29 protein-coding genes and 1 pseudogene are annotated in these 41,578 nt (G+C 65.6%); 13 read left to right on the top strand and 17 right to left on the bottom strand.

Annotated elements, in window-relative coordinates; translation table 11 throughout:
- Window positions 1–69 precede the first annotated feature (69 nt).
- A protein-coding gene (locus OO014_RS06185; RefSeq protein WP_272461413.1) for an IS3 family transposase occupies window positions 70–1,334 on the top strand; the annotation gives its coding sequence in 2 pieces (ribosomal slippage) (window positions 70–424 and window positions 424–1,334; 1,266 coding nt in all).
- Window positions 1,335–1,559: 225 nt separating this feature from the next.
- Here the strand turns inward: OO014_RS06185 and OO014_RS06180 are convergent.
- Both OO014_RS06180 and OO014_RS06175 read right to left on the bottom strand, forming a co-directional pair.
- Window positions 1,560–1,994 carry a hypothetical protein gene (locus OO014_RS06180; protein ID WP_272461412.1) on the bottom strand — a complete coding sequence of 145 codons (435 nt, stop codon included), beginning with the start codon at window positions 1,992–1,994 and terminating at the stop codon, window positions 1,560–1,562.
- Window positions 1,991–2,404 (bottom strand): hypothetical protein, encoded by a 414-nt coding sequence (locus tag OO014_RS06175; RefSeq protein WP_272461411.1) that lies wholly within the window; start codon window positions 2,402–2,404, stop codon window positions 1,991–1,993. Before OO014_RS06175 ends, OO014_RS06180 begins: the two co-directional genes overlap by 4 nt.
- A 411-nt stretch (window positions 2,405–2,815) precedes the next feature.
- Here OO014_RS06175 and OO014_RS06170 point away from each other — a divergent pair, with 411 nt between their 5' ends.
- Window positions 2,816–4,369 (top strand): hypothetical protein, encoded by a 1,554-nt coding sequence (locus OO014_RS06170; RefSeq protein WP_272461410.1) that lies wholly within the window; start codon window positions 2,816–2,818, stop codon window positions 4,367–4,369.
- The gene (locus OO014_RS06165) at window positions 4,366–4,707 is read left to right on the top strand and encodes a signal peptidase I (protein ID WP_272461409.1); all 342 of its coding nucleotides are present in this window, start codon (window positions 4,366–4,368) and stop codon (window positions 4,705–4,707) included. The genes OO014_RS06170 and OO014_RS06165 overlap by 4 nt, the downstream gene beginning before the upstream one ends.
- A 467-nt stretch (window positions 4,708–5,174) precedes the next feature.
- Here the strand turns inward: OO014_RS06165 and OO014_RS06160 are convergent, their stop codons facing one another.
- On the bottom strand, window positions 5,175–5,945 hold the full coding sequence (locus OO014_RS06160; RefSeq protein WP_272461408.1) for a DUF6994 family protein: 771 nt from the start codon (window positions 5,943–5,945) through the stop codon (window positions 5,175–5,177).
- Window positions 5,946–6,034: 89 nt separating this feature from the next.
- On the bottom strand, window positions 6,035–6,343 hold the full coding sequence (locus OO014_RS06155) for a hypothetical protein (RefSeq protein ID WP_272461407.1): 309 nt from the start codon (window positions 6,341–6,343) through the stop codon (window positions 6,035–6,037).
- Between the two features lie 109 nt (window positions 6,344–6,452).
- Between OO014_RS06155 and OO014_RS06150 the strand changes: the two genes are divergently transcribed.
- The 4 genes and pseudogenes from OO014_RS06150 (at window position 6,453) to OO014_RS06140 (ending at window position 11,264) form a co-directional block, all read left to right on the top strand.
- On the top strand, window positions 6,453–6,743 hold the full coding sequence (locus OO014_RS06150) for a hypothetical protein (protein ID WP_272461406.1): 291 nt from the start codon (window positions 6,453–6,455) through the stop codon (window positions 6,741–6,743).
- A 134-nt stretch (window positions 6,744–6,877) separates the two neighbouring features.
- Window positions 6,878–9,856 carry a MobF family relaxase gene (gene mobF / locus OO014_RS06145; protein WP_272461414.1) on the top strand — a complete coding sequence of 993 codons (2,979 nt, stop codon included), beginning with the start codon at window positions 6,878–6,880 and terminating at the stop codon, window positions 9,854–9,856.
- Between the two features lie 28 nt (window positions 9,857–9,884).
- A pseudogene (locus tag OO014_RS19355) lies at window positions 9,885–10,097 on the top strand (DUF7662 domain-containing protein); the annotation flags it as partial.
- A 102-nt stretch (window positions 10,098–10,199) separates the two neighbouring features.
- Complete coding sequence (locus OO014_RS06140) at window positions 10,200–11,264, top strand: DUF6884 domain-containing protein (RefSeq protein WP_272461405.1); 1,065 nt, start codon at window positions 10,200–10,202, stop codon at window positions 11,262–11,264.
- A gap of 89 nt (window positions 11,265–11,353) precedes the next feature.
- Here OO014_RS06140 and OO014_RS06135 read toward each other — a convergent pair whose 3' ends face one another.
- From OO014_RS06135 to OO014_RS06085, 11 genes are all read right to left on the bottom strand, one after another.
- Window positions 11,354–12,367: a DUF932 domain-containing protein gene (locus OO014_RS06135; protein WP_272461404.1), complete on the bottom strand. Its 1,014-nt coding sequence runs from the start codon at window positions 12,365–12,367 to the stop codon at window positions 11,354–11,356.
- Between the two features lie 735 nt (window positions 12,368–13,102).
- Window positions 13,103–14,206 carry an endonuclease NucS domain-containing protein gene (locus OO014_RS06130; RefSeq protein WP_272461403.1) on the bottom strand — a complete coding sequence of 368 codons (1,104 nt, stop codon included), beginning with the start codon at window positions 14,204–14,206 and terminating at the stop codon, window positions 13,103–13,105.
- Between the two features lie 150 nt (window positions 14,207–14,356).
- Window positions 14,357–16,084 (bottom strand): GTPase domain-containing protein, encoded by a 1,728-nt coding sequence (locus OO014_RS06125; RefSeq protein ID WP_272461402.1) that lies wholly within the window; start codon window positions 16,082–16,084, stop codon window positions 14,357–14,359.
- Complete coding sequence (locus tag OO014_RS06120; protein ID WP_272461401.1) at window positions 16,081–18,060, bottom strand: GTPase; 1,980 nt, start codon at window positions 18,058–18,060, stop codon at window positions 16,081–16,083. The genes OO014_RS06125 and OO014_RS06120 overlap by 4 nt, the downstream gene beginning before the upstream one ends.
- A 138-nt stretch (window positions 18,061–18,198) precedes the next feature.
- Window positions 18,199–20,370: a BREX system Lon protease-like protein BrxL gene (gene brxL, locus OO014_RS06115; RefSeq protein WP_272461400.1), complete on the bottom strand. Its 2,172-nt coding sequence runs from the start codon at window positions 20,368–20,370 to the stop codon at window positions 18,199–18,201.
- A 10-nt stretch (window positions 20,371–20,380) separates the two neighbouring features.
- A complete protein-coding gene (gene pglZ, locus OO014_RS06110) occupies window positions 20,381–22,879 on the bottom strand; it encodes a BREX-1 system phosphatase PglZ type A (RefSeq protein ID WP_272461399.1) in 2,499 nt (832 codons plus the stop codon).
- Window positions 22,876–26,289, bottom strand: a complete 3,414-nt coding sequence (pglX, locus tag OO014_RS06105) for a BREX-1 system adenine-specific DNA-methyltransferase PglX (RefSeq protein ID WP_272461398.1) — start codon at window positions 26,287–26,289, stop codon at window positions 22,876–22,878. The genes pglZ and pglX overlap by 4 nt, the downstream gene beginning before the upstream one ends.
- The gene (brxC, locus tag OO014_RS06100) at window positions 26,289–29,753 is read right to left on the bottom strand and encodes a BREX system P-loop protein BrxC (protein ID WP_272461397.1); all 3,465 of its coding nucleotides are present in this window, start codon (window positions 29,751–29,753) and stop codon (window positions 26,289–26,291) included. The genes pglX and brxC overlap by 1 nt, the downstream gene beginning before the upstream one ends.
- 4 nt (window positions 29,754–29,757) lie before the next feature.
- Window positions 29,758–30,360, bottom strand: a complete 603-nt coding sequence (locus OO014_RS06095) for a DUF1788 domain-containing protein (RefSeq protein ID WP_272461396.1) — start codon at window positions 30,358–30,360, stop codon at window positions 29,758–29,760.
- Window positions 30,357–30,962, bottom strand: a complete 606-nt coding sequence (locus OO014_RS06090) for a DUF1819 family protein (protein ID WP_272461395.1) — start codon at window positions 30,960–30,962, stop codon at window positions 30,357–30,359. Before OO014_RS06090 ends, OO014_RS06095 begins: the two co-directional genes overlap by 4 nt.
- A gap of 78 nt (window positions 30,963–31,040) precedes the next feature.
- Entirely contained in the window at window positions 31,041–31,238 is a 198-nt protein-coding gene (locus tag OO014_RS06085) for a helix-turn-helix domain-containing protein (RefSeq protein ID WP_272461394.1), read from the bottom strand.
- Between the two features lie 1,040 nt (window positions 31,239–32,278).
- Between OO014_RS06085 and OO014_RS06080 the strand changes: the two genes are divergently transcribed.
- Both OO014_RS06080 and OO014_RS06075 read left to right on the top strand, forming a co-directional pair.
- Window positions 32,279–33,184, top strand: coding sequence for a LysR family transcriptional regulator (locus tag OO014_RS06080; protein WP_272461393.1), 906 nt, complete (start codon window positions 32,279–32,281; stop codon window positions 33,182–33,184).
- Between the two features lie 99 nt (window positions 33,185–33,283).
- Window positions 33,284–34,378: a tartrate dehydrogenase gene (locus OO014_RS06075; protein ID WP_272461392.1), complete on the top strand. Its 1,095-nt coding sequence runs from the start codon at window positions 33,284–33,286 to the stop codon at window positions 34,376–34,378.
- Between the two features lie 619 nt (window positions 34,379–34,997).
- On the opposite strand, the gene pdxA is transcribed toward OO014_RS06075, so the two are convergent.
- Together pdxA and OO014_RS06065 are read right to left on the bottom strand one after the other, a co-directional pair.
- Window positions 34,998–35,990: a 4-hydroxythreonine-4-phosphate dehydrogenase PdxA gene (pdxA, locus tag OO014_RS06070; protein WP_272461391.1), complete on the bottom strand. Its 993-nt coding sequence runs from the start codon at window positions 35,988–35,990 to the stop codon at window positions 34,998–35,000.
- Window positions 35,987–37,201 (bottom strand): four-carbon acid sugar kinase family protein, encoded by a 1,215-nt coding sequence (locus OO014_RS06065; protein WP_272461390.1) that lies wholly within the window; start codon window positions 37,199–37,201, stop codon window positions 35,987–35,989. Before OO014_RS06065 ends, pdxA begins: the two co-directional genes overlap by 4 nt.
- Before the next feature lie 179 nt (window positions 37,202–37,380).
- Here OO014_RS06065 and OO014_RS06060 point away from each other — a divergent pair, with 179 nt between their 5' ends.
- The 4 genes from OO014_RS06060 to OO014_RS06045 all read left to right on the top strand — a co-directional run bounded on the left by OO014_RS06060 (window position 37,381) and on the right by OO014_RS06045 (window position 41,468).
- Entirely contained in the window at window positions 37,381–38,058 is a 678-nt protein-coding gene (locus tag OO014_RS06060; protein WP_272461389.1) for an aspartate/glutamate racemase family protein, read from the top strand.
- A 130-nt stretch (window positions 38,059–38,188) separates the two neighbouring features.
- A complete protein-coding gene (locus tag OO014_RS06055; RefSeq protein WP_272461388.1) occupies window positions 38,189–39,520 on the top strand; it encodes a four-carbon acid sugar kinase family protein in 1,332 nt (443 codons plus the stop codon).
- Window positions 39,513–40,376, top strand: coding sequence for a class II fructose-bisphosphate aldolase (locus OO014_RS06050; protein WP_272461387.1), 864 nt, complete (start codon window positions 39,513–39,515; stop codon window positions 40,374–40,376). The genes OO014_RS06055 and OO014_RS06050 overlap by 8 nt, the downstream gene beginning before the upstream one ends.
- Before the next feature lie 108 nt (window positions 40,377–40,484).
- A complete protein-coding gene (locus OO014_RS06045) occupies window positions 40,485–41,468 on the top strand; it encodes a sugar-binding protein (protein WP_272461386.1) in 984 nt (327 codons plus the stop codon).
- The last annotated feature ends 110 nt before the right edge of the window (window positions 41,469–41,578 follow it).

The following is a 41,578-nucleotide window of genomic DNA, read 5'->3' as shown; positions in this document are numbered from 1 at the left end:
GGGCCCTGACCCTGGTTCTTGGACACGCTGAATCCAGCATGTGCTGGGGAAGCGAGATGATCCTGAACCATGGCCCGCAAGAATTACTCCGAGGAGTTTCGTCGGCAGGCCGTCGACTTGTATGAGTCCACTGCGGGTGCGACGGTGCGTGGCATGGCCGAGGACCTGGGTATCGAGCGGGGCACGCTGCGGCACTGGCTCGACCTGTATGGGACGGGCAGGAAGACGGCTGCTGACGGGACGTTGACCCGAAGCCCCCTCAAGCCGCAGCACCTTCCCGAGGCCTCAGGTCCCGGTGGGCAGGACGAGACGCCCGAGGCGCGGATCGCCCGGTTGGAGGCCGAGAACGCCGCGTTGCGCTCGGAGCAGGCCAAGCTGGTGGTCGAGCGTGACATTCTGCGGTCGGCGGCCAAGTATTTCGCTGGGGAGACGAACTGGTGAGCCGCTTCCAGTTCGTCGCCGACCACCAGCACGCCTTCGAGGTGAAGCGGTTGTGTGAGCTCGTGCAGATTGAGCGCTCGTCGTTCTACGCGTGGCAGGCCGCGGCCCCGACGCGTGGGGCACGGGCGGCGTCCGATGCCGAGCTTGCTCAGAGGATCCGCGAGGTCCACCGGGAGGACAACACGATGGGCGCGCCGCGGATCACCGCCGAGCTCAACGACGGCGTCCCCGAGGCGCAGCGGGTCAACCACAAGCGGGTCGCGCGGGTGATGCGCCAGGAGCAGATCCGCGGCTACCAGCGCCGACGGAAGGTGCGCACCACGATCCCCGAGCCGGCCGACGCGAAGGTGCCCGACCTGATCGGGCGGGACTTCACCGCGGCCGCGCCGAACCAGCGCTACGTCGGGGACATCACCTACCTGCCGATCGCGGACGGGTCCAACTTGTACCTGGCCACCGTGATCGACTGCCACTCGCGCCGTCTGGTCGGCTGGGCCCTCGCGGATCACATGCGCACCGAGCTCGTCGTAAATGCCCTCAAGGAGGCTGCCGCGACCCGCGGCAGTCTGGCCGGGTCGATCTTCCACACGGACCACGGGTCGGTCTACACCTCAAAGGAATTCGCCAACCTCTGCGCCGCGCTCGGGGTGACCCAGTCCATGGGGGCCGTCGGCACGAGCGCGGACAACAGTCTGGCCGAGGCGTTCAACGCGACCTTCAAGAGAGAGGTCCTGCAGGACGCGAGCTGCTGGCCCGACGAGACCACCTGCCGCCGGCAGGCATTCCGGTGGCTCACCCGGTACAACACCCGCCGACGCCACTCCTGGTGCCGGCACATGAGCCCCGTCGCCTACGAGGCCCTCACCGCCGCTACGCTCCCGTCAGCGGCGTAATCCCACCCCGTGTCCAAGGACCGGGGTCAAGGCCCTGGTGACCGATCGCAGGCTCCTTGTCGGTATGCCGCTGGGCTCGGTCACGTCCCTGTGGTGGCGTTCGTTGGTGGGCTTCCACCCCGACCTCTCCCAGTCGTCGGTCGTCCTGGACTATGGCGATGGATACCCCCGAGCCCTCTCGGGTCCGGACGTGCCATCGCTCGTGGTCGTAGGGGTCGTGGCGCTCTACGGAGTGACCGCACTGGCGGAGCACGCGGCACTCGAGCCGTTGCGCGACCCGGTGGCCTGAGAGCGGACGATCTGCACCTGGCGACGGGCGTAGTGCCGTTGCGTGCGGGTCAGCTCTGCCTGCTCGGCGAAGAGACGCAGGAGTCCTGGCCAGCCCGACGGCGACCCGGCCAGGAGCCGATGGAGGGCCCGTCGTGCGGCGGGCGCGAAGCCGAGCTGCTGGAGCATGCGCTTGGTGCAGGCACGCGAGTTTCCTCCGGCCACCTTGGCCGTGATGGTCTTGAGCGGGTCGTCGGCACCGCGAGCTCGCGCATCTTCCATTCGCGAGATGAACACGTCGAGCACTGGCTCAAGCTGCATCACGTCGATGTCGTCGTCGGTGAGGCCGAGCTGCTCCGCGGCCCATCCCTCGAAGGTGTCGGAGGCGATCATGACGCGTCCTCCAGCGAGTCGGAGTCGACGAAGATGACCGGGTCGCCGGGGGAGACGTTGGTCAGCCCGTGCAGCGCGTCGGCCTGCGCTGCCCTGGCTGAGCCGGAGGCCCCTCGCGTGGCGACGCCCCGGAGCTTGATGTACAGCTCGATCGGCGTCAAGGCGCGGGCCTCGCCAGCGTGGGCAACGAGCCACTCCATGGCCGCGAGCAGCTCGACCATGGCGTGGTCTTCCGTGACGGCGATGCTTGAGGAGGACCCCAAGGGCGTCACCAAGCAGAGGCCGCGAGTGCAGATCCCCAGTTCGACCGCCCGCCAAAGTCTGTCGTATTCCGGTGTCCCTTTGCTGAGAGTGGGGCATGCCGCCAAGGCTTCGGCGACGAGGTGACCCCTGATCTCGTTCTGCTTCATGCCAAGCTCCTTGCTTGTCTCGCTCGGGGCGCCGGCAGGCACCGGGCATTTATCAGTTCTCCTCCACCCGAAGGGCGGTTTGCCGAGGCGGCGATCAATCTGTGGACAACTACTTCAGCTATGAACTCGGTTATCCACAGAAGGCGCTCGCGGCCCGGCGGCGGTCACCGGTAGCGGGCAAAATGCCCAGCAACCGGTCGAGGCAAGGGAGGACGGCGTGAGTCCTGTCAGACGCATCACGAAGGAATCGCTCTGCGAGCCAAGCGTGTCCGCTGCGCCGCGCCATCGACGCACCCACCGATCCATGACCCCAAGTCAGCCAGCCATCACTCCCGGTCACCATGAACCGGGAGTGCACTGGCAATGCACCCGGCCACGCGTCGCGCTCATGACCGATCAAGGGGGAGCACCATGAGAGTGGTTGTCGCGGAGTGGCGCCCGCCCGAGGCCTGCCAGCTGCAGCAGGCGATGCGCCTGACCAACGAGGCCTTCGCCGAGAAGCTCGGGGCTGCGCCTCGGACCATCGCCAAGTGGCATGCCAACTCTGCGATGCGCTTGACGCTGGAGATGCAGCAGGCTCTGGACACCATGCTCGACCGCGCCGGCGACGACGTGAAGCATCGCTTCGCCCAACTGCGCGGCGACGTGCCCGATGGCCAAGGGCGAGAACGCTCCGAGCCCTTGCGTCGACGCCTGGACGCGGACCGGCACATCGCGTCCGCGCTCGACTGGCTGGACGGCATACGACACGAACCGTCCGGGATATCACGCCGCGACGTCGAGGCGCTCCTCGGCGGAGTCGGTGCCGCACGAGTCCGCGAGGGTGCCAGGGCGCGCGGGACAGTCGACCGCTCGTGCGCTGCGCAGGTGGTGCGCGACTTCTACGGCGACCCGCCCCCGGGGTACGGGAACGTGAGCGTCCACGGTGGCCCCCGCCGACACGCGACCACGATCCTGTCCCGGAAGGAATGGCTCGCGGGGCGACTCGACCTGCGGGAAGAGACCGGCGCGTTCGAGCTCGTCCATGGGATGCCCGCCGACGACGTGCCCGTCAGTCCGGCGATCGCCGATGCCGCGTTGCAGCGCGTGGCGGAGATCCTCGTCGGGCGCACGAGGTTCGTCGATGCACCGGTCTACCGATTGCTGCGGGCACCCGAGGGCGAGCTCGCCACGGGGACGGAGTTCGCGGTCGACACCTTCGCGCACTACGCCCTGACCTGGGATGTCCTCGAGGCCGAGGTGGCCGACTCCGCGCTCGGCCGTAGCGAGGGGCTGCCGCTGCGGGAGGCATTGCTCCCGTCGATCGGAGCGGTGCTCGAGCCGACGGGGAGGCTCTGCGCCGGGGGAGCGCAGGCCCTGTGCGCCTTCGCTCGACCAGGGGCCGGCGGACGCCCGGGCGACTACCTGCTGCTGATCCAGGAGCGCAGCCCGCGGGTCGTAAACGCGACGGGCCGCCTCGCAGTGATCCCGAAGTGCTTCCATCAGCCGATCAACGACGTGGCAGGCGACGTCGGCGTGGGACGCACGCTGCTGCGCGAGCTCGAGGAAGAGCTCCTGGGCCGGGACGAACTCGATGTCGGGTCGAATGACGCAGCCGCTGACCCCATGCACCCAAGCCGGCTGAGCGAGCCGATGAGGTGGCTGTGCAAGTCGCCCGACTGGGACCTGCAGATGACCGGGTTCGGGTACAACCTGATGAGCGGGAACTACGAGTTCGCCTCCGTCATGGCCGTGCACGACGAGACGTTCTGGATCCGGCATGGCGGAGCAGTCGAGGCCAACTGGGAGGCAGCGCGCCTTCGGGCCTTCTCCTCGCTAGACCGCGACGGACTTGCGGCACTGCTCAATGAGCCGGATTGGTCCGACGAGGGGCTGGTCGCGTTCGCACTAGGGTTGCGACGACTGGCCGAGCTGAGCCCCGACAGGGTGAGGCTGCCTCCCCTCGAGATCGGAGTCCAGACGTGAGCATCGCCGCAGGAAACGCCTACGAAGATGGCAGCCCCTACCGTGGGTGGATCGTCGGCAACTTCATCGAGCCGGCCGACAGCATCCGCAACTCCAACGACGTCGAGATCAAGTGGGGAGCGCACGCAGCCGGCGAGGAGCGCCCGGAGTGGACGACAGGCGAGACCAGGACCTCGATCATGTTCCTCATCTCGGGACGGTTCGTGCAGAAGCTGCCCGACCGCGAGGTCGAGCTCTCGAAGCCAGGGGACTACGTGATGTGGGGCCCGGGAGTAGTCCACGCGTGGAAAGCGCTGGAGGACTCGGTCATGCTCACCATCCGCTGGCCCTCAGACTGAGCGACCTCTGGAGGAATGGATCGCGCACCATTACAGACTCACGCCGAGGCTCACGCGACTGCGGGTCTCGGAAATCGGCGGCGACGCCGTGCCGGTCGGTCAGCGGACGTAATCGCCCCGAAGACAATCCCGACATTGCGTCCGGCCGCCGACCGTGTGACGCTCGACCACGATCAACCTGCCTGGCTGGTCATCCGCCACGTTGACGACCGTGGAGCACCAGCCGGTGTGGAACGTGGAGCCAGCGCGAGTCACGAAGACCTGGCCAGGCTGGATCACCGGCCAACCATGTGGATCGTGTAGCACCTGCTCCACTGGCTCGATCCCGCCCAGTTTCGCTGCCTCCGCGAACGCTTCGCGGCGGCGCCGAGTTGTCGCGCTCTGCGAGCGACGGCGGCGGGCTGGCATGCGTTGACCGTAGCCGCGGGGGCGGACGGTCGCACGGCAGCAGTCCCTGCAACGCTGCTTCACGGGCGACGGGGTTCCTCCTCGATTCGGGAGGGGGCGAGATGCTCCGCGCACCAGGCCGCGATGCGCTTGTTGCGCTCGAGAACGAACTGGATCGAGGCATCGCGAAACCGCGTGTAGGCGTCGAGGTCGGCCGGCATGGCGGGGGACACGAAGTCGTCGAAGGGCAAGAAGAAGTCGACTGCGCCGTAGTCGTCGGTGACCAGATCCTGGAGCAGGAAGAAGTCCACGTAGCCGCGGAAGTCGCCAAAGAGCGCCAAGAACTCGGAATAGCGCGCCAACGTTTCGCCAAGCGGCGTCCGGGGGTCACCCGCGTAGTAGCGGCGAATGCACTCGAGGGTGAGGTCCATGCGGTCCCCGATCCGGCGATTCATCCCGCGGGCCATGTTGATGGTCCATTTCCCGTCCACCATGTTGCTCGGGAAGATCATCATCCCGCCGATGGTGTAACCGATCCTCTCGAATCGCTCGACGTCAGCCTGCGGGATCTGTCCAATCAGCCCGGCCATGGACGGCCGGAAGCTGTAGGTGGCGATCACCGAGTCGCTGCTGAGGAAGAACTCGCCGAGATCCGACGCATGGTGCAGATAGGTCCAGGGCGTCGTCGTATCGAGGCCGAACTCGTGACCGTTCGGTAGCGGTTTGCTCCAGAGGAGTTGGTGGTAGCGCCGCAGCGTGGGACTGCTCTGGTCCGGGTCGGATGTTGTCGCGTCGGTCCGGAAGTCGAAGGCTATGTCGATGAACATGGGACGGTTGGTCTCCGAATGCATGTCTTCGCCCAGGGCGCGAGCTTGGGCGCGTGTCGCCGATCTTCGTCCACTTTGGTCAGGGGGAGCGCGCCGGTCAACGCCCGAAGGGCTCAGATCGACGGCTGAGACCCTGTTGGACGAGACGCGCGATTCCCCGCGACATCCCGTGACGCGAGCCGGCGGATCCGGCGAAGATCACTCTCCTCCTCGGCGAGCAAGAGCGCCGCTCTGCTGATGCCCGAGCCCTCGATCAGGGTCGACTTGGCAGCGTCGAGCTCGGCGTTGGCCGTGTCGAGCTTGCGCTGGACGCGGTCACGCGCTCGCGTGGCGAGCTCGACGGACTTGAGGGCTTCGGCTTCGGCGCGCTGGGCGTCCTGGAGTCGCTTGCGTGCGTCGGGGTCGACGGGGAGTGGGCACATGAGGTTCGCCTCCGATGTGGGATGTGCATGGTCGCAGGTCCTACGTGCGGCACGGGCCACTATTTGCACCGGCTCGAACAACCGTTCGAAGAAGCGTCACAATGGGTGGATGGCAGGAGGCATGGGACGTGGGCGCGGGGTGCCGCTGCGCGACCGCCCCGTGGTCACGCCCGGGCTGGCTCCACCCCCACGAGCGAGCCGCCGTCACTGCTGGGTGGAGGGGCCGGCGGACCACCCGGGCCCGTGGCCAGGCGTGATCGTCGAGTGGCGTCGGGATCAGCCTGCCGGCGACTGGACCGCGCTCGTCGTCTACGTCGTCTCCGAAGGCTCGACCTCGACCACCGTTCACACCTGGCTCTCCGCACGCTTCCTCCGCCCCGCCGACACGGTCAGCCCCTGAACCGCCCGCCCACCGCCGTACCCCCTTGCCACTGCCCCCGGGCCACCCAGCCAAGCCCTCGAGCCACACGTCTGGCACCCGCTGCGCGGGTGGCCCGGTGGTGCCCCGCCCGGCCCGTGAACCGAACCGTGACGATGTCCATCAGGCGGATGACGCTGGGAGCGGGGTACCGCTACCTGATGTCCTCCGTGGCCCGGATGGACCAGGCCGGCCCGGCGGCCGGGCTGCAGGCGTACTACGCCGCCGAAGGCACCCCGCCCGGCAGGTTCCTCGGCGCCGGCCTCGCTGGCCTCAACAATGGTCAAGGCGTCCAGGCTGGCTCGGTCGTCACGGAGGAGCACCTGTGGCGGATGCTGGGCGTGCTCCAGGACCCCGTCACCGGCGAGCAGCTCGGCCAGGCCCCACCCGCCCACCGCACCCAAGCCGTCGACCACCTCGGAAGGCCCAAGAGGCCGCCGCAGACCGTCGCCGGTTTCGACCTGACGTTCTCCGCGCCGAAGTCCGTCTCTGTAGCGTGGGCGCTCGCCGACGACCCCACCCGCGCCCGCATTTACGCCGCCCACCGGCGCGCCCTCGAGGCCGTCATTGCCTACGGCGAGAGCCAGGTCTTCGCCACCCGGATGGGCAAGGGTGGCGTGGTCCAGGAGGACATCCGAGGCATCATTGCGACCGCGTTCGACCACTGGGACTCCCGCGCCGGCGACCCGCAGCTGCACACCCACGTCGTGGTCCTCAACCGCGTCCAGGCCGTCACGGACGGGGCGTGGCGCACCCTCGACTCTAAGGCTCTCTACCGCGCCGCGGTCGGCATGTCCGAGCTGTACAACGGGGTCCTCGCCGACGGGTTGACCGCCGAGCTCGGCTGGGGCTGGACGCCGGAGCAGCGCCGCCGGTCGGCCGAACCGAAATGGGAGGTCGACGGCGTCTCACAGGAGCTGCGGGAGCACTTCTCCCAACGCTCGAGCGCGATCGAGGCCGCCAAGGACGACCTCGTCGCCGCGTTCGCCGCGGCGCACGGCCGGCAGCCCACCGCCCGCGAAGTCATCCAGATGCGGCAGCAGGCTACCCTCGCCACCCGCGGGGACAAGCACGTCCGACCCCTGCGGGAACTGATCACCGAGTGGAAGGACCGCGCGCGCCCTTTCGTCGGCGCCGACCCTGAGAGCTGGGTCGGAAACCTCGCGAAGCGCACCCCGCCGCGGCTGGTGGCCGCGGCCGATCTCGACGACGGATTGCTGCGCGACCTCGCGACCGTCGTGCTGACCAAGGTCGCCGACAAGCGCGCCACTTTCACCCGCGCCAACCTGCTCGCCGAAACCCTGCGCGAGCTGCACGGGGTCCGCTTCGCCACCACAGCTGACCGGGTTGCGGTCGCCGAGAAGACCGCGACGTATGCCGCTGGGCGGGCCGTCATGCTCACTCCACCAGAGGTTGGGCTGGTCCCCGACGCGCTGCAGCGCCCGGACGGGTCGAGCAAGTTCCGGGCCCGCAACAGCGAGCTCTACGCCACCCAGGAACTCCTCGACGCCGAAGCTCGCCTCCTCGACGCAGCGGCTGTCACCGGCGCGCCGACCGCACCCACGCCCGCCGAGCCGGACCCCGCCGAGGTGGTCGCGGCTGGCCGGAAGGTGCTCTCGGCGGAGCAGGCCGCGGCGGTGTCCGCAGTCGTTACATCCGGCCGCCGGCTCGACCTGATCGTCGGCGCCGCCGGCACCGGCAAGTCGACCACGATGGCCGGCGTACGCGCCGCCTGGGAAGTAGCCCACGGAGCAGGCTCGGTCATCGGACTGGCCCCCTCTGCCGCGGCAGCGGAGGTCCTCGCCGACGCCGTCGGCGTCCCCACCGAGAACACCGCCAAGTGGATCACCGAACACCGTCGCCTCCCCGAACGGCGTCAGGAGATCGAGTCGTATGCCGCTCGGCTGGCTCGGGCCTACCCCTCCCAAGCCACCCGCGAACTGCAGAAGCAAGCGGCAGCCAGCTCAGCGGCATACGACAGGTTCAGTCTGCGGCCGGGGCAGCTGGTGATCGTTGACGAGGCATCCATGGCTGCCACGATGGACCTGGACTACATCACGTCCGCGGCCGCGCGGGCGCGCGCGAAGGTACTGCTGGTGGGGGACTGGGCCCAGCTTTCGCCGGTGCAGGCTGGGGGCGCCTTCAAGCTGCTTGTTGACACGCGGCTGGACGCGCCCGCGCTGCACGACGTGCGCCGATTCAGGAACGAGTGGGAACGCGCCGCGTCGCTGAAGCTCCGCGCCGGCAGACCGTCCGTCGCCGCTGCCTACGTGCAGCATGGGCGGGTCGAGTCCGGCGGGCGCGAGGACATGATCGACCTCATCTTCGACGGCTGGCTGACCGATGTCCGCGCTGGGCGGGCGTCACTGATGCTCGCCGCCGACGCCGAGACCGTCGCGGACCTGAACGCCCGCGCGCGGGCGCACCGCGTAGAGGTCGGCGAGGTTGCTCCGGAAGGGGTGCGGCTCGTCGACGGTGTCACGGTCGGCGTGGGTGACGTGGTCGTGACCCGTCACAACCATCGGGCCCTGGTGGCCGGACGCGGGTGGGTCAAGAACGGCGACGACTGGATCGTTCAGGCCCTCGGCGCGGACGGTTCGATGCGGGTGCGGCGCGCCGGCGGGGGAGCGGTCGCGCAGTTGCCAGCGGCGTACGTTCAGGCGCACGTCGAGCTCGGATACGCCAGCACGGCGCACCGTGCGCAGGGCCGGACGGTCGACACGGCGCACGCCTACGTCAGCGCTGCGACGGTGCGCGAGCCGCTCTACGTGATGGCGACCCGCGGTCGGGAATCCAACCGGCTCTACGTCGACACGACCTACAACCCGGACGTGGCAACCAGCCACGAGGACATTAACGAGGCGGACCCGGTCGAGATCCTGGAGGGAGTCATCCGGACCAGCGGCGCAGAGCTGTCGGCCACGGCGACGCGTCGGGCTGAGGAGGAGGCCATACAGGCCGAATGGCGTCGGCTTGCCCAAGGCGGGGCTGTTCTTCAGGTGGATCGCCGGCGGCGCATCAACGCTGACAGTCGGGCTGAGGAGGCACGGCTTCAGCACGACCGCAGCCGAAGTCCCGGCGGCCCAAGCCTGTGATGAAGGGGCTAGCTGGGACACTGTCTGTGTGTCAGCGAACTGGCGTGAGCTCGGGGACTTGCTGCGGGACCAAGACAGCCAAGTGACTCTGTCCTGGGAGCGCTTAGGCGAGATCGTCGGTGGCTTACCGGCGTCGGCTACGAAGCATCGCGCTTGGTGGTCCGGAGACCGGCCGCACGTCAATGCGTGGCGCTCGGCCGGCTTCCGAGTCGCACACCTCGAGCAGGGCCGGAGCGTCACCTTCGTACGCGAGGCTGAGGGGGAGGCGAGGCCCGACACTCACGACCGTTACTCCACCCGCCCGGCCCGAGCAGCTGGCACGGTGTCTGGGAGCTCACCGTCGGTGTTGCTCGTGACGTGCGTGAAGGGCAAGCGGTCGGCGCCCACTGAAGCGCAAGACCTCTACACGTCACCACTGTTCCTCAAGCAGCGCTCCTACGCGAAGGCATCCGGCCTCCCGTGGTTCATCCTTTCCGCGGAGCACGGGCTCGTAGCCCCCGATGAATGGCTGGCGCCCTACGAGCGATTCCTCCCAGACACCCCGCCGGCCTACCGCGATGTTTGGGGTCGGTGGGTCGTTGCCCGCCTCGAACTCCTGCACGGAACCCTCGCCGGAACAACGGTCGACGTGCACGCCAGCGATGCGTACATCAAGGCCATCGAGGCACCGTTACGTGCAGCCGGCGCGGTCATCCACGCCCCACTGGCCGGGCTCTCGCTGGGGGAGCGGCTGCAGTGGTATGCCGCTGAGCTGGTTCCCGATGGGCGTTCCATCTCGGCCTTACGGGGTTCAGACCTCCAGCGCAGTGATGTCGAGTCACTCGTAGACCAGCTCGCCGCGTTCCTCGGTGACGAAAGCAACGCATGGACCGTGCCGCAGCTCCTCGCCTCAGACCGGAAGCCGCTTCAACGCCCCGGTCTCTACAGCTGGTGGGTCGATGACCACGGCGCTGGTGACCTCACCCTCACACTCGGACAGCCGGTCGCTCCGGGGCTCATCTACGCGGGGCAAGCGGGAGCGACGCGGTGGCCGAGCGGTCGGCGCTCGAGCAACACCCTTTGGGTCCGGCTCGCGGGTATGCACCTGGGGAAGAAGCATGAGTTCTCTACGTTCAGGCGAACGCTCGCCTCGCTGCTCGGCCCTACCGACTCGGCCGGGAAGGTGGACGAGCGAGCCCTGACTGCTTGGATGACCGAGCGCCTCCGCGTGATTCCGGCGCCTGTCGACGACGCAGACATCCTTGGCGCAGTCGAGCACGGCGTCCTGCAACTCCTCGACCCGCCCCTGAACCTCAAGGGCATGGGCGCCTCCGCAGTCCGTGAGCGGCTCAAGCAGTCCCGACACCCCCTCCGCGGTAAGCGCGCTGCACGCGGTGAAGCGTCGCGAGACCCCTCGCTGCCGCAATAGCGCGTCCTGGGTCACACGCGTGGCAAGGAGTGGCACTGATGATCGCTGCACCAGCTCTCAATCGACTTCGCGCGTCCCGGCTGGGGTGCTTACGGAGATTGAATCGACGACAGGGTCTTGAGGACTTTCGCATCGATCTTGTCGAATCCGCCGGTCGCGGCGCGCAAGGCGTTCCGCTCGGCGCGAGAGCGTTGTGCCCTTGGCTGCCCTGCGGCGTAGTGATGTTGGAACGTGTTGACGGCAGCGATGACGCCATAGGCCGTTCCCCGCCACGGCTCGACGCGGGGATCCTTACGCCACAGGTAATCGACTGTTCGCCGTGCCTCCAGGTTCGGGTGCTTGGGAAAGCGGTCCTCGTCCTTCAGCGGGAAGTGGGCGAGGAGGAATTGGTGCCATTCCGCCTCGCTCACCTTGATCGCGCATTGCTCACGAACGTGGGCCTCGAAGGCATCCTTCGTGACGTGAAGGAGGTCGAGCGCCTCTCGTGCGTCATGGACGTCGAACCAGCTGTGCTTGGTGTGTCGGATGCGAAGCTTTGCCGCGTTCTCGTCCTTCAGCGCAGCGTTCAACGTGTTATCGCATACGACCACCTGGGCGCCTGTCAGGTAGGTCGTTGAGGCGCTCCCGTCGAGCGTTGTGGTCGCAGTCAGGAATGGGCGAAAGTCCACGCCCTCGCGGGTTTTCACGGTTTCCGGCACCTCGACTTGCACCCATGCCCGTGCTCCGTTCTTGAGCAGACCTGCTGAGCCGATGCCAGCCGAGTCACCAAGCAGACCGCTCACGTTGTCGAGGAGCCAGGACCGGTATGGATGCACTGTGTACGAGGCGCTCACGATCCCCAAGACTTCGCCGGTGTCGCTGCGCACGATGGCCTTGTGGCCGTGTGCCTTGGCCATGGTCAGCCCGAGATCGGCGTACAGATCTGCTTCGTCGGGATCCCAGTGAAACAGGCGACGCTCGACGTCCCCGAGGGGGATGGACCCAGGGTAGTGGTTCGGCTCGGTGCCTTGGTCCGACTTGCGGTAGTGCCAAGCAGTGCCGCGCTCTTCAGTGAAGCCGATGAGCACGTTCTTATTGAGCCATTCCATTGACTCGGTTGACATCAGTGATCCCCCGCGTGGTGAGTTTGATCGACAGGAGGACCCTAGCTGGCCTCGAGCCGGCAAATACGCACTTCAGACAAATCGCCGTGAAGGGTGACCCTGTCCGCCCTTGCCGTCACAGGCCGCTCGCGACATCCGCACGTGGGCTCTGGTGCAATCGTTCCGGTTCGCTGCCGTCTGGAAGACAATGGCCCCCATGTCGATCAAGGGTGCCGTTCATCACCATTCGGTCTATGTCATCGAGGTTCTCGGGGGTCAAGCCAATGAGGTTTACGTTGGTCAGACTTGGCACAGGCCCGAACACCGCCGGCAGCAGCACATCGAAGGGCCGAGGAAGCGTGGCCGCGTGTTCAAGCGGCCCGGCCGAAGAGTGGGTGTACTCCGCCCTGAGCTGCTTCCTCCCCTGATCGAGCCGATGACCCGAGAGGTCGCTGCGGCCGCGGAGCAGTATGTTGCAGCTGTCCTGCGGTCTCGGGGCTTCGTGGTCCACGGCGGCCACTGACGAGCCACAAGTCGAGGACGCTTATGACGTCTTGGCAGTCAGAGCCCTCCTTGGGTCGAGGCGTCCGACGTCCCTACGTCGGGGTCGTGCCGCGGCCGGCGGGGGTGGGAGGCCGCACTCGAAGGTGCCGTCCTGCGGTCTCAGGGTGTACATGACACAAGCCGACTTGCGCTGGTAAGCGCTGCTCGAACTCCTGCAGCGACCGCCCTTTGGCAGTCCCTGCTGGGATGGGCTCACGAGTCGCCACCCTCGAGGAGGTCGAAGTGCTTGGCGAGGCGTTCGAGGGTGAACTCTTGGCGGAGCTTGCAGGCACTGTTCTGGTTCGCGAACATGCCCTTCTCCCAGTAGGCCTGCTCGGCCGGCACTGCCGTGAGCCACCGCACGGGCACGACCCACTCCGCCATCTCGTCCGTCTCGATAGCTCCGTTCTTGCCATGCTTGTAGGTCCCGGCCAACGGCAGACTGGCCAAGGCGGTCTGCGCACCGTCGACGGTCACCCGAGCCTGGTCAAACCGTCGTGCCGGTCCTGTGACTTCGCCGATCGCCACGTATCCCTGTTGCGGAATGCACACGTTAACCCGCGCCCCCTCGGGCAGGTCGCGCAGGGTGCGCGAGTACCAAGGCCCCCCTCCTGCCGAAACGAAACCGTACTTTCGGCCGTCCTCCCAGACGCGCCCGCCGCTGTAGGCGCCAAAGGAGACGAACCAGTCGTGGCCGTTCCAGTCGGCCAGCTTGCCCTTCTTCTTCGGGTATGCCGCGGCGCCATTGTCGCTGTCGTCCACCCGTGCCAACCATGATCGGGCGAGGTAACGCCGTCCGTCGTCTTCGAGATACGAGAAGAAGACGGCGTTGACCGGGACGCCAAAGGTCCGCAGGTAGGTGACGATCCGCTCCGAGCCAGGGTCGAGGTCGGTCGCCACGATCGTCAACCGAAGGGCCGCATTGAGTTCGTCGGGAGCTGGGGAGCCGAACACACCCGCAAAGGCCGCTTCGAACGGCTCGTCGAGGTGATCGTTGGCCAGGTCGATGACCGCTTCACGGTCGAGGGAGCTCACCCATGAGCCGTAGTCAAGGACCTGAGCCACGACGTCGCGCGGCGTTTTGTCCCGCTTCAACTCAAGGACATGCAGGTTGCCGTCAATGTCCATCGCGAGCAGGTCGATGAACTTGCCGTGCGGGGTGTGCACCTGTCGCCCGATAACGAGGAGGCGCTCACCAAGGAGTGAAGGATCCTGTTCCAAGTAGGTCTCGAGCGTCGCCTCGGACGGCAGCGTTGCTGAGGCGAGTCGCTTCGGGGCGTCCCCGTCGATCCGCCACATCCCCATCTCCACCGGCATGACTCAAAGCCTCCTCGAAAACGCCCGCGCGTGCATGGTGTTGAGCAGCGAGCCAAGTTGCCAGGACGAAGTCCGCCACGTCCACTGCTTGGGTCGATCCCACTCACTCACTGGTCCGTCTCAGTCTGCACAACCGTTGGAGCGTTGAGCTCACCCGATCGCCCCTACGTCGAGGCGATCAAGCATCGCGTGCGCTTCCACTTGGATGGCCCTGATGTCGCGGTCCAACTCGCCTCGCATGGCTCGATTGTCCAGCACGGTTCGGTTGACCTCGTCGATCTCTCGGATGGCGGCGCCGAACTCGGCGTTGAGCTCTTCGCGTACGTTGACGAGCGTCCTCCTTGCGATGTCATCACTCTGCGACAGGACGTTGGCGATGAGCGAGTTTCGGCGACGGACCTTCTCTCGCGTTGCCTTCTGCTCTTCGCGCTCGTCCCTGACGACTGCGTAGGCTTCCAAGGCGACGGGGAGGACGACGCTCCCAACCTTGGCGATCCTGCCGATGTTGTTGGCCCAGCGGACGGCTTGGTAGGGCTTGAACTTGATCCCTACATGCTTGCCAACGTTGTAGACGATCTTGTGTCCGGGGCTGCCTGCCGCCTTCTTGACGCCCTCGCCGGCGCCCCAGTTCTCGCTGAACTTCTTGAGATGCTTCGCGGCCTCGCGACCCCACGCAGGGCTGCGTCCAGGCTTCCCGTCCTTCGGTCGGGTCATTCCGGCATCAACCGCGATTGGCTCCGCTCCAACGTCGCCTTGGATGACGAGCTCCGTCAACTGGTGGGCATAGGGCGAGGCTTCGATCTCGCGAACCTCGGATGTGAAGTCGGAGAGCTGGAAGTCGAGCACCTCCCGCACCCCCTGCAGGAATCGCTCGTTGGCGACGTTCAGCTCGTCGTTGAGCGCTTGGGAGGCGGGTTCGAGTTGCGACCAGTCGGGGGAGTCCGCGTCCTCGATCGACTCAGCCGCATCCGCAAGTCGCTCTGCCGCTCGGATGCAGGTGGTGCGGAACTCCGTTGCCTGACGCTCAAGTGCAGAGTCTACGAGGTCGCGGCGATTCGTGAGTGCCCTGCGTTGACGCGCGAGGACGGCGAGCACTGCCTCCTCGTTGGCATCATTGGCCAGCGAGGCGAGTGCCTCACCCGCAACGAGTGCAACCTGCTGGAGCGGTACGCGGAACCGAGCGAGGTCACCTCGCTCGCGGGCGATCGTGTTGATCAGGTCCTTGAGCGCAGGGAGGTTGGACGCCTCGATACGACGGGCTGCGCGTGCGGGGTCGACCTCATGGAGGCCGTCAATGTAAGTCTTGGCATCGCACTCGACCCACGGAACCCGGTCGGCGAAGATCCCGAGCGCCTCTCGGACGGCCGCTTCACGTACACCCTGTGCTGCAGCCAGGCTCCGGCTCTTCGTGACCACCACGAGGAGTTGCGGTGCCTTCCTCAGATCCTCAGTTACGTGCCGAAGGTGAGACACGAGCCGGTCGTCGAACAGGTCGACGGTGACCGTGAAGAGGACGAGGTCGGCGCTGCGAAGTGCCTCCTCAGCCAGGTCGTCATGCCGGTCGAGGCCAGCCTGCACCCCTGGCGTGTCGACCAGGTCGACGAGCCCGTCCCAATCGAAGACATCGACCGTGTCGGTCGCCACCGCGGAGTCGATTACCACCTCGGCCCCCTCGTCGGTGAGGGCGTGGATCAGGGTCGACTTGCCGCTGCTGTACTGCCCGGTAAGCACCATCCGGGGGCGTTCATGGGGATGAATCATCAACAGCGCCTGTAGTCGAGCACCCTCGTCAGCGGGTAGCTTCGCGAGCCGCTTGGCGAGCCGCTCAGACAAGTCACGCACTGCAGCCGGTGCAGAGTGGTACAGAAGGTCGGTCATGCTGAGGCGCTTCCTTTCGCGCTCGGGTCCAAGATCCCGATCTGAGTGCCGAGGTGGTCTGACAACGTGGCGGACCATGCAGCAAGCACCTGATCCGGTACTTGAGCGTCGGTCACGACCACGGTGTCCTGGTGACGGCGGCAGATGGCCTTGGGAACCCGCTCGGTAAGGCCCAGGACGTATGGCCCTGCGTAAGCGCCCGACGGCCCGGTGGAAGGGGCACGGCCAAAGGACAGCAGCTCGGGTGACGAGGGCGGAAAGAGCCAGGCCTCGGCCAGCGCTTCCTCCGTCACCTGGACGGCCATGCAAACGCCTGGGAGACGGGTCACCCGGCGTACGGAGGCCGCGAGGCGGGGTCGTCCATCCGACAGCAAGAGACAGCCAACGGTCTCACGGTCCAGTGCCGAGACTGCCGTGGCGATAACAAGAGCCTGCGCTGCCAGGGCATCGGCGACCTGGAGGGCAGCGGCCTCCGAAGTAGCCTGCCGCGCGAATCCTGCAGCCAGGTCATGCCTGACGCGATCGATGGCCTCGGCGACCACGCCAAGGGTCTGCCGTTCGAGGTCGCCCAGAATCTCCGTGATCTGGGTCCGGAGCAGCTCGCGGTTTGCCTCAAGGATCTTCGCTTTGCTCGTGAATATCGACTGGACCTTCTTGCGAAGAGGCGTGATGAGCAGTGAAGCGGTGGCTCCGACGACTGCCCCCGCCGGCCCTCCCACGGAGAAGCCGATCCAGGCCGCTGCGACTGCTCCACCCATACCCACTGCCAGCCCGGCTGCCTGACGCTTCCAGAGGCCTCTGAAATCGTGGATCCCCTCGACCTTGAGGTCCGGGAGGACTGCCGATGCCCACTCCCGCTGCGCGCCCGCGCATTCGTCATTGACGGCGCGCTCGAGTTGGGTGAGTCGCTCCTCCAATGCCTTGTCGAGCTCAGCGACAAGGCCCACCTGCTCCGTCTCCCACTCGTTGGCAACCTGCGGGCCGAAGTCCGTGACCGTCTGGTGCCACCCCTGCCGCCCACCCACGGCGCGGACGACGTCGTCTTCCAACGATTGTCTGCACGCCTCGACCAAGCGGGCAGTCCGACGTTCTTGGTCCTCGCGCATCCCTCGGCCCACGTGCACGGTTTCTCGAACCCGCTGCTCGACGAGGGCAATTGCATTCCCGACGGTCTCTGCTTGAGTGCGTACCTCGTCGGCCTCGCGCAGGACCCGTCGGGCCCTCCGTCGCTCGCGGAACTCTCCTTGCAAGACACCAAGCAGCGCATCAACTCGGCTCGCCTGCCTCAGCGCCGAGCCGGCGATGGCGTCGGTCCGCGCCTGCCGCGCAGCCTCGGCGTGCAACATCACCTCGGCAACGGGGCTAACGCCTTGAGAGGAGAGGTGGGAGCGGATCGTCCTGAAGTGACCTTCGTGCTGCTCGAACACTGCGTCAGGGTCCTCCAGGAAATCCTCGCGATCGAGATCGTCGACGAGTTGAGCCCGACAGTTCAACGCGACCACAACTGGCTTTCCCTGGTAGGCCACCGCCCGCAGCGATTGCGCCGTCTCCTCCTGAAAGGAGTCGTTGCTCGCGACCCACAGGATGAGATCCGCTCCAGGCACTTCGGCCATCGCTAAGGCGACGTCCTCCGCTCCGTCCTTCGCACCCACACCCGGGGTATCGACGATCTCGACCTCGGGCATGTCGTTAGCCGAAGCGGCGCACACGTCGCGGGAGGTGCGCTGGGCGCCCACACCTATGCGATCCGATGCCCCGCGGGTGAGCGCGGCGAGCAGTGTGCTCTTCCCAGCCATGGTCCGCCCCATGAGGACGACGCGCATCGGGCGAGCACTCGGCGGCGCGTCGACTACTTCCACAGCCCTCAGCACCTCGACGAACTGCCGAGCGGTCTCATCGGCAACCACCGCATCCAGCGATGCGCGGTGAGCATCTGTCAGAGCCGCTCGGCACGCCGCGACGGCCTTCGCATGCATGGGAAGGGGGTCTTCGCCCTGCGTTTCGGGGCCGAAGAGCTGACCCTTCGCGGATGGGCACCAGTCGTGGCGCGACGTTCGGGGGCTCATCGGCGGAGGTCTCGTGGGGCTCGACCGGCCACCGACAGTCTCGCCGCGCTACTCCCGCGAGCCATTACGGCTCTTACCCTCGTTGATGTAGGCCACGCTGAACGACTTCACCTGGCGGTATTGCTGGAGCTTCCCTGCGAGGTCGAAGGCGTCGGTGCTGACGAACTGGAAGATGTCCAGACCGCGGCCGAGGTTGATACGCCAGCCCGAGTTGGTGACGATCGAGCGGTCGTGGATGGTGGCGTCGAACTTTACGTCGAGGGTGATCCCGGCGACTGCAGCGGCCTGCTTCACGCGGAGCAGGAACTCCATCTGCTTCTGGAGCTTTTCGGGTCCGTCCGTGTTCTCACTTGTCACCAAGAAGACCTTCACCTCTTCGGCAGGGTCCTTGGACAAGGCGATGAGCTCGATCAACTCCATGAGGTTCCGCGCCTGGTGGAACTGGCGGATGTACGGGTCGACGATGGTGATCTCGGTCGCGCCGCGAAGGTACGGCAGGATCAAGGTCTCGTACGAAACACCGCGCTGGTTCTCCTGGAAGTCTCGGTGGCCCTCGAAGAGCGGCGCTGGCTGGGCGGCCTCCTGCGCTGGCAGGGCCGGAGTGTCCGTGTCTCCTGCGTCAGCACGCGCAGACGACTCTTCGCCTGCACCGTCAACCACCCGCCGATGGTGGTAATACGCCGGGTACTCGTCCTCCTCCAAGGTCGTGACCGTGTGCCATTCACCGGCCTCGTCGCGGTACCCGAACTTGACTTCGGTCATCGTGGAGTCGATGCGCAGGATCTGGTCTTTGACGCGCTTGCGTCCCTCGATAGCGAACCGCAGGATCTCCCCGATCTCATCCTTCGTTGCCTCACCGTGCGGGTACAGGATCTTCATCAGGCCCGAGAAGGTCTTGTGTATCCCGTCCCGATCTCGTGTGGAGATGTCCGAGCCGAGCGTGAAGTGCTGCTGGTAGCGATCCGAGTAGTCAGCGTTCCGCATCGACTTGAGTACTTCTGCGATGTAGTCCACGACGAAGCCGTAGCCCTCAGAGAACATCTCCCCGCGGATCGTGTCGACTTCCCATCCGGGAATGTAGAAGTGCAGACGGTCAAGGTAAGCAGCGTCGTGGTAGCTCTCGGGGAGCTCGTCGAACAAATCGGAGTGCTTGAGCATGTAGGGCACGTTGTGAGAGGTGTTGCCCACGAACACCATGGACGCCTCAGCCCCTAGCGTCTCGATACCACGGCTGAACGACTTGTTCGCCATGTAGTTCTTCATGATGTCGACCAGTGCCTTGTCAGTGCGCTTCTTCTTGCCCGCGAACTCGTCGAAGGCGACCACATCCCAGTAGCCCACGAGACCGATGCGGCCGTTGGAGTTGTTGACGAAGAGCTTGGGGACGGTGACCTCGCCACCGGAGATCAACATGCCGTGGGGTGAGAACTCCGAGAAGATGTGCGACTTGCCGGTCCCCTTCGGGCCGAGCTCGACCAGATTGTAGTTGCGCTCCACGAACGGGATCAGGCGAACCAGCTGGATGAGCTTGGCACGACGACCGAAGAGTTGGGGGTTGAAGCCGATGGACTGGATCAGCAGGTCGATCCACTCCTCGGTCGAGAACTCGCGTCGCGATGTTGTGTAGGAGTCGAAGTCGAAGTGGGACAGCTGGATCGGCTTGAGCGAGCCGAGCTGCCACGGCACGACACGGGCATCGTCGAAGTGGAAGTAGTCGATGTCGCAGATGCACCACACCCCGCCGACCAGGAGCTTGGGGTGGGCGTTCACGGTGGAGGATTCGACGATGACACCTCGGATGCCGAGGTTGGAGAACTCCGCCTCGTATCGGTCGTCCTTGTCGTTCAAGGACACGGTGACTTTGTCGATGATCTTGTACCGCCCCCTTTCCCTGATCGTCGACTTCACCAGCTCCGACTGGTTCCGGTGGACGTAGTGGTCGGCGAGGATCTTCCGGACAGCGTCGATGCCGGCCCGGATGGTGGCCTCGTTGTCTGAGGCGGCGTACTGGCCAAGCAGGTACTCGAGGACGTAGGTCGGAACGATCGCGTTGCCCTTGACAGCCTTGACCAAGTCCTTGCGGACGACGACCCCTGCGAAGTACTGGTTGATCTTCTTGTCCAGCGGTGTCTGCTCGGGGGCTTGGTCGGGCGAGGGGTCCGCAGCCACCCCTTCGTCAAGGCCTTGCTCGTTCGCGTGGAGGTCGGTGTCCTCAGCCATGCATGCCGCCTTAGAAGTCGAAGTCCGAGGTGAAGGAGCGCTTCAACGTGTAGATCGCCTTCTCGTAGACGCGCCACTGGTTCGTGTTGGGGATGCGCTCCTCGAGCCGGAACTCGACGGCTCGGTTGTTGTGGTCGTTGGCGTCCTTGTTCAGGAGCAGCTGGACGCTCTGGTACCGGTCCCGTTGATCGGTGGAGTTCGAGTCGAACGTCAGCTGGGGCGGAGGGTCATTGGAGATCAGCGTCTTGCCGACGTAGAGACCGGCTCGCAGCACGCGGGCCTGGACCTTGTCGCTGACGGGCTCGGACTGATAGAGCCTCACGACGAGTTGGCCGGTGGTGATCTTGTCGGTGTCGGGCAGGACCTTGACGTTGACCCGACGGGTGTCGCTCTTGCGCTTCTTGTTGATCGTCAGCACGGGTACGACCACCTCCTGCAGCGTCGCTCCGCCGTGGACGAAGCGCGTGCCTCCGCCGGCGAGCCGCAGCCGGTGGATCGACTTGGGGATCTGCACCTCGATGTCGCTGTCGAGCTGCAGCTGGACCCCGCTGAAGGTCGTGAAGGCGAAGTCCACCTTCAGGCCGTGACCGAGCACGTAGCGCTTGTTCTTGACGAGGACGCTGTCGCCCTGGGGGGACTCGGACAGGAAGAACTGCTCGGGCAACGCTTCGTCCTGGAACAGGAAGCCATGGTCGGCCGTCACGAAGATGTTGGTGGCGTTGGCGTTGGCGGCCTTCTTCACCAGGTCGACCAGCTCGCCGAGTGCCTGCTCCGCAGCCTCGAACACGCGACGTTCGGTGCCGGGCTTGTCCCCGGTGGCGTCGATTACGTCGTGGTAAATGTAGAGAACTCTGTGGTCCCGGAAGAGGTCACGGCGCTCGTCCGGGCTGAGTGCCTTGAAGTCCTCCGCCTGGATCGCCGTCCCTCCCACGTTCTCGAGGATCTTCTTCCGGTATGCCGTGCCGTTGGTCGGCTGCCCATCGGCGAGGACGGTCTTTGCGTCGGCGGAGTGCATCAGGGTGCGATGTGGCAGGAGCGCAGCCATACCAAGTTGCGTGTAGCTGGGAAGGACACCCAGGACTGCCTCGAGCTCCGCATCGAACCGGTCTTCTTGCCTGATACGAGAACCCAGCTCCTCGGCCACCTCGTAGCGAAGCGCGTCGGAAACGATGACCACGGCCTTCTTGCCGTCTCGGACCAGTCGTTCGACGTGGTCCCGATAAAAGCTTCGCTGGGAGCGGAGGACGTTCGACCGCCATCGGTCGAGGCCCTCGACCTGGGCCTGGAATGTCGTGCCGAGCTCGTACACGAACTTGTTGGTGTAACGCTTCTCGACCTGGACACGAAGGGGCTCGAGCGGGTGGGGCCCCTCGAACGCACGGCGGGCGTAGGTGAACTGACGATAGAGCTGGTCGATACGGAACCAGTCGGTCTGATACCGCTTCAGCCCCTCATCGAGCGAGGCCATCGTGTAATCCACGGCGTTGAGTGCCGCGAGCAGGTCTGCGCCGGCGCCGATGGCCGCGTAGAGCTCGCGGTAGCCGTCGATCCAGACACTGCTCTGACGCGCGCGAACCACCTCGGCGACTTCTCGTGCTGTGACGGTCTGCTCGGTGACCGCGCGGGCGAGATCAGCAATGATCTTCTGGTCGGTTTCCTCGAACAGGTCGAGGCCGACGAGGTCGCGGAAGGTCGCGTCCTCGATGCTCGCCTGGTAGTCGAGGTCGGCCGATGCGCGCTTGGCCAGCGCAGACATGGCGTTCTGGCTGCGGCGGTCGTTGCGCAGGCTGGCGAAGTCGAGCTGGATGTTCTGGAGCCCCCCGGGTCGATCGGAGGTGAAGCCGTCGATCGCCTTGCTGAAGGTCCAGAGGATGAAGTCGTCCATGCTCGGTGCGGCGGACTCGTAGCCGTAGATCGAGGCCACGCCGCGCCAATAGAAGTCACCGAGTCCGAGGTCGACAAGAGCGTCGTACTTGAGGTGCTGGCCCTTGGCGTTCTCGGACAGCAGGGTGCGCGTGAGCTCCAGCAGGCTGTGCTCCTTTTGGCCGAGCACCACCGCAGACATCTTGGCGCGAAGCCGAGCCGTATCATCATCCGGGGAGAGCAGGGCCTTGAGGCTCTCAACGCGCTTACTGGCACCGAAGAACTTATCGTGCTCTTGAACCACCGCGTCGATGCCCTCCGAGCTCAGCCCGAGATCCTGGGTGACAAGCGAACTGCGGTCGGCAGTGAACACACCATAGGCCAGCTCCAAGTCGAGCAGCCAGTTGCCAACTCCGGTCGGAACCTGTCCCGACCGGTAAACGAGAAACTTGCCATCAGGTTGGTCGTGGAGCAGCCGGTACTTGATGGCGTACTCATCGTTGGCGACCCGCAGCATCGTGACACCGGGTAGGTCGAGGCTGTCGAGGTCCGAGGTGTACTGACCTTCGGGGTCGTGCCAGAACACGACCCTGTGGTCGTTGAATCGGCGCTCCAGGTGCGGCCTGACGGTGGCGGCTTGGGTCATTCGCTCGCCTCCAGGCCGGGGATCTTCTTCAGTGCGGCGCCGAACTTGGGATAGTTCGCCTTCACGCCGTCATCGAGGTCGATGGCGATGTTCTGGGAAGCCAGCGGGTAGAGCACGTCGTGCTCGTACCCGTCCAGTTCCAGCAGGATCTTGCGGAGCCGGTCGGCTTCCTTCGCGCTGTTGGACCGCTCGGCATGCCCGAGGCTGGCCTTGAGCTTGGCCTGGAACTCCCGGAGGTACTCGTTGAGCACCGTCGAGACGGTCGATGGCGTGTAGCGGTGCATGTAGATGAGCGCGTTGAACGAGCCCTTGGGGCTCGAGAACAGCCAGTAGATCGGTCGCTTCTTGTAGCGCTGGACGTGGTCCCTGTAGAAGGACTTCACGAAGTAGTCGCGCAGGTTCTTCACCCCGAGCGACTCGGTGACGAACCGCAGGTTCTCCTCGAAGTGCTGTTCGCCGAAGGCGGCGCGCAGAAACTGCCGGAACCGTTCGGCGATGTCGTCCTCGAACCAGTCGCCATCGACGATCGGGATGACGTTGTCAGTGTCCGGCGTGAAGGTGGGACACGGGACCTTGGCGAGGTAGACCTGCAAAGTCGCGCCCTGGTCGCCAAGGATCAGCCCCGGCTCGTCCAGGCTGTAACGCCCAAACATGCAGCCGATGGAATAGGACACAAGCGACTGCACGTCGTCAAGAACAGTGGGCCCATCGACCTGTCGGGACACATGCTTGAACCTCTCATCAACTGGCTCGCCGGACAGCTCGCCGATCCGATTGGCCCAGTATTCGTTGCTGGCCCGCTCCAGTTGGGCGAGCTCCTCCTGCCGCCTTGAACGTTCCCGATTCAAGGTAGAGTAAGCCGAGCTTAGGCTGGATTGACGGTGACCAGTGAGCGGGCTTTCCTTGAACTCGTGGGCGGTTTCGCTCTCCGCCCAGGTTACGCGAGAGAGCGCTACCAACCGATCAACCCGCTCGTTGTCTCCGTCACCAGATACAACGGGGAGCCGGGCGACGTCCCCGACTTGATAGTTGAGGGTTGGCGCCAATACATCGAGTCCGGCGCGGACTACGGTCGAGTTCAGGTATCCCAATAGACCAAGCTGCGTCTCCGGCGTGGGAGCGAACGCAGACATTCCAGCAACATCGAAAATAAACCCAGCGGGAGTGAATCGGAAGCGCGCCCCACCACTACCGATGTTCGACCAGGTCACCGACGAGCGAAAGTAGAAGTCGGGGTTTCGAACTGCCGAACGTGGACGACCTCCACCATCCGTCCCGAAGTATCGAATCGCTTTGCCGTCATTCTCCCAGTTCACGACGTAGTCCTGATTCCCCCACCAAGGGACTGGAGTGCCTCCCTTGTTGTAAGGAAACCAACGCTTGCCCGATTGGCTGGCTTCGATGCGATTGGCGCAGCCAAATGCCAGCCGCTCGTGGCCCACTTCCCACCACAGGCGTACGAACTGTCCGTTGTCGGCCGTTGCAAGCCCCTGCTTGACCTCGAATACCTCACCTATGGTGCTGGTCTTGTCATAGAGGGCAAGCAAAGGTGCTGGCATGTCAAAGATGAACGCCCCACCGGGAACCTTATCGAAGTGGTGGACGTCCACCTCGTGGACCACCGCACCTTCCGGCGGAAGCATGCCGAGTGCGCCTGTGATTAGGTCGCCCTGCGTAACGCGGAAGAACGACAGCTTGTCCAGACGAGCTCCTCGCTCGAAGACAGAGGCAGCCGTGTTGAGACGTACACCAAACGCTGACTTGTCGATGCAGGCCGTGACGACGGGACGAGCTCGCAGAACGAGGTCACGACGCATCTCCTCGTAGGTTGTGTTGAACAACCAGGACTCACTAACGACCAAAGCTGCGAGGCCTTGGTGGGCCACCAGGTCGAGCGACCGGCTGATGAACATAGTGCAGAGGTCGCCGGAGTAGTTCCCATAAGTCTCCTCTGCGAACTGGCGCAATTGATCACTCATGTTCCGCGTTCCCATGTAGGGCGGGTTCGCGATAGCGACGGCATACCGTGTGGTCAGGTACTCGGCCTGTCGGACGACAGCAGACGCCCAGTCGAGCGCGTCGGCTCGCAGTATGTCTCCGTTGTCGTCGAGAGTCTTAAGGTGGCGGACGAGCCGGCCGGTGATCTCGGCGTCAGGCTGGATCAAGGAGCCGAGCGTGTCTGCCTCGGCGAACTGGTTCCAAAACGCCTCCTCGGCCTGCTTGTCGCCATTCTTGGTGACGAGGAGGTCGAGCTCGTTTGGGCTGAAGGTGATCGGTTCGATCACGCAGATGTTGGGCTCAACCTGCTTGCTGAAGAAGGTCTTCTGCTTGGCCCGGGCTTTCATCGTGAGCGCGAACGCGGCGAGCGCCCCGGCACGCGGGTCGATCTCGGTGCCGTAGAGGTTGTGGGTCAGGATCAGGCCCGGGATCTCGGAGGGCGCGTAGCCCTCCTCCTCGTAGATCGCATACAGCACGTCGAAGGCGTAGGTGAGCATGTGGCCGGAACCGCATGCGGGGTCGATGACCGTCAGCTCCTCGGGCCTGCTGATCTTGAGGAAGTCCGTCTCGGCATCGACCGGGGCGATGTAGTAGTCCATCCGCTCAAGCAGGCCCGACTTCGGGTGGTTGAGCATCCACAGCCGCCCCAGGGAGTTCTCCACCAGGTAGCGCACGATCCAGTGAGGCGTGAACAACTGCGTCGCCGCCGGGATATCGGCAGCGCCGGCCTTCTTGTTCTTCTTGAACCCGGCGAAGACCTCATCCTTGCGTTCCGAGATGTAGAACTGGTACAGCCAGCCGATGACCTCGACGTCCCGGCACACGCCCTCGGTCAGCACCTTGACCGAACGGTTGAGGACCGAGTCATCAGCGAGCAGGTTCGCCGGGATCAGCAGCTCGGTGTAGTCACCCTCCCGCTCGAACATGAACGGCATGGCCTTGTTCCAGTGGCGGCAGTAGTCCGCGAGCAGCAGCGCGTACGCCTCGCCCTGCGGGTCACCACTGGCCCGGGTCCCATCCAGAAGGGCCGCGACGGTCGATCGCGTCTTCTGGCTCGCGACGTCGGTGTCGATGACGCCGCGCTTGGCCTCGGCGAGGATCTCCGGCTGGCCGACCTCAACGCCGGCCTGCGGCGAGACCACGCCGATCCCGGTGTAGCCGTTGGCGTCCATGAAGCGCAGCGCGATGATCCGGTTGAACCACGTGTAAGCGACCTTGTCCGCGACGGCAGCACGACCTATGTCGCCGCCCCCAGCAGCGGACACCGCCCTCTCCAACGCAGCAACGGCCCGGGCCTGCTCGACCCGCTCCGTCGAGCCCGGCGCGAGCACGCCAGAGATACGTGCAGTGACCTCACGAATGAGTCCAGTACGCGACCACGTCGCGAGACTCTTCAGTGGTGCCGTGTCCATCACAGGGTGATTCGCTTTCCGTCGTTCAGGGTCTGGATGAGTGCGCTGCGCAGGGCGGTGAGGTAGTGCTCGACGTCGTCCTCGGTTTCGAGGACGCCGGATGCGCCGGGCACCTTGATGGTCTTGACCGAGACAGTGTGCTTCACGGGCTCGGGATCGAGGTTCGGCGTGACTGGGGAGGAGGCAAGCAGATCGAGGAGGGTGGGGTAGTCGCTCGACTCGAAGGTTGATCCGAGTTGGAGGATGAGCGCGATCTGGGTCTCACGGGCCACTCGGGCGAGCGTGTCGTCGATGCGCCGGGTCACTTGCTGCTGTGCCTCCGCCGTCGCATTCGCATAGTCGGCGCTGGCGACGAGCTCGCTCTTGCGAGCGTCGATGGCGGCGGTGACGTCGGCGCGGTGGGTGGCAAGGACGGCCTCGATCTGGGTACGCAGCTTGTCCGCCGCGGTCTTCAACTGGGCCATCTTGTTGCCCCGGAAGGCGTTTGAGTCAGCTAGTGCGGACTTGACCGTCTCGTCGCTGCCCGCCGGCAGGTAGCCGAGGTTGCCGCTGTGGGTTAACAGGAGGGTAGCCGCGTCATCGTAAATCGACCGCTGGGCGCCGTTGAGGAACGACTGGATCGGGTCGATGACGTTGTCCTTGGCATCGAGCAGGTCGTCGCCGAGGCTGAACGCGCCGAGATACCAGTCGTCGGATTTGCCCACGACCTGTTCGAGGAGCCCGATGGGACCCTTGAGCAGCTCGACGAACGGGTAGTGCGAGCCGCTGGCGGTGGCCTTCAGCTCGTCGAGCTTTCCCTGGAACTTGTCGGCGCCGTGGCGCGCGAGCTCAAGCGGGTCCTTCGGGGCGTTGCCTTCGTCGAAGAAGTCGGTGACGAACTTGCGGAACGCGGCGACCTTGCGATCGTCGAAGGTCTTCTGCGGAGCGATGATCTCGTGTCCGTGCTTCTGCGTGTTGCGCAGGGCAGTTGCCACCTCGCTGCGCTTGAGGACGTTGCCGTCGACTGTGAGGGTGATCTTCGAGCTGCCGATCAGCGAGGCCACGATGACCTCGATGGCCGCGAGGTCCCAGCCGTAGGGCTTCGACTGGAAGGTGTCGACGAGGATCTTCATCGTGACCTGCTCGCCTTGGGCATCCTTGCGCAGGATCGTCGCCAGCACCTCTAGTGCTGGCTGGTCCAGCTTGAGCAGGGCCTCGGCGTCGAACAGCCCACCATCGGGGTTGGCTGCGCCGGCGACCTGCGCCTCGCTGTAGGTGGCGCCACCGAGGAGCTTCAGCTGGGTGTACGTGCGTCCGACGAGTTCCTGGAAGCCCTCGGTGACGCGGCCGAGCGCGTCCGTGGACGACACGGGCAGGTCGGCTGCGTTGATCACGAGGGTCGACGTGCCGACGGCGTTGTGGAGGCGCTGGACGAGCTCCTTCTCACGCTCTCGGTTCTGCGCTGCCTTGGCGCGGAGGATCTGATCCTCGATTGCCGACAACGAGGTCGTCTGCTTGCGCTTCGTGTACTTGTCCGTCTTCAGCAGGAGGCGCAGGTCGGACAGCACGCGCTCGTCGGGTGCGAGGATGACGCGCAGTTCGTCCTTGCCGGCACTGTGCATCCGGATCTGTTCTGGTCCGTAGGGGTATTCCGGGGTGATGAAGTGCACCGCGAGCTCGCGCTGGGGGCCGTGCACCTGGTCGTCGAGCTTGAAGCCGAACGGAAAGTCTTGTCCGTTCTTGGCATATCGGATCTTGTTGACCTTGATGACGCCCTGGCTCAACGTGTCGAACAGCTTCTTGCTGACCTCGGAGGAGTCGATGTCGACGTTCTTGATCTCCTCCTCAATGACCTGCTCTTCGTTGGTGAGGTACTCGTACGTGTTGCCGTTGCGCTGGATGTACGTCTGGGTCTCCAGGAGAGCCAGGGCATCCTTCACATCGGCGGCGAGCGCGGGCAGGTCAAGCCCGAACCGGTCGTAGACCAGAACGGTCAGATTGCGCGGCGTCGCCTGGAAGCTCTCGACGTACTTGACGAGGAACAGCGCCTTGAGCAGCCGGATGGCCAGTTTGTTGTCGAGGTTGCGTTCGGCCACGTCGATCGAGCGCTGTGCCGCGGACTTCAGCGAGGCGCGGATGCCGGCGAACATGTGGTCGAACGTCGCAAGGCTGCCGACCTCGACATTGCCGATGTCCTTGGCGACCTGCTGGACGACGCCGAGCATCGAGCGCTCACCGACTGAGCTGTTGCGGCCCTCGAAGACGTTGTGGTCCGAGATCCCCTCGATCGCGGCCTGGAACAGCGGGAACTGATAACTGACGAAGGGGTAGGTCCCGATGAAGTGCTTCTCGTCGGTGTAGTTGCGGTAGGTCTTCGCGCCGTCGACGAAGTCGAACAGCGTCTTGAAGTTTGCGGACTGGTTGGCGTAGATCGCCTCGAGGGCGGACTGCCCGCTCTCATTCTTCTCCAGCAGACGCTTGCGGATGACCTCCTCGACGTCGGCGCTGGTGAGCTTGACGCGAGTCTTGAAGCGCGCCTGGATCTTGGAGAAGTCGTTGCCCTGCTGCTTGGTGCGGTCACCAACGACCTTGTCCATGTCCTCCTGCGAGGTCACCATCACCCACGCGCGGCCGCCGCACTTGGTGTTGAGACTCTCGGCGATCGTCTGGAGGTTGAGCATCAGGTGGGTATTGGAGCCGATGAACTGGCCCACCTCGTCGACGTAGAAGTTGAGCCGGAAGTCCTTGGCCTGTCTGTCGAGCCATGCCTTCACTTCGTCGGCGAAGTCCTCGATGGACACGGCATACGAGGCTTGGTACTGCTTGATGATGCCGCTGGTGGCCGTGCCGTCGACCTCAGCGAACGCGGCATCAATGTTGGCGCCCTCCAGGGCGCTCTGCTCGCGACCCTGCGTCCACGGGATGCCCGCGATGCGCTCGAAGGCGGACTGAAAGGCCTCGTACTGGCCGCGGCTGTCCAAGTCGCGCTCGAAGCGGGCGACGTGCCCCTGGTTGCCGTAGTAGCCCCGGCTCTCGTCGAAGACCTTGACGAACACCTTGAGCAGGGCGTCCGTCTGGTCCTTGGTGATGAGGGTCGCCTTCTGGTCGATGTTGAACAGCAGGCTCTTGGCCGGGATGCGCGCCGCCTTGTCGAGAAGCGGTGGCAGGAAGGCATCGGCGGCCTTCGAGCGGAAGCTCTCGATGACCTGTGCCCGATCGAAGTCCTGACCCTCGACGTCGCCGAGGAGGTGGGCGAGCATCTTGAGCAGGTGCGACTTACCGGAACCGAAGAAACCGGAGATCCAGACACCGTTGGCGTTGGTGTAGTTGGTGTACGCCTCAAGGAGAAGCTCGAGGCCCTTGGCGGCCTCGTTGGTGAGGACGTACTCCTCGACCTCGGTGCCCAGGTGAGCAACGTCATCGGCCTTGATGACGCCCTCGATCGGGCGCTGGACGTCCTTGGCGAAGATGTCGTTCAGCAGCATCGGGTCACGCTTCCTGTTCCAGGATGTTCTTGGCTCGGTAGTACTGGTCGTCCTTCAGCTGCCGGAACAGCACGAGCGAGGAACCGAGGGTGTCGGACTGCTCGTAGCGGCCGGGGAAGAACATGAGCATGGGCTTGCCGGTCACGACGCTCTGAAGGTTGTTGAGCACGTTGTGTGACCGGATGTAGGGGAAGACCTCGCCGATGCCGGTGAGGAAGAGGATGTCGAAAGCGCCGTCCTGGATCTTCGAGCGGATCGCCGGCGCGATGTGCAGCTGGGCGTCCAGCATCCCTTGGAGCATCTCGCGGAAGTCGTCCTTGTCTGTCTCGGGCTCGACTTTGAGGACGCGATCCCAGACACCACGCTGCTTGAGAATCTCCACCGAGAGCTCGTAGAGGTTGATCTCCCGGACGGTGATGCCCTTCTGGCTGAGCTTGTTCTTCACACGCTTCTTGGCCTGGGCGACCTCGAGCGCGGCCTCGGGCGGATAGGGGTAGATGAAGAAGGGCACCTCGTTGCTGAGCCCCTCCATTTGCAGGAAGCGCTGGCTGCTCAACACGGCGAACAAGTGGTTCTCCTGCTGACTCATGGAGAGTGTTCTGGTCATGCGAGACCTCCCGTCGGGAAGAAGCGAAGATCGCTGGGCGTCCGCGCCTCCAGCGCTTCCGCCACACGGCCTGAAAGCACCGCCCGGAGGATGCGGCCATCCTTGGTGAGCAGCCCCGCCTCACGAAGCATTCGGAAGAGGGTTGCGCGGAGCTTTAGCCGCGTCGACTCGCTGAGCTCCGCCAGCTCGTCGTGCCACAAAGCCTTGCCTCGGAAGAACCTGTCGAAGTCGTCGTGTTCGAGGGTCGGCGCAAGCAGAAGGAACCGCTCACGCAGCACATCTTCGGCGAACTCGCCGATGAAGGCATAGCGCCGGCAGGCGGCAGCCCACATGAGGTGTCCGCGCTCTGTCGGGGTCGCATCCAGAAGTAGTTCGAGCTCCTCGTCGGTCAGCACCGCGAGACGCTGCACGACCTCCCGAGCGAGCCTGGCCCCAGCCGACCTAGTTCGCGACTGCAGCAGGTTGTCCTCATCGATGGCAGCGCGGACCTTGCCCCAGTCGTGTTCGCGCAGGTAGACGGGGGCGGCGACAGACGCCTCGCGCGTGAGGAGGGCGCCACTAGTGAACGAAAGTGCATACCGCGCCGCGGGGTCGGTCATCATGCGCACCCCCATCCGGCCCTGTACAAAGTCGATCAAGATAACTGGGGCGCCGGGCCATGGGCCTGACGACCAGTGCGCTCATCCGGGCAACCTTGAGTCCGAGGGAGCAGCACCACCGCTGCGCACCCATTCGTCGACCTCATCGGCCTGGAACTTCCACAGGCGGCCGACCTTGTGCGCGGGCATGCCTCGGTCTGCGATCCATGCGTACACCGTGTCCTTGGACACGCCAAGGTGGCGGGCTACCTCGTCCGCCGACAGCCATGGTTCAGTCACGTGACAGCCTCACTTTGCCAGACCCGGTTTGGCCGGGTATGACCGACCCTAGCCGAGCGTGGACCGGCATGTGCAGGAACCCCGGCAGCGACGGCGTCAAGTCACTCGGGGGGCGGCGGACATGGTTTGGCGACGCCCTTTCGATCTCTCGACGTCAGGACATCTGCGAAGACGCGTGCGGAAACTCCGGGAAATCCTCGGCGCGACGCGGCGGGCCGCACGGGTCCGATCAGCGGCGACTAGCTCGGGGCGGCGTCGACCACCTGTGTCGAAACTGTGCGGAGGTTTGGGATCCGACTGAGTCGCGAGAGGTCAACACGACGAGCCTCCCGGGCTGTAAATCCGTCGCGAAAGCTACGAAGGTTCGAATCCTTCACCTGCCACTCGTCCGGTGAATCCGGATCTGGCCCGCAAGATCTTCGGATGAAGGTCTTGCGGGCCGGAGATCTTTCATGAGCCCGGGGCGAGTTGTTTGATCCCTCTTGAGGTTTCGGAACCGGGAGTCGTCCGGCTGTGACCGGTTCGGGGCGGATCTGTCCGTCAGGTTGCGGGCGTCTGTGGCAAGTACGTGCAGAAGTTCGCGTCGTCGGGCCGTGACCACCGGACTCGCAGGCGTGCTGACCTGCGACGTTGGTGGAGTGGGGGTGTCGGATCACGACGGAGGGGACGACCGTCGCCATTGCGGTGACATCCCACTCGGATGGCGTGAATCTCATGGCGTGGACGCGGACTCCGCGAGGCCGTGGTGTTCGAGGGCAACATCGTCCGAGCGCTGTCCCCAAGACAGGGCCGCGATGTTGAGTACCCGTGGCCGGCGATCGCTGGCCCCTACGTCGAGCTCCAATCGAGCCTCTATCCCCACGTCCAATCGAGTCATGCCAGCAAAGGTCACGGCCGGCCATGAACGTCCCTCCGAAACGCGGCCCCAATCCAACACGGATGACGTGCAGAAAAACCCAACGAGGGGGGCTAGAACTCTCCGGCGGCGTACGCTTCGGAGCCGGCTAGTGTCGGCGGCCTACTCGAGTGGAGGCGCAGTCATGGACGTTCGTCAGCTTCGCTACTTTCTCGCAATCGTGGACGCAGGTGGCGTGACGCGTGCTGCCGAGCAGTTGTTTGTGTCCCAGCCGTCACTCTCTCAGGCGCTCAACAGCCTCGAGACGGAGCTCGGGGTTCCGCTCTTCCATCGGGTGGGGCGGCGTCTGGTCCTCAGCGAGGCGGGGCGTGACCTGATCGGCGCGGCACGGACCGTCCTGCGAGACCTGGACGCCGCCCGCGCCCTCGTCGACGCCCACCGTGGGGTCCGCTCCGGACGGCTGGACCTGGTGACGATGCCCTCGCCCGGCATCGAGCCGTTGGCCTCGCTGACGGCATCCTTCCTGCGGGAGCATCCGGGAGTGACACTCAACGTCGGTGCCGCCTTCACTCCCGAGGAGGCCGTCGACGCCATCGAGAAGGGTTCGGCCGAGGTGGCCCTCGTCGGCTCGCGCGAGCCTCTCCACGCTCGAGGCCTGAGGGTGGTGCATCTCGACGAGCAGCCGCTGGTTCTGGTGGTCGCGCGAGGCGCGGCCGTGTTCGACGGGCGTACGATGATCAGCCGGGACCACCTGGCTGGTCAGCCGGTCGTGGCCTCACAACGCGGATCCCTGATGCGCTGGTTTGTCGACGACCTGGCAGCGCGCGGCACCTCGGCGCACCTGGTGGTCGAGGTGGCCCACCGCACCTCGATCCTGCCCTTGGTGGACGCAGGCGTCGGGCATGCGGTCCTTCCCGAGGCGTGGCGCCCTCTGGCCGAGCGCCTCGGGTTGGTGGTGCTGCCCATCGAACCGCATTCCGTGCTGCGAATCTCGCTGGTGCATCGCCACTCCGGCCTCACTCCGGTGGCGACTGCCTTCCTCGAGACGGCCCGCCGCCTCCGGAACGACGCGGCTAACCTCCACATATAGGCCGATCCTATGACTCGCATCCGGATTCGGTCTTGGAACGGATGAGTCCTTCTGTCCTTCCATGGCTGCATCGACAACCCGAGCCAATGGAGGCCAAGCATGACCACCGAGCACACGTACCGCGTCGCCGTGATCCCCGCCGACGGCGTCGGCAAGGAGGTGGTCGCCGCCGGCTGCCGAGTCCTCGATGCCGTTGCCGAGCAGTCACGAACCTTCCGCTTCGAGTGGACCGAGTTCCCCTGGGGATCGGACTACTACGCGAAGCACGGCCGGATGATGCCGGAGGACGGGCTTGAGACCCTTCGCGGATACGACGCGATCTACTTCGGTGCCGTGGGCTGGGAGACCGTCCCGGACCACGTCAGCCTGTGGGGCCTGCGCCTGAACATCACCCAGAACTTCGACCAGTGGGCCAACGTCCGGCCCGTCACATTCCTGCCCGGCGTCACCTCGCCGCTTCGCAAGGCCGCCGAGGTGGAGCTCGACTGGGTGGTCGTCCGCGAGAACAGCGAGGGCGAGTACGCGGGTCTCGGCGGCCGCAACCTCAGCGGCCGCGGTCCGGGCAATGAGGTCGCGCTCCAGACCGCGCTGTTCACCGAGAAGGGCTGCGAGCGCATCATGCGGTTCGCCTTCGACCTGGCCCGCAAGCGTCGCGTCAAGAAGGTCTCCAGCGTGACGAAGTCAAACGCCCAGCAGTACGGCATGGTGCTGTGGGACGAGGTCTTCGCCCGGGTCGCCCAGGACTACCCGGACGTTGCGACCGAGAGCGTCCTGGTCGACGCCATGAGTGCCAAGTTCGTCCTGCACCCGGAAGACCTCTCGGTCGTCGTCGCCTCCAACCTCAACGCCGACATCCTCTCCGACCTCGGGTCCGCTCTCGCCGGCAGCCTCGGTCTGGCCTCGAGCGCCAACCTCAACCCCGATGGACGCTTCCCGAGCATGTTCGAGCCGGTGCACGGCTCTGCCCCGGACATCGCCGGCCTCGGCGTCGCCAACCCGATCGGGCAGATCTCCAGCGGCGCCCTGATGCTCGAGCACTTCGGCCTGGCCGCCGAGGCCGCTCGGGTGGAGGCCGCCGTTCGGGGGGCGACCGCGGCAGGCGTCCGCACGCGTGACATCGGCGGGAACGCCACCACCGACGAGGTGACCACCGCCGTCGTCGAGGCCCTCCAGCGCGCGGTCGTCAGCACGTGACCATCACTCTTACAACGAGGTAGGAACGATGACCACTGCTCCGAGCACCCCTGCGGTACCACCCGGCGCCGGCTGCACCGGCAGCTCTACCTGTGGGTGCTCATCGCGGGCATCCTCCTTGGCTGGCTGGCGCGGGACGCCGACACCCAGATGGAGCCGATCGGCACGACCTTCGTCAACGCGATGAGAATGGATGAGAATGCTTATCGGGCCTATCGCGTTCCTCACGATCATCTCCGGCATCGCGTCCGTCGCAGACCTGAAGACGGTCAGCGAGACGGGACTGAAAGGCCTTGGCGTACTTCCAGGGCGGGACGATCGTGGCCCTGGCCCTGGCCCTGGCCCTGGCCCTGGCCCGGCCCCTGAAAACAATACGTGGAACACCCCAATGGCGAGGTCGGGCGATCACCCACGCCCTCGCCACACCCTTAACCCGCAGACGAGATCACTTCCCGGACCCAAGGCCCCTCGGTGAATCGAGGCTGAGCGCTTCCCGCCGATCTGCGAGCCGCGTGGGCGGGTCTGATCGAGCCGCTGCTGGCGGCCTGAGGAACGGGATTGTTCGTTGCATGGCGCCGTTTCAGCTTGAAATCGCGCGTCTGTTCAGCCGCCTCGCCCTTCAGGCCCGCGGAGCCAGGTCCACTGCCTGGCGTAGGGCCTCCAGCATGCTGGCCTCGCCGGCTCTGCCCGTGCCGGCGATATCGAAGGCCGTGCCGTGGTCAACGCTGGTTCGGATGACTGGCAGGCCAACAGTGATGTTGACGCCCTCCTCGATGCCGAGGACCTTCACGGGACCGTGGCCCTGGTCGTGATACATGGCAACGACCAGGTCAAAATCGCCGCGCTTGGCGCGGAAGAACGCGGTGTCAGCTGGGAGGGGGCCTTGTGCATCGATGCCCTCAGCTCGCGCTGCCTCGACAGCGGGGACGATCTTTTCCTCCTCCTCGCGGTAGCCGAAAAGCCCGTTCTCGCCGGCGTGCGGGTTGATGCCGCAGACTGCGATTCTCGGCCGCTCCACACCTGCGCTGAGGAGCACCCGGTTGCCGCGGTCGATGGTTCTCTTGACCAGGCCAGCGTCGATCTTGCGGACCATGTCGATCAGCCCAATGTGCGTCGTGACGTGGATGACTCGCAGTCCGGGTGCGTTCAAGAGCATGGACACCTCTTCGGTGCCGGTCAGATGGGCCAGCAGTTCGGTGTGGCCTGGGAAGACGTGGCCGCCCGCGTGCAGCGCCTCCTTGTTGAGCGGAGCCGTGCAGATCGCGCCCACGCGTCCGCCAACTGCCAATTCGACGGCGCGCTCGATGAATCGGTATGCGGCGTCGCCGGCGATCGCAGATACCGCGCCAAACGGCAGGTCCTTGGGCACGCAGTCGAGGTCGACGCAGTCGATCCGCCCATGCTCGAAGGCGGCGCCCTCGGGTCCTTCGACGACCGCGATGTCAACAGCCGCATCGCAGATATTGGCGGCATGGCGGAGGCGCTTGGCATCGCCGATCACGAGCGGCCGCCCAATCTCGTAGATGGCTGGCGACGCCAACGCTTTGACGACGATCTCAGGGCCGATGCCTGCGGGGTCGCCCATCGTGATGGCGACGATTGGCTTGCTCATGGCGCGCTCCTTTGGATGGTGGGATGTAAACGGCGGACCAAGACTTGGTCATCTCCGAAGGAACCCGCCTTCGTGACTACGTACAGGTCTTGGGCCAAGACCTTGGACAGGACGACACCGGGCTCCAGCTCCCCAAGGATGCGCAAGGCAGCCACCCCGGTGCGCCGGAGGACCGCATGTGCCGTTTCGCCACCTGTGAGAACGATGGTGCACGCCGCATCCAACAGGGGCTGCGCCACTGTGGCTAGGAGTTCGGCGACTCTGGTGGCGTCTTCCGGGGCGACTGGCATTCCGGGATCCGGGAAGATGACGACGTCCCCTCCCGAACCGAGATGCGCTCGGATTGCTCGGAGCGTGTCGCTGCACGGGATGTCCATGACAGGAATGGGGAGCACGCCCGCCGCGACGAGCGCTGCCCGTTGAGCACGGGCCTGATTAGCCCGGCTACCCACGACGAAGAGCCTCGCTCCACCGGGTGGTTCAGGGACGTGGTGGCGGTCCACAGGGCCGAAGAGCGCCTCGCCCAAGTGTTTGGCGAGACCTCCCGAGCCGACCAAGAGGACCTGCTCTTCGAAGCTCGCTGCGGCCTCGAGAATTCTCCTGAGGTCATTCTCCGTGGAGGCGTCCACGACTAGGACGTCGAGCTTCTGCGCCACTGCGGCCCGGATCTGGCCAACGAGTCCCTCGGTCGTCTTTGGAGCCGGGACCGTTCGTGATGCCAACCCGCTGTGCTGGAGAAGTTGCGCGAGGTCCAGCGGTCGCCCGTTGCGCATGACGGGGTGCCCATCGGCGTGGATAAGGCCCCGGGCGGTAGTGCGCCCTAGGTACGGAAAGGCAGGGCTGAGTAGGGCAATGGCGTGTGGAGTCCGGCTTCGCAGCACCTCCAGCGCGGCGGCGACTTCGGCCGCAATGTTGCCTCGGCCAAGCGAGTCGACCTTCTTGTAGAGGACGCTCCCTATCCGGACGGCCCGTTTCGCCAAGGAGGCTACCCGCTGTCGCGCAACGCCCTCGTCCGCGTGGCGTGTCTCGGTGTCGAGTGCGAGAGATCCTTCGCCGGGCCAGTCCGATCCGCCTTCGATCATGAGAGTGGCGGGTGACCTGCTCGCGAAGGAGGCAGCGGTGTCTGCGGCCCCTGTCAAGTCATCGGCAAGAACCACCAAGCGCAGACCGATGGGCAGGGCAGCCCCGCTCTGGGTTGCTCCAGCGAGCACGGCTCCTCCTCAAATTCAGCTAGCGGTGGCCCCGGCCATGAGGACGTGTCAAGGGTCACGCAGATGTCCCTGCGGCGCCCGCAGCCGCAGACCTACGGTCATTTTGCTGGACCTCTTGCCAAACCGCGGACGATGCGGTTTCCTCAACCTATCAGTTATCAGATATCAGAGGAGTTCCGGTGACCAAGGTAGCCGTCCTGCACACGAGTTTCGTTTTCGTCACCGTCGAGCCGGCGATCAATGACCTGCTGGCCGAGCTGCTCCCGGACGCTGAGGTGATCCACTTCGTGGACTCGGACGTGCTGTCGCAGGTCGGGCGTGACCGCGGGATCACCGAGGCCAGCACCAACCGGATGGTGCACCTTGCGCAGGCCGCTGAGGCGGCCGGTGCAGACATCATCTTCAACGCATGCTCTTCCCTCGGGCCGACGATGGACACCGCCAAGCAGGTGGTCCACACGCCGATCGTGAAGATCGATGACGCCATGGCGCTCAAGGCTGCAAGCACCGGCAAGGAGGTTGGCGTTCTCGCGACCGTCCCGACGACCCTCGATCCCACGTCCAACCTGGTGCTGGCCAAGGCTGCTGAACTGGGTCGCGAGGTGCACATTCACCAGCGGCTTACCGAGGGCGCCTTCCAGGTCCTGATGGGTGGCGACAGGGACGCCCACGACTCTATGGTCTCCAAGGAGGCCGCCAAGCTCGCCAAGGAGGTCGATGTCATCGTTTTGGCGCAGGCCTCGATGGCTCGACTTGCCCCTCGCCTCTCTGAGGAGACCGGGCTCCCCGTCCTTGCCAGCCCCCGAATGGGAGTCACCGATCTCGCTGAGCGTGTCCGTGCGATGGGTGACGCGTGACGCCATGATCCCCTCGTCCTCGAGCAACGCCGCTCCCGAATGGTCCTCCTCTGTATCCCAGAGTGATGCCACGGTCGAGGGCTCGCATGTGCGTGAGGTCATTCGCCAACGCATTGCGGCCGCTGGGCCAGTGGTGATCGTCTTCGACGACGACCCCACGGGCAGCCAGGCTGTCAGCAACGTCCCGATTCTCATGGCTTGGGACGCCGCGGCCCTCGACTGGGCGCTCAGTCTGGACACACACATGGTCTTCATCCTGACCAACACCCGCAGCCTGTCCCCGAGCGACACAGAGGCGCTGCTGAGGGACGCCACGGAGGCGGTCGATGCCGCCGCTAGCAGGGCCGGCCGTGATTACGTCGTGGCGTGTCGCGGCGACTCCACTCTTCGCGGGCACTTCCCACTGGAGACCGATGTCGTCTCCCTTGTGATGGCCGATCTTGGGCGACCGGTCGACGGCGTTCTGTTCGTCCCCGCCTATCTGGAGGCCGGGCGGTTCACCATCGAGGGGACCCACTACGTCAAGCGTGATGACGATCTGGTGCCCGTCGGAGAGACGGACTATGCACGCGACGCAACCTTCGGCTTCAAGAGCTCACGGCTCGCCGAGTACGTAGAGGAACGCACCCAAGGCCGCATCCGGGCACAGGCCGTCCTCGGGATCAGCCTGGGTGATCTGCGCGAGGGCGGTCCTCGTCGGGTGGCCGAGATCCTGGCTAGCGTGGAGCACGGTGCCGTTGTGGCCGCTGATGCGGCGAGGCGAGCCGACCTCGACACATTGGTCTTGGGTCTGCTCGACGCCGAGGAGCACGGGAAGCGTTTCGTGTACCGGGCGGGCCCGTCGTTCGTCGCCGCGCGAGTCGGCATGGAGCCGACCCCACCCGTCCGTCCCAAAGCTTCCGGCGGAGCCCATGGGCTCGTCGTTGTCGGTTCCCACGTCGAGCTCACCGGCCGCCAAGTCGCCCGACTCCAGCAGCTCTCCGGCATCCACGCCGTGACGATCAACGTTCCAGATCTGATCCATCCCGAGCGGCGGGCCTCGGTCGTCGCGGATGCCGCAGAGGCCATCGTGGAGGCGCTGCGGAACTCGGACGTCCTCCTGATGACTAGCCGGATCCTGGTCCGTGGCAACGATGCCCAGCACAGCCTCGAAATCGCGAGACTCGTGTCAGAGGCAGTTGTCCAGGTCGTGCGGCTGGTGAATGCGCGCTACGCCCTTGGCTGGGTCATCGCCAAGGGGGGGATCACGTCTCATGACGTCGCTGCCAAGGGCCTCGACATTCGTCGTGCCATCGTCGCCGGTCAGCTCTTCCCCGGGATGACGTCCGTCTGGCTGTCCGTCGCGGACCAAGGCGAGAGCGCCCCCAAGAACATGCCCTACGTCGTTTTCGCCGGGAACGTCGGGGACGACCAGTCGATGGCCTCGGCCGTCCAAATCCTGCGTGGTGAGGATCATGCTTGACACCGGGCTCGGAACGATCCAGGAAGCCTACGCCCAGGGCTGGGCCCTGGCAGCCTTCTCCACCTACGGACTCGAGACCACGATGGGTGTGGTCCGAGCCGCGGAGGCGGCCGGCGCGCCGATCATTCTGCAGGCGGGCTCGAGCACCTTCGCCCACGCAGGCCGGGCTGCGCTCGCTGCACTCGCGCTGCACGCTGCAGAAGCGGCTTCCGTGCGGGTGGGGGTGCACCTGGACCACTCCCGGGACCTCGAGGAGATCAGGTGGTGCGCGGAATCCGGCTACAGCTCCGTCATGGTCGACGGCTCAGGGCTGCCGTTCGAGGAGAACATCGCGCTCACGCGCGAAGCGGTAGCCATCGGTGCGGCCAACGGCGTCTGGGTTGAAGGCGAGCTCGGATCGGTGCCCGGTGACGAGGACAGATCCGTGGTGACCGAGGTCGGCCAGATGACAGACCCAGCACGAGCCCGCGAGTTCGTCGATCGCACGGGGGTCAGCGCCCTGGCAGTCGCAGTGGGAAACGTCCACGGCATGGCCAGCGAACCACAGCCTCTGGCCCTTGAGCTGCTCACGCACATCCGCGACGCTGTCGGCGTGCCGCTCGTGCTGCACGGGGCTTCAGGGCTCCCCGACGACGAGCTCCGCGCCGTCCTGGAGCGAGGCGTCGCCAAGGTGAACATCAACACCGAGCTGCGACGCGCGCTCCTCCAAGCCTTCCATGACCTTGACGAGGAGGTTCTAGCGAAAGCGGACCTCGCACGTGCACTCGCTGACGGCGTCGTGGCCGTCCAGCAGGTCGCTCACCAGAAAATCGTCCTTCTTTCGAGGCCGGCTCTCCAACCCCCGGACCACGAGTAAGGAACGGACCGCCCGGCTGGGCGTTCCAGCCGGGCGGTCAGACATCCAGCGCAATCGACCACGCCACAGGCCAATGGGCAAGGTCACGCACCATCAAAGGAGATAGTAATGCGCACCAGGTTCCTCAAGGTCACCGTGGCTGTCGCCATGGTCGCCCTCAGCGCCGCAGCCTGCGGCCAAGCCTCTGACAACGGCGGCAGCGGCTCCAGCACCGGCGGCGGAGGCTCGGAGGGCAGCTATGTGTTCCTCCCCAAGTCCCTCAACAACCCCTACTGGGTCGACGCCCGCAAGGGCATGGAAGACGAGGCCAAGAAGCTCGGCGTCAAGGCCGAGTTCCTCGGCCCGGACACGGACGACGCCGCCAAGCAGGCGTCCATCTTCGAGTCGATCCTGGCCAAGAACCCGCTCGGTATCGCCATCTCGCCCAACGACCCCGCCAGCGTCCGCGAGATCATCGTGCGCGCGACGGAAATGGGCATCCCGGTCATCGCATGGGACGGGCCCGTGCCTGACAGCAAGGTCCTCGGCTACATCGGCACGGACAACGTGGCAGCGGGTGAGAAGGAAGGAGAGGCGCTCGCCCAGGCCATCGGGAACAAGGGCAAGGTCGCCATCATCATCGGCAACCTCGGCGCGACCAACCTCAACCAGCGGCTCGAGGGGGTCAAGAAGGCCCTCGCCAAGTACCCCGACATCCAGATCGTTGCGACCGAAGAGTCCGGCGAGTCGGTCGCGACGGCCCAGTCCAAGGCCGAGACCGTCCTCCAGGCGCACCCCGACCTGGTCGGCTTCGCCGGAATCGGCGGCTCGGACCTCCCGGGTATCGCCGGGGCCCTCAAGTCCGCCAACAAGTGCGGTTCCACCAAGGCTGTCGGCTTCGACGTGGTGCCCCAGGGCATCGACGGGATGAAGGCCGGATGCGTGAACGCGCTCATCTCGCAGAAGCCCTTCGGGATGACCGCACAGGCCCTTCAGATCCTCGTTGACTTCCACACGAAGAAGTCGACCCTGAAGCCGAACTTCAACGTCGACACCGGCGTCGAGGTCGTCACGCCCGACACCCTCGACGAGTTCCTCAAGACGACGCACTGATCGAGTGGTGCCTCATCCGGCCGGCAGGCTGTCGGTCGGATGAGGCCACTCCCCCCGATGACGTGGGAGGACCAGCTATGAACTCAGGGCAGTCGCCCCTGATCGCGATG

The sequence above is a fragment of the Intrasporangium calvum genome (assembly GCF_028446585.1).
Lineage (GTDB): Bacteria > Actinomycetota > Actinomycetes > Actinomycetales > Dermatophilaceae > Intrasporangium > Intrasporangium calvum_A.
Note: the sequence above shows the minus strand (reverse complement) of the source record. Positions and strands in the feature narration are given on the sequence as shown.

What these genes read in the sequence shown, in the direction of transcription:
- OO014_RS06180 (WP_272461412.1), bottom strand. Translation starts at nt 1,994, where the DNA reads ATGATCGCCTCCGACACCTTCGAGGGATGGGCCGCGGAGCAGCTCGGC.
- OO014_RS06175 (WP_272461411.1), bottom strand. Translation starts at nt 2,404, where the DNA reads ATGAAGCAGAACGAGATCAGGGGTCACCTCGTCGCCGAAGCCTTGGCG.
- OO014_RS06170 (WP_272461410.1), top strand. Translation starts at nt 2,816, where the DNA reads ATGAGAGTGGTTGTCGCGGAGTGGCGCCCGCCCGAGGCCTGCCAGCTG.
- OO014_RS06160 (WP_272461408.1), bottom strand. Translation starts at nt 5,945, where the DNA reads ATGCATTCGGAGACCAACCGTCCCATGTTCATCGACATAGCCTTCGAC.
- OO014_RS06155 (WP_272461407.1), bottom strand. Translation starts at nt 6,343, where the DNA reads ATGTGCCCACTCCCCGTCGACCCCGACGCACGCAAGCGACTCCAGGAC.
- OO014_RS06150 (WP_272461406.1), top strand. Translation starts at nt 6,453, where the DNA reads ATGGCAGGAGGCATGGGACGTGGGCGCGGGGTGCCGCTGCGCGACCGC.
- mobF (WP_272461414.1), top strand. Translation starts at nt 6,878, where the DNA reads ATGTCCATCAGGCGGATGACGCTGGGAGCGGGGTACCGCTACCTGATG.
- OO014_RS06135 (WP_272461404.1), bottom strand. Translation starts at nt 12,367, where the DNA reads ATGTCAACCGAGTCAATGGAATGGCTCAATAAGAACGTGCTCATCGGC.
- OO014_RS06130 (WP_272461403.1), bottom strand. Translation starts at nt 14,206, where the DNA reads ATGCCGGTGGAGATGGGGATGTGGCGGATCGACGGGGACGCCCCGAAG.
- OO014_RS06125 (WP_272461402.1), bottom strand. Translation starts at nt 16,084, where the DNA reads ATGACCGACCTTCTGTACCACTCTGCACCGGCTGCAGTGCGTGACTTG.
- OO014_RS06120 (WP_272461401.1), bottom strand. Translation starts at nt 18,060, where the DNA reads ATGCATGCGAAGGCCGTCGCGGCGTGCCGAGCGGCTCTGACAGATGCT.
- brxL (WP_272461400.1), bottom strand. Translation starts at nt 20,370, where the DNA reads ATGGCTGAGGACACCGACCTCCACGCGAACGAGCAAGGCCTTGACGAA.
- pglZ (WP_272461399.1), bottom strand. Translation starts at nt 22,879, where the DNA reads ATGACCCAAGCCGCCACCGTCAGGCCGCACCTGGAGCGCCGATTCAAC.
- pglX (WP_272461398.1), bottom strand. Translation starts at nt 26,289, where the DNA reads ATGGACACGGCACCACTGAAGAGTCTCGCGACGTGGTCGCGTACTGGA.
- brxC (WP_272461397.1), bottom strand. Translation starts at nt 29,753, where the DNA reads ATGCTGCTGAACGACATCTTCGCCAAGGACGTCCAGCGCCCGATCGAG.
- OO014_RS06095 (WP_272461396.1), bottom strand. Translation starts at nt 30,360, where the DNA reads ATGACCAGAACACTCTCCATGAGTCAGCAGGAGAACCACTTGTTCGCC.
- OO014_RS06090 (WP_272461395.1), bottom strand. Translation starts at nt 30,962, where the DNA reads ATGATGACCGACCCCGCGGCGCGGTATGCACTTTCGTTCACTAGTGGC.
- OO014_RS06080 (WP_272461393.1), top strand. Translation starts at nt 32,279, where the DNA reads ATGGACGTTCGTCAGCTTCGCTACTTTCTCGCAATCGTGGACGCAGGT.
- OO014_RS06075 (WP_272461392.1), top strand. Translation starts at nt 33,284, where the DNA reads ATGACCACCGAGCACACGTACCGCGTCGCCGTGATCCCCGCCGACGGC.
- pdxA (WP_272461391.1), bottom strand. Translation starts at nt 35,990, where the DNA reads ATGAGCAAGCCAATCGTCGCCATCACGATGGGCGACCCCGCAGGCATC.
- OO014_RS06050 (WP_272461387.1), top strand. Translation starts at nt 39,513, where the DNA reads ATGCTTGACACCGGGCTCGGAACGATCCAGGAAGCCTACGCCCAGGGC.
- OO014_RS06045 (WP_272461386.1), top strand. Translation starts at nt 40,485, where the DNA reads ATGCGCACCAGGTTCCTCAAGGTCACCGTGGCTGTCGCCATGGTCGCC.